51 protein-coding genes and 2 tRNA genes (1 of these 53 running past the window's edge) are annotated in these 57671 nt (G+C 68.9%); 27 read left to right on the forward strand and 26 right to left on the reverse strand.

What is annotated here, in order from left to right; all coding sequences use genetic code 11:
• The first annotated feature begins 98 nt into the window (after positions 1-98).
• Positions 99-1211, forward strand: coding sequence for a hypothetical protein (locus tag ACYQ1K_RS19995; protein WP_459985017.1), 1113 nt, complete (start codon positions 99-101; stop codon positions 1209-1211).
• A gap of 164 nt (positions 1212-1375) precedes the next feature.
• On the opposite strand, the gene ACYQ1K_RS20000 is transcribed toward ACYQ1K_RS19995, so the two are convergent.
• Positions 1376-2314, reverse strand: coding sequence for a toll/interleukin-1 receptor domain-containing protein (locus tag ACYQ1K_RS20000; RefSeq protein ID WP_459985018.1), 939 nt, complete (start codon positions 2312-2314; stop codon positions 1376-1378).
• A 722-nt stretch (positions 2315-3036) separates the two neighbouring features.
• Between ACYQ1K_RS20000 and ACYQ1K_RS20005 the strand changes: the two genes are divergently transcribed.
• The 8 genes from ACYQ1K_RS20005 to ACYQ1K_RS20040 are packed head-to-tail and all read left to right on the forward strand — an operon-like array spanning position 3037 to position 8599.
• Positions 3037-3306 carry a hypothetical protein gene (locus ACYQ1K_RS20005; RefSeq protein ID WP_459985019.1) on the forward strand — a complete coding sequence of 90 codons (270 nt, stop codon included), beginning with the start codon at positions 3037-3039 and terminating at the stop codon, positions 3304-3306.
• Positions 3303-4148 (forward strand): hypothetical protein, encoded by an 846-nt coding sequence (locus ACYQ1K_RS20010; RefSeq protein WP_459985020.1) that lies wholly within the window; start codon positions 3303-3305, stop codon positions 4146-4148. The genes ACYQ1K_RS20005 and ACYQ1K_RS20010 overlap by 4 nt, the downstream gene beginning before the upstream one ends.
• 2 nt (positions 4149-4150) lie before the next feature.
• Positions 4151-4546, forward strand: a complete 396-nt coding sequence (locus tag ACYQ1K_RS20015; RefSeq protein WP_459985021.1) for a holo-ACP synthase — start codon at positions 4151-4153, stop codon at positions 4544-4546.
• A gap of 43 nt (positions 4547-4589) precedes the next feature.
• On the forward strand, positions 4590-4982 hold the full coding sequence (locus ACYQ1K_RS20020; protein ID WP_459985022.1) for a helix-turn-helix transcriptional regulator: 393 nt from the start codon (positions 4590-4592) through the stop codon (positions 4980-4982).
• Between the two features lie 2 nt (positions 4983-4984).
• On the forward strand, positions 4985-6352 hold the full coding sequence (locus ACYQ1K_RS20025; protein ID WP_459985023.1) for an ImmA/IrrE family metallo-endopeptidase: 1368 nt from the start codon (positions 4985-4987) through the stop codon (positions 6350-6352).
• Positions 6303-7064: a C1 family peptidase gene (locus ACYQ1K_RS20030; protein WP_459985024.1), complete on the forward strand. Its 762-nt coding sequence runs from the start codon at positions 6303-6305 to the stop codon at positions 7062-7064. The genes ACYQ1K_RS20025 and ACYQ1K_RS20030 overlap by 50 nt, the downstream gene beginning before the upstream one ends.
• Positions 7021-7962 carry a nucleoside triphosphate pyrophosphohydrolase family protein gene (locus ACYQ1K_RS20035; protein WP_459985025.1) on the forward strand — a complete coding sequence of 314 codons (942 nt, stop codon included), beginning with the start codon at positions 7021-7023 and terminating at the stop codon, positions 7960-7962. Before ACYQ1K_RS20030 ends, ACYQ1K_RS20035 begins: the two co-directional genes overlap by 44 nt.
• Before the next feature lie 19 nt (positions 7963-7981).
• Positions 7982-8599: a dTMP kinase gene (locus ACYQ1K_RS20040; protein WP_459985026.1), complete on the forward strand. Its 618-nt coding sequence runs from the start codon at positions 7982-7984 to the stop codon at positions 8597-8599.
• On the opposite strand, the gene ACYQ1K_RS20045 is transcribed toward ACYQ1K_RS20040, so the two are convergent.
• Complete coding sequence (locus ACYQ1K_RS20045; RefSeq protein WP_459985027.1) at positions 8596-9600, reverse strand: nucleotide kinase domain-containing protein; 1005 nt, start codon at positions 9598-9600, stop codon at positions 8596-8598. The two genes, ACYQ1K_RS20040 and ACYQ1K_RS20045, sit on opposite strands and share 4 nt — an antisense overlap.
• Positions 9601-9931: 331 nt before the next feature.
• Here ACYQ1K_RS20045 and ACYQ1K_RS20050 point away from each other — a divergent pair, with 331 nt between their 5' ends.
• The 3 genes from ACYQ1K_RS20050 to ACYQ1K_RS20060 all read left to right on the forward strand — a co-directional run bounded on the left by ACYQ1K_RS20050 (position 9932) and on the right by ACYQ1K_RS20060 (position 14550).
• Positions 9932-13021: a DEAD/DEAH box helicase gene (locus ACYQ1K_RS20050; protein WP_459985028.1), complete on the forward strand. Its 3090-nt coding sequence runs from the start codon at positions 9932-9934 to the stop codon at positions 13019-13021.
• Positions 13022-13247: 226 nt separating this feature from the next.
• Positions 13248-13631: a hypothetical protein gene (locus ACYQ1K_RS20055; protein ID WP_459985029.1), complete on the forward strand. Its 384-nt coding sequence runs from the start codon at positions 13248-13250 to the stop codon at positions 13629-13631.
• A gap of 232 nt (positions 13632-13863) precedes the next feature.
• Positions 13864-14550, forward strand: coding sequence for a matrixin family metalloprotease (locus ACYQ1K_RS20060; protein WP_459985030.1), 687 nt, complete (start codon positions 13864-13866; stop codon positions 14548-14550).
• A gap of 305 nt (positions 14551-14855) precedes the next feature.
• On the opposite strand, the gene ACYQ1K_RS20065 is transcribed toward ACYQ1K_RS20060, so the two are convergent.
• The 12 genes from ACYQ1K_RS20065 to dnaA form a co-directional block, all read right to left on the reverse strand.
• Positions 14856-14928 (reverse strand) — tRNA-Ala (locus ACYQ1K_RS20065).
• 18 nt (positions 14929-14946) lie between these two features.
• Entirely contained in the window at positions 14947-15081 is a 135-nt protein-coding gene (locus tag ACYQ1K_RS20070; protein WP_459985031.1) for a DLW-39 family protein, read from the reverse strand.
• A gap of 53 nt (positions 15082-15134) precedes the next feature.
• Positions 15135-15208 (reverse strand) — tRNA-Ile (locus ACYQ1K_RS20075).
• 82 nt (positions 15209-15290) lie between these two features.
• The gene (locus ACYQ1K_RS20080) at positions 15291-15860 is read right to left on the reverse strand and encodes a DUF3566 domain-containing protein (RefSeq protein WP_459985032.1); all 570 of its coding nucleotides are present in this window, start codon (positions 15858-15860) and stop codon (positions 15291-15293) included.
• Positions 15861-15862: 2 nt separating this feature from the next.
• Positions 15863-18454: a DNA gyrase subunit A gene (gene gyrA, locus ACYQ1K_RS20085; protein WP_459985091.1), complete on the reverse strand. Its 2592-nt coding sequence runs from the start codon at positions 18452-18454 to the stop codon at positions 15863-15865.
• A gap of 173 nt (positions 18455-18627) precedes the next feature.
• Complete coding sequence (gene gyrB / locus ACYQ1K_RS20090) at positions 18628-20664, reverse strand: DNA topoisomerase (ATP-hydrolyzing) subunit B (protein ID WP_459985092.1); 2037 nt, start codon at positions 20662-20664, stop codon at positions 18628-18630.
• Between the two features lie 304 nt (positions 20665-20968).
• Positions 20969-21529, reverse strand: coding sequence for a DciA family protein (locus tag ACYQ1K_RS20095; protein ID WP_459985033.1), 561 nt, complete (start codon positions 21527-21529; stop codon positions 20969-20971).
• Positions 21519-22688, reverse strand: a complete 1170-nt coding sequence (gene recF / locus ACYQ1K_RS20100) for a DNA replication/repair protein RecF (RefSeq protein ID WP_459985034.1) — start codon at positions 22686-22688, stop codon at positions 21519-21521. Before recF ends, ACYQ1K_RS20095 begins: the two co-directional genes overlap by 11 nt.
• A gap of 34 nt (positions 22689-22722) precedes the next feature.
• Positions 22723-23373 (reverse strand): HAD family hydrolase, encoded by a 651-nt coding sequence (locus ACYQ1K_RS20105; RefSeq protein WP_459985093.1) that lies wholly within the window; start codon positions 23371-23373, stop codon positions 22723-22725.
• Entirely contained in the window at positions 23370-24272 is a 903-nt protein-coding gene (gene gnd, locus ACYQ1K_RS20110) for a phosphogluconate dehydrogenase (NAD(+)-dependent, decarboxylating) (RefSeq protein ID WP_459985035.1), read from the reverse strand. The genes ACYQ1K_RS20105 and gnd overlap by 4 nt, the downstream gene beginning before the upstream one ends.
• A 98-nt stretch (positions 24273-24370) precedes the next feature.
• On the reverse strand, positions 24371-25504 hold the full coding sequence (gene dnaN / locus ACYQ1K_RS20115; protein WP_459985036.1) for a DNA polymerase III subunit beta: 1134 nt from the start codon (positions 25502-25504) through the stop codon (positions 24371-24373).
• Between the two features lie 719 nt (positions 25505-26223).
• Entirely contained in the window at positions 26224-27741 is a 1518-nt protein-coding gene (gene dnaA / locus ACYQ1K_RS20120; protein WP_459985037.1) for a chromosomal replication initiator protein DnaA, read from the reverse strand.
• Between the two features lie 613 nt (positions 27742-28354).
• On the opposite strand from dnaA, the gene rpmH reads away from it, so the two are divergent.
• From rpmH to ACYQ1K_RS20160, 8 genes are all read left to right on the forward strand, one after another.
• Positions 28355-28492 carry a 50S ribosomal protein L34 gene (gene rpmH / locus ACYQ1K_RS20125; protein WP_192679977.1) on the forward strand — a complete coding sequence of 46 codons (138 nt, stop codon included), beginning with the start codon at positions 28355-28357 and terminating at the stop codon, positions 28490-28492.
• A 40-nt stretch (positions 28493-28532) separates the two neighbouring features.
• Positions 28533-28880, forward strand: coding sequence for a ribonuclease P protein component (gene rnpA / locus ACYQ1K_RS20130; RefSeq protein ID WP_459985038.1), 348 nt, complete (start codon positions 28533-28535; stop codon positions 28878-28880).
• Positions 28877-29134, forward strand: coding sequence for a membrane protein insertion efficiency factor YidD (gene yidD / locus ACYQ1K_RS20135; RefSeq protein ID WP_459985039.1), 258 nt, complete (start codon positions 28877-28879; stop codon positions 29132-29134). The genes rnpA and yidD overlap by 4 nt, the downstream gene beginning before the upstream one ends.
• Before the next feature lie 21 nt (positions 29135-29155).
• Positions 29156-30124 (forward strand): membrane protein insertase YidC, encoded by a 969-nt coding sequence (yidC, locus tag ACYQ1K_RS20140; RefSeq protein WP_459985040.1) that lies wholly within the window; start codon positions 29156-29158, stop codon positions 30122-30124.
• Positions 30121-30621 (forward strand): Jag family protein, encoded by a 501-nt coding sequence (locus ACYQ1K_RS20145; RefSeq protein WP_459985041.1) that lies wholly within the window; start codon positions 30121-30123, stop codon positions 30619-30621. The genes yidC and ACYQ1K_RS20145 overlap by 4 nt, the downstream gene beginning before the upstream one ends.
• Positions 30622-30776: 155 nt before the next feature.
• Complete coding sequence (gene rsmG / locus ACYQ1K_RS20150) at positions 30777-31460, forward strand: 16S rRNA (guanine(527)-N(7))-methyltransferase RsmG (protein WP_459985042.1); 684 nt, start codon at positions 30777-30779, stop codon at positions 31458-31460.
• Positions 31461-31573: 113 nt separating this feature from the next.
• Positions 31574-32557 (forward strand): ParA family protein, encoded by a 984-nt coding sequence (locus tag ACYQ1K_RS20155; RefSeq protein ID WP_459985043.1) that lies wholly within the window; start codon positions 31574-31576, stop codon positions 32555-32557.
• Complete coding sequence (locus ACYQ1K_RS20160; protein WP_459985044.1) at positions 32554-33561, forward strand: ParB/RepB/Spo0J family partition protein; 1008 nt, start codon at positions 32554-32556, stop codon at positions 33559-33561. The genes ACYQ1K_RS20155 and ACYQ1K_RS20160 overlap by 4 nt, the downstream gene beginning before the upstream one ends.
• 920 nt (positions 33562-34481) lie before the next feature.
• Here the strand turns inward: ACYQ1K_RS20160 and ACYQ1K_RS20165 are convergent.
• Positions 34482-35804, reverse strand: coding sequence for an aminotransferase-like domain-containing protein (locus ACYQ1K_RS20165; RefSeq protein WP_459985045.1), 1323 nt, complete (start codon positions 35802-35804; stop codon positions 34482-34484).
• 89 nt (positions 35805-35893) lie between these two features.
• Here ACYQ1K_RS20165 and ACYQ1K_RS20170 point away from each other — a divergent pair, with 89 nt between their 5' ends.
• The gene (locus ACYQ1K_RS20170; RefSeq protein ID WP_459985046.1) at positions 35894-36571 is read left to right on the forward strand and encodes a GNAT family N-acetyltransferase; all 678 of its coding nucleotides are present in this window, start codon (positions 35894-35896) and stop codon (positions 36569-36571) included.
• Between the two features lie 139 nt (positions 36572-36710).
• Here ACYQ1K_RS20170 and trxA read toward each other — a convergent pair whose 3' ends face one another.
• From trxA to ACYQ1K_RS20205, 7 genes are all read right to left on the reverse strand, one after another.
• Complete coding sequence (trxA, locus tag ACYQ1K_RS20175; RefSeq protein ID WP_459985047.1) at positions 36711-37043, reverse strand: thioredoxin; 333 nt, start codon at positions 37041-37043, stop codon at positions 36711-36713.
• 92 nt (positions 37044-37135) lie between these two features.
• On the reverse strand, positions 37136-38140 hold the full coding sequence (gene trxB / locus ACYQ1K_RS20180; protein WP_459985048.1) for a thioredoxin-disulfide reductase: 1005 nt from the start codon (positions 38138-38140) through the stop codon (positions 37136-37138).
• A 122-nt stretch (positions 38141-38262) separates the two neighbouring features.
• Positions 38263-39018: a hypothetical protein gene (locus ACYQ1K_RS20185; protein WP_459985049.1), complete on the reverse strand. Its 756-nt coding sequence runs from the start codon at positions 39016-39018 to the stop codon at positions 38263-38265.
• Between the two features lie 93 nt (positions 39019-39111).
• Entirely contained in the window at positions 39112-39768 is a 657-nt protein-coding gene (gene sigM / locus ACYQ1K_RS20190; protein WP_459985050.1) for an RNA polymerase sigma factor SigM, read from the reverse strand.
• Positions 39765-41765 (reverse strand): protein kinase family protein, encoded by a 2001-nt coding sequence (locus ACYQ1K_RS20195; protein ID WP_459985051.1) that lies wholly within the window; start codon positions 41763-41765, stop codon positions 39765-39767. Before ACYQ1K_RS20195 ends, sigM begins: the two co-directional genes overlap by 4 nt.
• A 66-nt stretch (positions 41766-41831) precedes the next feature.
• Positions 41832-43490: a murein biosynthesis integral membrane protein MurJ gene (murJ, locus tag ACYQ1K_RS20200; protein ID WP_459985052.1), complete on the reverse strand. Its 1659-nt coding sequence runs from the start codon at positions 43488-43490 to the stop codon at positions 41832-41834.
• Positions 43487-45637, reverse strand: coding sequence for a DUF6049 family protein (locus ACYQ1K_RS20205; RefSeq protein WP_459985053.1), 2151 nt, complete (start codon positions 45635-45637; stop codon positions 43487-43489). The genes murJ and ACYQ1K_RS20205 overlap by 4 nt, the downstream gene beginning before the upstream one ends.
• Positions 45638-45722: 85 nt before the next feature.
• Here ACYQ1K_RS20205 and ACYQ1K_RS20210 point away from each other — a divergent pair, with 85 nt between their 5' ends.
• The gene (locus ACYQ1K_RS20210) at positions 45723-47174 is read left to right on the forward strand and encodes a CCA tRNA nucleotidyltransferase (RefSeq protein WP_459985054.1); all 1452 of its coding nucleotides are present in this window, start codon (positions 45723-45725) and stop codon (positions 47172-47174) included.
• A 169-nt stretch (positions 47175-47343) separates the two neighbouring features.
• Here the strand turns inward: ACYQ1K_RS20210 and ACYQ1K_RS20215 are convergent, their stop codons facing one another.
• Both ACYQ1K_RS20215 and ACYQ1K_RS20220 read right to left on the reverse strand, forming a co-directional pair.
• Complete coding sequence (locus tag ACYQ1K_RS20215; RefSeq protein WP_459985055.1) at positions 47344-48426, reverse strand: inositol-3-phosphate synthase; 1083 nt, start codon at positions 48424-48426, stop codon at positions 47344-47346.
• A 13-nt stretch (positions 48427-48439) separates the two neighbouring features.
• Positions 48440-49051 carry a PadR family transcriptional regulator gene (locus ACYQ1K_RS20220; RefSeq protein WP_459985056.1) on the reverse strand — a complete coding sequence of 204 codons (612 nt, stop codon included), beginning with the start codon at positions 49049-49051 and terminating at the stop codon, positions 48440-48442.
• Between the two features lie 142 nt (positions 49052-49193).
• Here ACYQ1K_RS20220 and ACYQ1K_RS20225 point away from each other — a divergent pair, with 142 nt between their 5' ends.
• Both ACYQ1K_RS20225 and ACYQ1K_RS20230 read left to right on the forward strand, forming a co-directional pair.
• Entirely contained in the window at positions 49194-51557 is a 2364-nt protein-coding gene (locus tag ACYQ1K_RS20225) for a transglycosylase domain-containing protein (protein WP_459985057.1), read from the forward strand.
• A 10-nt stretch (positions 51558-51567) separates the two neighbouring features.
• Entirely contained in the window at positions 51568-53001 is a 1434-nt protein-coding gene (locus ACYQ1K_RS20230; protein ID WP_459985058.1) for a glycosyltransferase family 87 protein, read from the forward strand.
• On the opposite strand, the gene ACYQ1K_RS20235 is transcribed toward ACYQ1K_RS20230, so the two are convergent.
• Both ACYQ1K_RS20235 and ACYQ1K_RS20240 read right to left on the reverse strand, forming a co-directional pair.
• Positions 52962-53993 (reverse strand): alanine racemase, encoded by a 1032-nt coding sequence (locus tag ACYQ1K_RS20235; RefSeq protein ID WP_459985059.1) that lies wholly within the window; start codon positions 53991-53993, stop codon positions 52962-52964. The genes ACYQ1K_RS20230 and ACYQ1K_RS20235 overlap by 40 nt on opposite strands.
• Positions 53994-53997: 4 nt before the next feature.
• A complete protein-coding gene (locus tag ACYQ1K_RS20240; protein ID WP_459985060.1) occupies positions 53998-55158 on the reverse strand; it encodes a lipid II:glycine glycyltransferase FemX in 1161 nt (386 codons plus the stop codon).
• Between the two features lie 208 nt (positions 55159-55366).
• On the opposite strand from ACYQ1K_RS20240, the gene ACYQ1K_RS20245 reads away from it, so the two are divergent.
• The 3 genes in view from ACYQ1K_RS20245 to ACYQ1K_RS20255 are tightly spaced (at most 32 nt apart) and all read left to right on the forward strand, a layout consistent with a single transcriptional unit that may run on beyond the window.
• Positions 55367-55972, forward strand: a complete 606-nt coding sequence (locus ACYQ1K_RS20245; protein ID WP_459985061.1) for an RNA polymerase sigma factor — start codon at positions 55367-55369, stop codon at positions 55970-55972.
• A complete protein-coding gene (locus ACYQ1K_RS20250; protein ID WP_459985062.1) occupies positions 55972-56457 on the forward strand; it encodes a hypothetical protein in 486 nt (161 codons plus the stop codon). The genes ACYQ1K_RS20245 and ACYQ1K_RS20250 overlap by 1 nt, the downstream gene beginning before the upstream one ends.
• A gap of 32 nt (positions 56458-56489) precedes the next feature.
• Positions 56490-57671, forward strand: partial view of a S8 family peptidase gene (locus ACYQ1K_RS20255; RefSeq protein ID WP_459985063.1) — the 5' portion only. The gene runs 354 nt beyond the window's last position; 1182 of the gene's 1536 nt are visible here — the first part of the coding sequence; it begins with the start codon at positions 56490-56492; its stop codon lies off the right edge, out of view.

Genomic DNA, 57671 nt, shown 5'->3' on the forward strand with positions numbered 1-57671 from the left:
ATGTGACACACCCAGGCCTGGCCCGTGGCGGCGTCCGACGCAAGGCAAGGCCGCTTAAGTGCGGTCGGCCCGACGCTAGTGCGTGCGAGACTTCACGCGTGCTCCTCCTACCAGATCCGCTCTACCGGACTGACCAGCTCAGCGGGGCAGCCTTCCTGTGGTTCAGGGACGTCCAGGTCACAATCCCGCCCCCGGTCGTAACGCCCGAAGCGGCGGATGTCTTTTCCCGCATCACCCCGACCACGCCATGGCGCAGTCAGTTCGAGGTCATGTTCGGCGGGTGGAACGTCCTGCGGCAAGGACACCGCAAGACCATGGACGACCTCGTCGACCTTCGCGACCGCATGCAAGTTGTCTGGCTTAGCTACAGCGCCGACATGACCGCGATTGCTCGCGTCGCTGATCTCATCGGGCTGGCAGGTCTCCAGCACGAGGATCTCCTTGACGTGATCGATGTTCCTGCCGCGTGCGGCGAACTCGCGCGCCATCTCCTCCTAGAGCGATGGCTCGAGGTCGACAAAGATCTCGACGCCCTCTGGACCATTTGCGATCAGACCTTTCAGCCGCACATGTTCAGGCAGCGGCTTGTCGAGTGTTACCTGTTGCGACTAGCCGCCCTGGGGACAGTGACAGGCTTCGCGCTCACCAACCCGCGACTCCTCGACTTCGTATGGCGATGCTGGACGGTGGCTGGCGGTCCGGCCGCATCGACCGAGGACCGCACCTTGGACGCCGACGCTGTGGGCTACGAAATCTTCCGCCGACTACTCTCGAAGTATCTGGACCCACTTGAGGGCGAGAACGCTACGCGCGCGGCCGTCCTGCTCGCCACCAAGGCCGACGAAATCGAAGCTATGCGCCGCCAATGCCTTCGTCTGGCAGAGAAGTTGCCCGGCGTTCCGCTGAACCGCCTTCAGGCCGAGGTCGCAGCGTACGTCGAACTTCACGTTGCCGATGAGCTGGCCGCCGTCCTAGAGATGACCGAACGCGGGGCTCAGGACTACCTCGCCAGCGTCCTCTCTGACCGCGTCGTCTGGACGTCCATGCTGGCGGCGATCGCTGGGGCCGCAGACGGTAACTCCGGGTTCACTGTCGCTGGCGGAATCGGCGTGGCGGCGACATTGATCGCGAAGGGCATCGGCGCGAAGCACAAAGCGAATACCAACATGCGCGACAGTCCTTACCGGATTATCCGAACTCTGACGAAGTAGACCCGGGTTCGCTGACGCCGCGGAGGCGGTGTCCAGCGCTTGTGTGTGCTCCATACCGAAACACCTGAAGGATGGGCCAAGATCTCGATGCTTGACGCGGCGGGATGATGCGAACGAGTCAGTGAGGGTCCTGGCGCCCTCCTGAGATTGCTGAGCGGTCTCGATCACCCGTGCAAGTCAACGACTGGCGGTTCTGAGTTACGAATGCCCTCGGCGAGTGCACTATGCGCACGCCTCAGTACATCCTTCGCTTGTCCGTCATTCATCTGCTCGCTGAGATCGGCCATGACCAGCAGACCCGAGCGCTTGAAGAAGTTCTTCGTCTGCTCTAAACCAATCCGATCGCGTATACCGAGGCTTTCCGACAGTTGGTCGTTCGCTGGCCGTTCTGTCACGAGCAGTCCGCAGGTCTCGTTCAGGTCCTCAAGCACACGGCTGCTCCAGTCGTTCCAGTCGCGGGGAGTCAGCTGGCCTTCCGAGAATCCATACGCCGAGACGAAGTTCACCGGCACGTCTTGGCCAGAAATGGACATACCTTCGAAGTCGATGGATCGGGTGGCCGACACGTCCATCGAAGCGGAAAACCAACCGCCGTCTGCCAGCTCACCGAGAAAGTCCCGATAGGCCTGGTGTCGGACCCACGACTGCTCGGAGTCCATCCGGGTGGGACTCGAGGGTATCGGGTACTTCGCTGCTTCGGACGTCAACGTCCGGATGACACTGTTGAAGCCACCACGGCGTCCTGGGCGCATGTCCGCATACAAACGCCCCTCCAGCTCGGTCGGGACATCGACTTGGTCAATAAGGACGGGCATGACCCGGCAGTCACCGGCAATCATTCTCTGAGTCGCGATGTCGAGCTCGTATCTGAGCCATCTTGACGATAACGAGGCCTCCGACACGACCACTATGACAATCTTTGCGTCCCGGACGCCCGCTGAAATCCTGGCCGCGAGCGCGTCTCCGACATCGATCTCCCGCTCATCTAGCCAAGTGTCGTAACCCTCGCTCCGCAGTCGCCGATCGAACCGCCGAACCCACGCCTTGTTCACGGATGAGTGCGATATGAAGATCTTCCCGAGCGCTGCCTTGCCGTGCGCCATGTTGCCCTTCCGATCGCGAGCAGATTGCGGCCCGACAGGATTGCGGCCGCTGACCGGGTTAGACTAATGCCGCGGCGGAGGGTTGCTCGGGTTCAGTTCGTCGTCGACGGCGATGGCGATGGCGACATCGTGGGGCCGCTGGGCATCCCCCAGGTCGACCGGCCCTGGTTGACCAAACTCGGCATCGGGGTTGCGGAGTCTGCGCAGGCTCGGGTAGCGCCCTTCCGGGTGCTCGCCCGCTCGACGTTAGCGGTCGGAGTCGTGGCACGGTGGTCGCGCCCACGAAAGGCGGATCCGACGGGCTGAGCAAGAGATGGGGCTGTCTGCACCGTGCTCGAAGGCGGAATCGCCGGCAGCGGCGAACCTGCGGCGCGCGTCAGGCGTTCACATCACGGCCCGGCGGGCTGCCGCAATCCGCTGCGTGCTGACAGCGTGCCAGTCGCGGTCGCGCTGCGCCGCACGATGCGCTGGCCGAGACGGATCGCGGAGTGCCTCTTGCGCAAGATGTCGGAAAATGCGACATTGAAGTCATGACATCGGACGTGGGGGCGGGCGGGAAGCCGAGCGGGGGGAGTCTGTTCCCCGCTTCGGTGGCGGTCATCCCAACGGTCCCAGCGCCTCCAGCGCCCAAGGAGGCGCAGTCGGCCCCGTCCTTAGCGCAGCGCGTCGAGGCGGTCCCCGGCTTGAGTCGGGCAGAGCTTCGGGCAGCTGACGCGGCTGCCTTGTCGGCGACCCTGTTGAACCTGTGGGCCGCGATGAAAAGCCAGCGAGCCGAGGAACTCGCGGCCGGCGAATTGCATCCTGACGGGAGTGTCCGGGTCAGCAGTCAGGTCGCGGTTTGGCTGATCGGCCGGATCTCTGAGGCGTACGGGCCTCGCAAACTCGTGAACTTGGCCCGCGTGAAGGACATCGAGTCGCTTCGAAGTCTCGGCGGGCTCACCCGACTCTTGGGGGCTGTGATCAAAGCAGACATGAAAGGCACCTTGGTATGAGCACTTACATCGAGCCCTCGTCGAATCTCAGCGAGGCATGGCTGCGCACGTTGGAACACGTCGCCGATGCAGGTGGACACGAGGTCAACGTACTCACCACCATCACGGACCCCTTGGCGGCCGAGAACGAGGGAATCCGCTCTGTGCTGGATGAGCTCCTCACCGCTCCGCGGGGAAAGCTCCGAGTGCAGTCGGTCGAGACAGTGGCCGGCACGATCTTCCCGCGTGACATCTACGCCGACACCGGCCTTACCTTCGTTCCCGGCATGGATGAGGGCTCCCTTGCCAAATTGGATGCAAGTGCCACGGACCTCTACGCGTGTTACATGGAGATGCTCCCGATCCTGACCACTGACACCGGAAACCGAAACGGGACCTACTTCGGGCGGATGGTGTGTTGGCCCGGCAGGACCGGGGGCGGGCGAAACCAACTCGCCGATCGGATCACACACTTCCGTCGAGCTAGAACCCGCAACATCAACCAGAGAAACCTCGAGGACATCGCCGTGGGTGGCGAGGCCGAGCTGTTGGACCTGCAAGGGTTTCAGATCTACGCCGCGAGCGACCTGCGCGAATACGGATTCCCGTGCCTCGTCCATGTCGACCTCACGCTCTACCAGGGTCGCATCAGCATGGCCGCCACCTACCGCCATCAATTTCTTATCACCAAGGCCTACGGGAACCTTCTTGGGCTTGCCCGTCTGCTCGGCTTCCTTGCCCAGCAGACCGGCTACGGCGTGGGCGAACTGATGGTCAACGCCACCTTCGCCGATGCTCAGCGCGCCGACTACACGAAGGCCGGCGTAGCTGAACTGATCACCGCTGCGCGGGCAGCGAGCTAGCAATGTGCGACAGCGATGCTGGCGTCGACGCAGTGAGCGTCAGCCAAACCGCCGCCATGCTCGAGGCCTCGGGCCAGCTCTACCGCGACATGTGCTGGAGCGCCGCAGAGCAGAAATACTGCGGTGAATCAGCGTCCCGCTATGCCGCGCGCTGGGCCGCCAAGGAGGCGGTCATGAAAGCGCTCGGTCACGGCATCGGCGAAGTCGACCCGCTGGACATCGAGGTGCTCTCCGTCGAAGGACAACGGCCGACGCTTCGGCTCTCGGGGACCGCAAGCGCGTTCGCCCACGAGGCGGGCGTCTCGTTAGCACTGTCGATGAGCCACGAGGGCGACATCGCCACTGCTTTGGTTGTGGCGACACGCTGCTGTACCAATCACGTTTCTGCTCACCCATGAGCACTCGTATCAGGCTCAACGGCACAACGGGAAGGAGATGAACATGGACGTGAGCGAACAGCAGGCAGTAGGACAGCGCCTGCGCAGTGCACGCGAGACCCTGGGCTTGACCCAAGAAGACGTTGCAGGCGCGCTGAGCATCCAGCGCACCAGCGTCATCGCAATGGAGGCTGGGAAGCGCAACGTCAGCGCGCTCGAACTTCGCCGACTGGCACGTCTATACCGGCGGAGCGTGGCCTGGATTCTTGGTGAAGAGCCGGCTGCCGAACTGATCGGCGACGACGGTGCCCTCTACCGAGCCACCGCCGAGCTTTCCGCCGAAGACAGGGAGCAAGTGCTCCGGTTCGCCGAGTTCCTTGCAGCGGCGAAGAATCGAAGCACCACGAAGTCCCGCACCCGCGCGGCCGGAACACGACCTGGACCCGAGGGCAATTGACCATGGTTTCGATGCAGGCGCGTCGCCACGCGCTCCAAGAAGCAGATGCGCTCCTGCGCGAACTCGCTGTCGCGCAAGATTTACCCATCGATGTCTTCGCCCTCATCGGCCAGCTCGACCTCGTACTCGTTTTCAATGACCTCAAAACGATCCTCGGAGCGCTCGTTCCGCACGGCGATGGCGGCATAATGCTGAGTACGCAACGTGGAGCCTCAGTCCAGCGATACACCGCGGCACACGAACTCGGGCACTGGATCCTCGATCACGAATCGGCCTTCGACACCGAGGCCGATCTCTACTACCCGACCCAGGACCGCGAGCAGTTGGCGCAGATCTTTGCCAGTCAGTTGTTGATGCCGCCGCCGCTGGTCTACGCGGTCGCGTCGCGCTACGGCGTCACAAACTCCGCCAGTGCCACGGCGCCGCAGGTCTACATGATGGCTCGTGACATGGGTGCCAGCTACGAGGCGGTCGTGCGCCAACTGGACAACCTCGAAGTGATCAGTCGGCACAAGCGTGATGAACTCCTCGCGATACAACCCGCGACCATCAAGACACAGCTCGCCTTGGGCCGCCGTCCGGTCGGGAACGTCGACGTCTGGGCCGTAGACGCGCGCTATTCCGGCCGTTCGATCACACTCACCCAGGGCGACGAGCTGATTATCGCGCTCCCAGAGAACCGCACCACCGGTTACCAGTGGCTCACCAGCGAGGAACTGCAAGAGCGGAGCGCACGCCGCATCCAGCCGCCACCGCCGATCGACCCCGAGGCGCAGATCCACCAAGCCGACGCTGACTGGGCGCCGACGAGGGCGATCGCGACCGACCGCTCGCGCAAGGACATCGACCGCGCGCTGGTCTCACTCCCGGGAAACACAGGCGCCGTCCGCATCCTGCCTAGAGAAGGCGGGGTCGCGTCGCTCAGTACTGCCCTGCACGAGGAGGCGCTCATCGCAGCTCCGAGCCTGCGAGTCGTCGAGGACTCATACCGTCCGTCCTGGACAGCCGCGCGTGCATCAGAACTGCGGTCCCTACGGCGGTCCATTGCTCACCGTGAGCAACTGGGTGGTGCGATTGACGCCGGGCCACGGAGCCCCGACGGAGAGACCTCTGCGGGAGCCCCAACTCCCGCCGATCTGCGTGCCGGCGGAACGGGGACTCGCGTGATCGCGCTGCGCTCCGCGGGTGAGGGTCGTGACAGCTACAGCCTCGTGTACAGCTCCGCCTATGACCCGACCGCGTCCGTGGCTGAGACGTACGAGATCGACGTAACCATCGCGCCGTCCCCGGCCGCCGCCCAGCGCAAGCATTATCTTCGAGTTGCCGAAGAAGCTGGCATCGATGACGCCGGCGGGGCCGGCGATGAGTGATCCAGCCGTGTCGACGGCGCCGGCGGGCGCCTCGCGCCTTGACGTCGATCTCCGCGCGCAGATCTCCAGCCCGCTGATGAACCAGGGTCCGCGCCCTCTGTGCGTGCCGTTCGCGCTCAGCTTGGCTCACGATGCGCTCGAGTGCTCGAGCTTTACAGTGGACACCGCCATGGCGCCGGAGGCGATCTGGTGGCACTGTGCACAACGCGGCAAGACCTACCCCGACGGCATGGCGCTCGATGACGCTGCCGAGGCGGTGGCGCACTCGGGGCAACCGCCGCTGAGCCAGTGGCCGTGGAACCCGAGTTTGGGATACGGCACGGAGGACCCGCCCGCGTCGGTGGGTGCTCCTCCATGGCAGCAGGCCGCGACGTATGTCTTCGAGCCCGCACACGACGGGGTTGAAGATCAGATCGAGGATGCCCTCGCCGCGGGACACCCTGTTCTCCTGGTCGTCGAGGTGACCCATGAATTCCAGAATCCAGCCCCGGACGGCTCAATTCAGGTTCCCGATATCCGAAGCCCTGCCGGTGACTACCACGCTGTTCTGGTCGTCGGCGCTGTTACCGACCCCATTGAGCGCAGGCGTTTTCTGATTCGCAACAGCTGGTCCGAGGCGTGGGGCGCATCGGGGTACGGCTGGCTCCCATTGGAGTACCTGGTTGCCAATGCAGTCCAAGCCGCGGTTGTCATCGCGTACTCAGCGAAGTAGAGGGGAAGTCATGGATATCGCGGAGTACCAGCGTCGGTCGGGCGCCAGCGACGTGCTGCCCGAGGACGACCTCACTCTTGCGCTGCTCGGGCTCGCCGGAGAGGTCGGCAATTTGGCGGCCGAGTACAAGAAGCGCCAGCGTGACACGGTTGGCTACCGCGCCTTTCGCGACGAAGTCCGCGAGGAGCTCGGCGACCTGTTCTGGTACGCCGCGGCGTTGGCACGGCGTTGCGATCTCGATCTCGGTCAGGTTCTCTCGGAGAATCTCCACAAGATCGAACAGCGATTCAAGCGTCCAGCTGACCCGCCTGCGCATCGTCTTTTCGACGATGACCGACCGGCCAGCGAACAGTTTCCGCGGCAACTCGACATCACCTTCACCGAAACCGTCGAGCCCGACCGTGGGAGGAACCCCGTCCCGGTCGTACGCATCTACCGGGGCACCGACACAGTCGGCGATCCCCTCGATGACAACCGAGACGAAAGCGACGACTACCGCTACCACGACGCCTTGCATCTGGGGCACATGGCGGTTCTCGGTTGGTCCCCGACGCTTCGGCGGCTTCTTGGCGTGAAGCGCAGGGGCGACCGAGACATCGACCGCATCCAGGACGGGGGCCGCTCGGCTGCCCTCGAGGAGGGCCTCACCGCCTACATCTTCTCGGTCGCCACTGAGCACAGCCTCTTCGCTAGCAGCGATCGCATCCCCGCAGACCTCATCAAGGCATGCCAACGGATGACCAGCCATCTAGAAGTGGCGCAGCGATCGTCCTCAGACTGGGAGTACGCGATCCTCGCCGGATACCGAGCCTTCCGCGAACTGCGCGCTCACCGCGGAGGCCACCTCCACGCTGATCTAGAAGCCAGGACCCTTACTTTCACGCCTCCGAGCAGCTGAACCCAAGGATGGATCTGTCATGTCGTCGTACCTGTCATCGCGCCAGCTGGCGCTGGCTCCAGGCAGCGTGGTCGTGTTCGAGGGCCTGGACAAGGCCGGAAAGTCCACCCAACTGGACCGGATGAAGCAGGTGATCGACCCAGCCCACACCACGTTCGCACACATGCCGTCCGGCTTCACCGAGTTTACAGCCGCGATCTACGCGGTGCTTGAGGACGGCAGCACAACACCGACTGATCCTCTCGCACGGCAGCTGACCCACCTCGCCTGCCACCGCGAGTCGATGCACACACTCGTAGAGAAGAGCCGAAGCGAGGCTCTGGTTCTCGATCGCTGGTGGTGGTCGACGCTGGCCTACGGCTGGTACGGACGCGGCGATCGTGATCTCGGGATCGACGAGCACACGTTTCGAGACCTCATCGAAGCGATCTGGGCACCTATCCAAGCCGACGCCGTGTTCCTCTTCCTGCACACCTACGAAGCCGACAGCAACAACGTCGACGGCGTCGCGCTGGGATACCAGACCATCGCGGATCAGAGCCCGTCGAACATCGTCCGGGTCCCCGCGTTGACGGAGCATGAGACCCATCACTTCGTGATCGCTGAGCTAACCCGACTCGGCCTGGTCGAGAACTAACCTGCTCGCACCGGCTTCTCTCTGTTCGCAGGCGCGCCTGGGGTGAGACCCCATTTCGGCGGAAAGAACGGAGACGCTAGAGGGCCGCGCGGAGCGAACTGCTGCTTGATCCGAGTGCGATTCCCGGTCCCGCGACGGTCTGGATGCACGACTCGGGCGTACTTGTCGGTCTCGCAGAACAGGTTCTGACAGTCGATGAGCTTCAATGGCCGGCCGAACAGGTCCTTGAAGTCGATTCCATAGAAGTCGAGTTGCTCGTCTTGCGTCTCAACCATCATGCGGATCAGGTCAGCCGGATCGATCTGGCGGGCGGCGCCGGGGAAGCATTTCGCGAGACCGCTGAGCGCGCCCGGTCCAGCCACGACGAAGTCGTTCTCGTCGAAGTCAATCAACGTCGAATAGTTGAGATCGATCGTCAACTGGAAGGCAAGAAAAGGGCCGAGTGAGGGATATGAGATCAGGTGGGAGAATACCGTCTCGAGGGATGATGCGCTCGCGAGATCACGCTCCAGACTGCTGCCCATCATGTGTTCGATTAGCCGGAGGTGGTTGCGGTGTTTGCGTCGTTCGCCGAACGGAGGCGGAGGAACGATGTAGGCAGCCGAGTACACCCGCTCTCCACGTTCGAGACGGTCATCAAGAACGCGCGCATACGCCTCGACATCGAAATCCGCTAGGTGAAGGCCCCCACGGTTCTCCTCCAACGCAGCCCAGGTTTCGGGCTTGTTGAAGAAGCGGAACAGCAAGATCCGGAAGAGAATGTCTTGCGGATCTTGCGAGCCCGAATAGGCCACGCGTATCAGGTCCTGCGAGACCCGATCAGCAGCACGGTAGGCGTTCGTGAATCGATACTGAGCGACGACGCGATCCTCGGTCCAAGGTCCAGGCTGGCCCTGCAAGCGAGCGTGATAAACACGCTGACGCTCGGCTGCCAGCGTCCAATAGCTCCGCAGGACCTCACTACCGACGACCTGCTGCCCACCGAGCTTTCCAGTCCACACGGGGACCATCCTCTCCTCTCGCAGTCCTGCTTGCTCACTCGACGTGCCGTCCTTGCCCATCGAGTCCGTGACCGCGAGCAAGTCTCGTCGCACATCGACCGCCGGCCGCGTCACTCTGGGCGGTGTGGGGCAGCATCTGGGCGTTGCGCCGCCGGGTTCCCCAGGAGGCAGTCCCCCACCGCGCGAGTCGCGGTTTCGATGTCCGAACGAGCCATAGCGAGCCGGCCCGCGCCCACAGGTCTCGCCTCCTGAGCCCGGTCGTCAAGCTTCCTCGCCATGGGATCCGCAGACATGTCCCGCGACTCCGCTTCTTTACGCCAAGCTGTCCTCCGTGACCCATGAGCCGCTCGCCGCTGGACTGTACGAGTCGCTCGTGACGTCCGAGCTCCGCGCTGCACTCACCAACGCCGAGCACGTCGAACTGGGTGAGGTCGACTCTGCCGACGCTCCGCACGTGCTCGCTCGACATGTGTACGAGATCGCTCAGCGTCGCCTTCGCGACGTGCGAGATCACGACAAGCGGCTTGCCCTGGTCAACCGCCTGCTGGTCGAGCTCGGGGAGCCGACGGAAGCACTCGAGTCGCCCGCCAGCCAGTTGCTGCGCATCGCGCCGCCGGTCGGCCCGGGTGCTCCGAGCTACGGAGACACTCGTCCGAGCACGCCGCTGGCTGATGCTGCATTACTGACCAACGCCCACGGTGAGCCCAACCTCGGCGGGGAGCTTCGCGCCGAGATGGACACCGCCGACGAGGTCGACCTGCTGTGCGCCTTCGTGAAGTGGCACGGCCTGCGTCTGCTCGAACCCGAGCTTCGCCGCCTCAGAACCCGCCGAGCGCCGTTGCGCGTCATCACCACGACGTATGTGGGCGCCACCGAGCGTCGAGCCCTCGACCGCCTCGTCCGGGAGTTCGGGGCCGAAGTCAAGGTTCAATACGACGCCCAGCGCACCCGACTGCACGCCAAGGCGTGGATGTTCGGTCGGGCCAGCGGGTTCGACACGGCGTACGTCGGCTCCTCGAATCTGTCGAAGGCGGCGCTGCTCGATGGAGTCGAGTGGAACGTCAGGCTGTCCCGAGTGGGCACGCCGTCGCTGTTAGCGAAGTTCGCCGCCACGTTCGACACGTACTGGAACGACAGCAGTTACGAGCTCTACGACCCGGACCGTGACGGCGACCGGCTCGATGACGCCCTCGCTGAGGCCAGCGGGCGGCTGTCCGTCGACCGCGTGACGGTCTCTTTGTCGGGGCTCGAGGTCCGGCCCTACCCCTATCAGCAGGAGATGCTGGACGCCCTCGACGCCGAGCGGGTCGTCCACGGTCGACGCCGCAACCTGGTGGTGGCTGCCACCGGCACCGGGAAGACGGTCGTCGCCGCTCTCGACTACCGCCGGCTCTGCGACGAAGCGACCGGAGCGCGGCCGCGGCTGCTCTTCGTCGCCCATCGCCAGGAGATCCTGCGGCAGTCGTTGCGCACCTACCGCGAAGTGCTGAACGACGCTTCGTTCGGCGAGCTGTACGTCGACGGCACCCGGCCGGAACGCTGGGAACACGTCTTCGCGAGCGTCCAGTCCTTGTCGTCTTATGGTGTTGACGAGATCCCGCCCGACGCCTTCGACGTGGTCGTGATCGACGAGTTCCATCACGCGGCGGCCAGCAGCTATCGCCGACTCCTTGATCACCTCCAGCCACGTGAACTGCTGGGGCTGACCGCCACCCCAGAGCGTGCGGACGGGGTCAATGTGCGCGATGCCTTCTTCGACGGCCGGATCGCGACCGAACTGCGGCTGTGGGACGCACTGGGTGCAGACCTGCTCTGCCCCTTTCACTACTTCGCGGTCGGCGACAACACCGATCTGAGCCGCCTGAGCTGGACCTCCGGACGCTACGACGGCGCCGAGCTCTCGAATCTCTACACGGCTGACGACGCCCGCGCCCGGATCATCCTGCGCGAACTGGCCGACAAGGTGCTCGACCCCGGTGCCATGCGGGCGCTGGGGTTCTGCGTCGACGTAGCCCACGCCGATTACATGACGCGCATCTTCAACGACGCCGGCCTTCGTGCTCGCACTGTGACCGGTCAGACCCCATCCGCGGAACGCGCCCAGATCATCGCCGACCTTCGAGAGCGACGGGTCAACATCGTCTTCACCGTCGACGTGTTCAACGAGGGCCTCGACGTTCCGTCGGTCGACACGGTGCTCTTCCTGCGCCCGACGGAAAGCGCGACGATCTTCCTGCAACAGCTCGGGCGCGGGCTTCGTCGCACCCACGACAAGGCAGTGCTGACGGTTCTGGACTTCGTCGGGCTCCAGCACAAGAAGTTCCGCTGGGACCTCAAGCTGCGTGCACTGACGGGACTCACCCGGGCCGGCGTGGAGCGGGAGATCAAGCGCGGTTTCCCGTTCCTACCCTCTGGCAGCCAGATCGTGATGGACGAGCATGCGCAGGCCGTCGTCCTCGACAACATCCGCTCCCAGGTCGCGTCGCGCTGGTCGCAGATCGTCGCCGAGCTTCGCGCATACGGCGACATGGAGCTGCCTACCTTCCTACGTGAGGCTGCGCTCGAACTCTCGGATGTCGTGCGAGGTGATCGCTCCTGGACCCGTCTGCGCCGCGATGCAGGGCTCCCCACGCGCACCGGCTCCGCCCGAGAGAGCCAACTGCTCAAGCGGAACCGCGCGGTCGCTCACGTCGACGACGAGCGACGCGCCGCCGCCTACATATCGATGCTCTCCGGGGACCGGTCCTACGACGACTTGTCGCCGGTGGAGCAGCGGCTGACCCAGATGCTGTTCTTCTCTCTGTGGCCTGACGGCGGCGGCCACGACTCGTATGACGCCGGATGGTCCGCGTTGCGCGCCGAGCACGCCGCTCGCGCCGAGCTCAGCGGCATCGTGGACTTCTCGTTCGATGCCGCCCGACAGCGATCGATCGCGCTTGGAGGCTCGCTTGCGTCGGTGCCCTTGCGCGTCCACGCCCGCTATCAGCGCGAGGAGATCCTCGCGGCGATCGGCTACGCCTCGCTGGAGCGGAGGCCGACGAGCATGATGCAGGGCGTCGCCTACGCGCCGGACACCAACATCGACGCCTTCTTCATCACGATCAAGAAGTCCGAAGCGGCCTTCTCGCCGACCACCATGTACCGCGACTACCCGATCAGCCCCACGCTGTTCCACTGGGAATCGCAGTCGACGACAACGACCGCCTCCCCGACCGGTCAGCGGTACATCAACGGCACCAGCACCGTGATGCTCTTCGTGCGCGAGCAAGAGAAGGACGACCTGGGCACCGCGCCCTATTTGTTCCTCGGGCCGGCTCAGCATCAATCTCATGCCGGCGAGCGCCCCATCGCGATCACGTGGCGGCTCGAACATGCCATGCCGATGGAGTTCGTCCAGGCTGCGAGTCTCGCGGCGGGGTGAGTCACTGTGCCCGGAAGCCGATGGCCCCCCAGCGTGAGCGACCCGCGAGCGCTTTTCGCTGGCCGTGACGTCCTCGGAGCGCGTGCACGTTGCAGGCATCAGCCCCCGGACTCTGGCGTCGGACGTCGTCAGGTGAGCGGGGTCGGCCCCGGCTTGACGAATCGCCTGCGCTCGCCCCTCCTAGGTCTTTAACCTTCCGTCGACGGCTCGGAGGAAGGTGTCTTGAATGCAGAGTCTCGTGTGTCCGCTGTGCCGGGGTGAGGTCGCGGCGAACTCGTCGGGCTGCCTGGCCTGTCACCTTTCGATGAACGATGTGGCACGACACCAGCGGAGCTCGTCGCGGGGCCGGGCATTCGCCCGCGCGATCTGGATCCGCGTAACCGGACTTGTGCTCTACGGAGCAGCCGTCGTCTGGTGCGTCTATGCGCTGCAGGAGTCGCTGCCGTTCGTCGTGCCGGGCGCTGTTCTTGGTGGAGGCGTTCTGCATGCCTGGAAGGGACGCCCCTGGCTAGGTCTCATGGTCTTCGTGATCATCGTGGTGATCGTGCCTTTCCTGCTGCTGCCGGCGCTCGGCATCGGCACGTACGCGGACCTGAGCAACAAGCTGTGAGTAACCCGCAGCGGGCGGGCCTTCCAGGGAGGCCACGATGACGTTGACACGAGGTTGGCACCCCGACCCCCGCGGCGATGGCGAGAGGTTCCATGACGGAGCGCGTTGGACGGGTGTCACGCGCGGCGGAGCTGGGGCCCGACCGTCTACCGCGCGGTATCCGGGGGTGGGGACCCGGCGGCATCGGCGACTGCCGGGGATCGCGGCGGTCATCACGGTGCTTGTGATACTCGTGCTCGTTGCCGCGGCGGCTCGCCTCGGCAAGGGGCCGCTGGTGCCACTTACCCAGAGCCTCGGGATCGGCGGCCCCGGCCGGCTTCGTCCGGTCGTCGTTCCCCAACAGACGTCGCGCGCCTACAAGATCCTCGAGACCGACGTCGCAGGTGACCCTGTGACTTACGACCCGTGCAAGCCGATCCACTACGTCATCAACCCGGCAGGCGCTCCGCCGGACTCCCTGGCCTTCATCATGCCGGCGATCAACGCCGCCCAGGAGGCGTCCGGGCTGAGGTTCGACTATGACGGCATTAGTGAGGACAGCTGGGAGAGCCGACAGCGAGGCACCAAGGCGGGGCCGGTCCTCATCGCCTTCCTTCAACAGTTCAACAGCGAGAAGGCAACCAGCGACGCCGTCGGGCTAGGCGGCAGCACGACGCTGAAGATCAACGGCATGATGATGCCGCACTACGCCACCGGTGCGATTGCGTTGAAGCAAGACTGGTTCGCGCGGCAAAGCGCCGAGCACAACACGGCCGCCGAACAGGCCGTCGTCATGCACGAGCTTGGACATGTGCTCGGCCTTGGGCATGTCGAGGACCCGGCTCAGTTGATGTATTCCTCCAACCACGGCCAACTGACTTATGGTGCTGGTGACCTCAACGGCCTTGCCAAGCTGGGTTCGGGAAGCTGCGGTTCCTGAATCTGCCCCCACGCCATCTCGTCCAATACGAGGCCGGAGACCTATCGGTCGCCGAGGTGAAAGGCGTGACGCTGGGCCGCTGACGAGCCTGCCTACGACGCCAGGCCTCGCGCAACATCGACGCCAAGGGGCCGGGCCATTCACTGCGCCGAAATCGCCCGACACGCCGAGCAGGACGGGCGAGTCGCGCCGCGGAGACGCAGGGAATGGCCAGCGGCGATCCGGGCAGCGGACCGTCCCGAGTCAAGCATGGGAGCGACCCCAGAAAACACAGAAACCGCAGGTCACCCTGCGGTTCCAGTCGGTGGAGCGTAGGGGACTCGAACCCCTAACCCCCTGCTTGCAAAGCAGGTGCGCTACCAATTGCGCCAACGCCCCGGAGGGTCTGACCAGCGGTCAGGCCTTGTGGGTCGGAGTGACGGTGTCGGTCGCCTGTGCCCACTGCGCACGCTCGGCGTTGCTCTTGTCGAGCTGCTTCTTGGCGAGCACGGCTGCGCCGGCCGCGAGTGCGATGAGGATCAGCTTCTTCACTGTCGGTCTCCTTGTGAAAAGCCCCGGTCCGCTGTCGCGTCCGGGGCTGTCCGTGGGCCTAGGAGGACTTGAACCTCCGACCCCCACATTATCAGTGTGGTGCTCTAACCGTCTGAGCTATAGGCCCGGGTGGCTGCCGGGTGGAAGCCCCGACGGCCGAGGGCAGACATTACCCGAGTCGCCGATCCGCCGCCAAAATGACGCCGGGGTCAGCGGTCCTCGGTCAGCGTGACGTCGATGCCGCCCAGCAGCGCTGCCGCCATGTTGTAGAGGAACGCACCGAGCGTGCCCACGGCCGTCATGAGGATCACGTCGATGACCGAGACGATCATCGTGAAGCCCATCACCCGTGACATGCCGATGTAGTTCGTGATGTCGAACGTCGAGGTGTCACCCACGATGTCCTGGACGGTCTTGTTGATCGAGTCCCACACGCCAGCGGCGCCGAGCACCGACCAGACGATGAAGACCGACACGATGGTCACGACGCCCAATGCGATGGACAGCAGGAAGGCCGTCTTCATCACCGACCACGGGTCGATGCGGGTGAGCCGCAGGCGGGCCCGCCGGGGGGTGCGGGCGGCACCCTGACGCTGCTTCTGCTGCTGCATCGGGCTTTGCCCCCCGTTCTGCTGGGCGCGGAACTCGTCCGCCGCTGCGCTCAGCCGCTCCTTGAGCTGCTGAGCGAAGCCGGGACGCGCGGCTGTGTCGTCGTTGCGCTGCGGCGCGGGATGACCGCCCACCCGAGTGGCGGTGCGCTCGCCGGGACGCTCAGACATCCTTACTCCTCCGTGTCGTCGGCTATCTCAGCCGCACCAGCGGCGTCGGCCGCTTCGATTGTTGCATCTGCGTCCACATTCGCCTCAGGCGCGGAGCCCGGCTCGAGCGGACCGTCGGCCGCTGCGGCGGCCAGCTCCTCCTCGAGCTCGTCCTCACGAGCCTCGACCGAGCGGGCCACCACTGCGACCGAGTCACCGTTCTTTGGCGAGACGAACTTCACGCCCATGGTCGAACGCCCCTTGGCCGGGAAGTCCTCGTCGATGGGTGAGCGGACGACCTGACCGTTCGTGGTGATCGACAGGATCTCGTCGCCGTCCTTGACGATGAACGCGCCCACAAGGTTGCCACGCTTCTCGTCCGTCAGCTGCATCGCGCGCACCCCGAGCCCACCACGGTTGGTGATCCGATACTCCGAGATCCTCGACCGCTTGGCGAACCCGCCGTCGGTGATGGTGAAGACGTACTGCACGTCCTCGTCGGACTCCTCGTGCGCCACATCGGCCGCCCGGATGATCGACATCGAGAGCACCGAGTCGCCCTCGCGGAACTTCATGCCGGTGACGCCCGAGGTCGCCCGGCCCATCGGCCGAAGCTGGTCGTCATCCGCCACGAACCGGACAGCCTGGCCCTTGCGGGAGACCAGCAGGATGTGGTCGTCGGGGTTGACCAGCTCGGCGCCGACGAGCTCGTCGTCGTCCTCCCGGAAGTTGATCGCAATGACGCCGGCCTGACGCGGCGAGTTGTAATCGGCGAGCCGCGTCTTCTTCACCAGGCCGGCCCTGGTGGCCAGGACGAGGTACGGCGCCTGCTCGTAGTCGCGGATCGCCAGCACCTGGGCGATCGACTCGTCGGGCTGGAACGAGAGCAGCCCCGCGACGTGACCGCCCTTGGCGTCACGTGCGGCCTCGGGGAGGTTGTAGGCCTTCGTGCGGTAGACCCGGCCGGCCGTCGTGAAGAACAGCAGCCAGTGGTGGTTGGTCGTCGCGATGAAGTGCTCCACCACGTCGTCACCGCGCAGCGTCGCGCCACGCACGCCCTTGCCGCCGCGCTTCTGCGAGCGGTATTGATCCGCGCGGGTCCGCTTGGCGTAGCCACCCCGCGTGATCGAGACGACCAGCTCCTCGTCGGGGATGAGGTCTTCCATGGAGAGGTCCCCGTCGGCGGCGATGAACTGGCTGCGCCGGTCGTCGCCGAACCGCTCCACGATGTCGTCGAGCTCCTCGGCGATGATCGAGCGCTGGCGCCCGACGTTGGCGAGGATGTCCTTGAGGTCGGCGATCTCGATCTCGATCTCGGCCAGCTGGTCGATGATGCGCTGGCGCTCGAGGGCGGCCAGGCGGCGCAGCTGCATGTCGAGGATCGCGTTGGCCTGCAGCTCGTCGATGTCGAGGAGCTCGATGAGGCCGCGCCGGGCGTCGTCGACCTCCGGCGAACGCCGGATGAGCGCGATGACCTCGTCGAGCATGTCGAGGGCCTTGACGAGACCGCGCAGGATGTGGGCGCGCTCCTCGGCCTTGCGCAGGCGGAACTCGGTCCGGCGCCGGATGACGTCGAGCTGGTGGGCCACCCAGTTGGAGATGAACTGGTCGATCGACAGGGTCCGCGGCACCCCGTCGACCAGCGCCAGCATGTTGGCGCTGAAGTTGGTCTGCAGCTCGGTGTGCTTCAGCAGGTTGTTGAGCACGACCCGGGCGACCGCGTCGCGCTTGAGCACGACGACCAGGCGCTGACCGGTGCGCGACGAGGTGTCGTCGCGCACGTCGGCGATGCCCTGGACCCGGCCGGAGTCGGCCAGCTCGGCGATCTTCAGCGCCAGGTTGTCCGGGTTGACCATGTAGGGCAGCTCGGTGACGACCAGGCACGTGCGGCCCCGGTTGTCCTCGTCCACCTCGATGACCGCGCGCTGGGTGATCGAGCCCCGGCCGGTCCGGTAGGCCTGCTCGATGCCACTGCGGCCCACGATCAGCGCGCCGTTGGGGAAGTCGGGACCCTTGATCCGCTCGATGAGCGCGTCCTGCAGCTCCTCGCGGGTGGCGTCGGGGTGCTCGAGCGCCCACTTGGCGCCCTCGGCGACCTCACGCAGGTTGTGCGGCGGGATGTTGGTCGCCATGCCGACCGCGATGCCGGCCGAGCCGTTGACCAGCAGGTTCGGGAACCGCGCCGGCAGGATCGTCGGCTCCTGCGAGCGGCCGTCGTAGTTGGGCTGGAAGTCGACGGTGTCCTCGTCGATGTCGCGCACCATCTCCATGGCGAGCGGCGCCATCCGGCACTCGGTGTATCGCATGGCCGCGGCGGGGTCGTTGCCCGGCGAGCCGAAGTTGCCCTGCCCGTTGATGAGCGGGTTGCGCATCACCCATGGCTGGGCGAGGCGCACGAGGGTGTCGTAGATCGCCGAGTCGCCGTGCGGGTGGTACTGACCCATGACGTCGCCGACCACGCGCGAGCACTTCGAGAAGCCGCGGTCGGGGCGGTAGCCCCCGTCGTACATCGCGTAGAGCACGCGGCGGTGCACCGGCTTGAGCCCGTCACGGACGTCGGGCAGCGCACGGCCGACGATGACCGCCATCGCGTAGTCGATGTAGGAGCGCTGCATCGAGGTCTGCAGCTCGATGGGCTCGACGCGGCCGCCGGGGCCGCCCTCGGTGGGAGTCTCAGTCATACGCTTCTACTCGCTCGCTGTGGTCATGCGGTCGTCAGCTGATCTCTGGGTGGTGAGCCGACGCAAGCGGGTCCTCGCTGCGGTCCGTTTGCGTGCTCACCCGCGGGCTAGATGTCCAAGAAGCGGACATCCTTCGCGTTGCGCTGGATGAAGGAGCGGCGCTGGTCGACGTCCTCACCCATGAGGATCGAGAAGATCTCGTCGGCGTGCGCCGCGTCGTCGAGCGTGACCTGGAGCATCAGGCGCTGCGACGGGTCCATCGTGGTCTCCCACAGCTCGTCGGCGTTCATCTCGCCCAGACCCTTGTAGCGCTGGACCGGATTCTCCTTCGGCAGCTTCTTGCCCTGCTCGATGCCGTCGCGCATGAGCGCGTCGCGCTCCGCGTCGGAGTAGACGAACTCGTGCTCGTGGGGCTTGTTCCACCGCAGCCGGTAGAGCGGCGGCTGCGCCATGTAGACGTAGCCCTCCTTGATCAGCTGCGGCATGAAGCGGAACAGCAGCGTCAGCAGGAGCGTGTTGATGTGGTGGCCGTCGACGTCGGCGTCGGCCATCAGCACGATCTTGTGGTAGCGCAGCTTGGCGATGTCGAACTCGTCGTGCACGCCGGTGCCCAGCGCCGAGATGATCGACTGGACCTCCTGGTTGGCGAGCACCTTGTCGAGGCGCGCCTTCTCGACGTTGAGGATCTTGCCGCGGATCGGGAGGATCGCCTGGATGCGCGGGTCCCGGCCCGACTTGGCTGAGCCGCCCGCCGAGTCGCCCTCGACGATGAAGATCTCGCACTCGTCGGGGTTGTTGGACTGGCAGTCGGCCAGCTTGCCGGGGAGGGCGCCGTTGCCGAGCAGGCCCTTGCGGTTGCGGGCGAGGTCGCGCGCCTTGCGGGCGGCGATGCGGGCGGTCGCCGCGGCCTGGGCCTTGCGGATGACCTCCTTGCCCTCGCCCGGGTTCTGCTCCAGCCAGGCGCCGAGCTGGTCGTTGACGACCGACTGGGTGAAGCCCTTCGCCTCGGTGTTGCCGAGCTTGGCCTTCGTCTGGCCCTCGAACTGCGGCTCGCCGATCTTGAGGCTGATGATCGCGGTGAGGCCCTCGCGGATGTCGTCGCCCGTGAGGCGGTCCTCCTTCTTCTTGATCAGGCCCCACTCCTCGCCCCAGCGGTTCATCAGGCTGGTGAGCGCGGCGCGGAAGCCCTCCTCGTGCGTGCCGCCCTCGGGGGTGTTGATCGTGTTCGCGAAGGTGTGGACCGCCTCGTTGTACGACGACGCCTGCCACTGCATCGCCAGCTCGAGGCTCATCGGGTTGGGCGCCTTGCCGTCCGTCTCCGCCTCGAAGTGGATCACCGGGGAGACCGGCGTCTTGCGCTTGTTCAGGTATTCGACGTAGTCGGCCAGCCCGTTGTCGTACTTGAAGATCTGCTCGAGGATCTTGTGGCCGTCGGCGTCGGTGGCGTGCACCTCCGAGGCGACCTCGCTCTCGACCGACGTCTCGTCGGCGACGGCCTCGGCGATCTCCTCGGTCTCGGGCCGCTCGTCGCGCAGGACGATCTTGAGGCCCTTGTTGAGGAACGCCATCTCGCGGAAGCGGGTCGAGATCGTCTCGAGGTTGTACTCAGTCGTCTCGAAGATGTCGTCCGACGCCCACCAGGTCACCTTCGTGCCGGTGCGCTCGCCCTCCTCGAGGGGGCGGACCTGGCGCAGCGGGTAGTCGGGGACGCCGCTCGAGAAGTCCTGCTCCCAGAGGAAGCCGCGGTTCTTGACCTCGAGCCGCAGATGCGTGGAGAGCGCGTTCACCACCGACGAGCCGACGCCGTGCAGGCCGCCGGAGACCTTGTAGCCGCCCCCGCCGAACTTGCCGCCCGCGTGCAGGACCGTCAGCGCGAGGGTCGCCGCCGGCAGCTCCTGCCCCGGCGCTGTGTCGGTCGGGATGCCGCGGCCGTTGTCCTCGACGCTGACCGAGCCGTCGGGGTTCAGCGTGACCAGGATGGTGTCGCAGTAGCCGGCCAGCGCCTCGTCCACGGCGTTGTCGACGATCTCCCAGATGAGGTGGTGGAGACCGCGGACGCCGGTGGAGCCGATGTACATACCCGGGCGCTTGCGGACGGCCTCGAGGCCCTCGAGGACCTGGATCGACGATGCGTCGTACTCCATCCCCACGGGGGTGGAGGAGGTGGGCTGCTCGGGAGTTGCCTCCTGTGTCGGCTGGGACTGCGTGTCGGCGGTCTCGTCGGCTTCGCTCACACGCCGATATTACCGTCTGGAGGCCCCGAACCCACGCTCCCGTCCCCCAGGAGGCAGGCGTCTGTGGATGAAATGTGCCCCGTGACGTGCCAGAACCGGCGTTGCGCGGCCCGATCAGGGGGCCGGATGGGTCCCTGTACGGTCGCGCGGCCCGCAGATCGCCAGATTCGGCCCGCGGATCCGCGTCGGCGGGACGACGCGGCGGGACTCGGTCTCACCCGTAGGTGTCGCGCGGCCCGCGCCCGTCCCGAGAGGACAGTCGACCCTTCCGCCACGACGGCCCGTGCGGGCCGAGCACCTCGATCGCGGTGACCGTGCCGTGGCCGAGCTCCTCGTTGAGACGGCGTACGACGGTCGGTGCCAGCAGGCGCAGCTGGGTCGCCCAGGCGGTGGAGTCGGTCCGCACGACCAGGCGGCCGTCGGCGAACGACTCCGGTGTCGCGTGGTCGGCGATCTCGGCGCCGACCAGCTCGCCCCAGCGGCCGAAGACGCCGTGGACGCGCAGGTCGAGCTCCCAGCCGTGGTCGGCGACCAATCGGCCGAGGGTCGCATCGAGGAGCTGGGGGTCGCGGTCGTCGGGGTGGCTGCCGCTGACGCGGCCCCGTGTGGCCCCGTCGGACAGGCGCTGGTCGGGGCGGCGGCGCCGCACCTTCCGCGTCGAGGCGCCGGCCGTGGCCTTCATCAGCGCTCGCGCCAGCTCCAGGCCATCGGCGGGCGGAGCGTCGTCGGGCGCCTGACCCTCCGCCTCACGCGGCGCGTCGTCCTCACTCCTCACGGGTCACCTCCCCGCCCGCAACGCGGTAGCGCACGCCGCGCAGCACCTCGGGGACGTCGGCTCCGACCGCGGCGGTGACGAGCACCTGCTCGGCGTCGGCGACGAGGGTGGCCAGCTGGTCGCGGCGCTCGCTGTCGAGCTCGGCGAAGACGTCGTCGAGGATGAGGATGGGGTCGTCGCCGTCGGCGCGGAGCAGGTCGTACGACGCCAGCCGCAGCGCCAGCGCGAAGGACCAAGACTCACCGTGCGACGCATACCCCTTCACCGGGAGGTGGCTCCTGCGCTCCGGGTCCTCGGGCGCAGGCGCGCCGGCGCCGATGGTGAGCAGCAGGTCGTCGCGGTGCGGACCGACCAGCGAGACCGCCCGGTCCAGCTCGTCGCGCTGCCGACGGGCGAGCTCGGCGTGGATCGCCTTCTCGAGCTCGGCCTGCGTGGTCGCGCCCTCGAGGTCGAACGACGGCCGGTAGGCGATCTCCGCGTCGTCGCGAGACGCGCCGCGGGCCACCGTCTCGTAGGCCTTGCCGATGTAGGGCCGCAGCGCCTCGGTGAGCGCCAGCCGCTCGGCGAGGATCTCCGCGCCGGTCCGCGCGAGCTGGTCGTCCCACACCGCCAATGTCGAGAGCAGCGATTCCTGTCCCCCGCGGCCGGCGGCGCGACCGGACTTCAGCAGCGAGTTGCGCTGCTTGAGCACCCGCTCGTAGTCGGCTCGCGCACCGGCGAGGCGCGGCGTACGCAGGACCATGAGGTCGTCGAGGAAGCGCCGCCGCTCGCTCGGGTCCCCCTTGACCAGGGCGAGGTCCTCCGGCGAGAAGACGACGGTGCGGACGAGGCCGACCAGCTCGCGGGTGCGTGGGAGCGGGGAGCGGTTGATGCGGGCACGGTTGGCGCGGCCGGGGTTGATCTCGACCTCGAGGACGGCGGTGCGGCCGTCCTTCACGACCGCCGCGCGCACGACCGCCTGGTCGGCGCCCGCGCGCACGAGGGGCGCGTCGGAGGCGACGCGGTGAGACTGCAGCCGGGAGAGGTAGTCGATCGCCTCCACCAGGTTGGTCTTGCCCTGGCCGTTGAGGCCGACGAACGCCGTCGCGCCCGGCTCGAGGGCCACCTCGGCGCTGTCGTAGGACCGGAAGTCGTGGAGGGTGAGGTGCGAGACGTGCACGACCCCTCCTCTCCGAACGTCCTGTGAGAGAACTCTAGGCGGAGGTGGGGACGACTCCGTGGTCGGCCAACATCTTCTCGAGCAGGTCGTGGCCGTCGGCCAGATGCCAGTGAATTCCGGCCATGCCGGCCTCGCGCGCACCGTCGACGTTGGGCTCGACGTCGTCGACGAACACGACCGTGCTCGGGTCCGTGCCGATCAGCTGCGCCGCCGTGCGGAAGTACGCCGGATCGGGCTTGGCCAGCCGCAGCTCGGCCGAGTAGCAGGAGACGTCGAAGAGGTTGTCGTACCCGAGCTCGGTGCGCATGTATGCCGCCCGCCGCAGGCTCTGGTTCGTGCCGAGATGGACGCCGTAGCCGGCCGCGCGGAGCCGTCGCACGAGGTCGAGGCTGCGTGGCACCGGCTCGATGTGGTGCCACACCGACTCGAAGACCTCCTCGGCCGGGGCGTCGACGCCGTAGCTGTCGAGGAACTCCGCGAGGATGTCGACCGGGTCGCGCTCGCCGCGGATGGCCGGCTTCTCCGCCTCGAACATCTCGGCGAGGAAGTCGCTGGCGCGGACGCCGAGCCACTGCTCGAACGCGGTCTCCCACCCACCCGGCCGGTGCTGGAGGACGCCGTCGGCGTCGAACAGGACGTGGCGGATGCTGCCGTGCTGGTTTCTCCCGCGCAGCAGGGCGCTCAGGCCTCCGACTCCGAGATGACGGCGTGGCCGCCGAACCCGTTGCGCATCGCGGCGATGGCCTTCATCGCGACGTCGTCCTCCTGGCGGGAGACGAAGCGGGCGAACAGCGACGCCGAGATCGCCGGCATCGGCACGGCGTTGTCGATCGCCGCCTGGACGGTCCAGCGTCCCTCGCCGGAGTCGTCGGCGTACCCCCGGATCTTGTCCAGGTGCTCGTCGGCCCGGAGCTGGTCGACCAGCAGGTCGAGCAGCCAGGAGCGGACCACGGTGCCGGTGCGCCAGGAGGCGAAGATCTCGGGCACGTTCTGGACGATGTCGACCTTGTCGAGCAGCTCCCAACCCTCGGCGTAGGCCTGCATCATCGCGTACTCGATGCCGTTGTGGACCATCTTCGCGAAGTGCCCGGCGCCGGGCGTCTCGCCGCAGTGGACCAGGCCGTCCTCGGTGTGGTCGGGCTTGAGCGTCTTGAGCGCGGGCATGACCTTCTCGGCGTCGGTCGTCTTGCCGCCGTACATCAGCGCGTAGCCGTTCTGCAGGCCCCACACGCCGCCGGAGACGCCGCAGTCGACGAAGCCGATGCCCTTCTCCGCCAGCGACGCGGCGTTGATCGCGTCGTCGGTGTACTTGCTGTTGCCGCCGTCGACCACCAGGTCGCCCTCGGTGAGCAGGTCCTTGAGCTCGGTGATCGTCGAGTGGGTCGGGTCGCCGGCGGGCACCATGACCCACACCACGGTGGGTCCGTCGCCCTGCTTGCGGAGCTGGTCGACCATGTCGGCCAGGCTGGTCGAGTCGGAGAGATCCTGGTTGCGGTCGTAGCCGATGACGGTGTGGCCGTCGTTGCGCAGACGAGCGCGCATGTTGCCGCCCATCTTGCCGAGGCCGACGAGTCCGATGTGCATGGCGCTCCTCTCGCGGGTGGTCCCGCTCCAGACTAGACGCTGGACAGGCCGCGACGGCCTGCCCGCTCAACCGCTCCTGTGCCCACTCGGGGCGTGGTTCAGGACAGGAGCCGGCGCGGCATCAGCAGGTAGCGGAACCCCGGGTCGGCGTCGGGCGCCGAGCCGCTGATCACGACCGGCTTCGAGGCCTGGGTGAACGCCAGCTCGACCGTGCCCTGGTCGATCGCGGTGAGGCCGTCGAGGAGGAACTGCGGGTTGAAGCCCGTGGTGAGGTCCTCGCCCTGGATGTCGGCCTCGATCGACTCCGACGCCTGAGCCTCGTCGCCTGAGCCGGCGTCGAGGGTCAGCACGCCGTCGGAGAACTTCAGCTGGACGGCGGTGTTGCGCTCGGCGACGAGCGAGACGCGCTTGACCGACTCGACCAGGGCGGCCTTGTCGACGAGCGCCTTGGTGAGGTGCTCGTTGGGGAAGAGGCTGCGGACCTTGGGGAACTCGCCGTCGAGGAGACGGGTCGTCGTGCGCCGTACGCCGCCCGCGGCCGCGCCCTCGAAGCCGATGATGCCCTCGCCCGCGCCGCCGGCCGACAGCGCGATGGTGACCTCGCTGCCGCTGGTCAGCGACTTGGCGGTGTCCGCGAGCACCTTCGCCGGCACCAGGGCCGCGAGCGTCTCGTCGGGCGTGGTGGGCGACCACTCGAGCTCACGGATGGAGAGCCGGAAGCGGTCGGTGGCCAGGAGCGAGATGGCGGAGCCGTCGATCTCGAGCCGTACGCCGGTCAGCACCGGCAGCATGTCGTCGCGGCCGGCTGCGGTGACGGCCTGAGCGACCGCGTGAGCGAAGACGTCGCTCTTCACGGTGCCCGCGGCGGTCGGCATGTCCGGCAGCGTCGGGTAGTCCTCGACCGGCATCGTCTGCAGGCTGAAGCGCGCGGACCCGCAGGTGAGGCTGGCGCGGGCACCGTCGAGGGTCAGCTCGACCGGCTTGGCCGGGAGGCTGCGGACGATGTCGGCGAGGAGCCGCCCGCTCACGAGCGCCTTGCCCTCGTCGGAGACCTCGGCCGAGAGCGTGGCGCGTGCCGACGTCTCGTAGTCGAAGGTCGACAGCACCAGACCCTCGTCGCTCGCCTCGATCAGGAGCCCGGACAGGACAGGCGTGCTCGGCCGGACGGGAAGGCTGCGGGCAGCCCAGGCGACGGCATCCGCGAACACGTCGCGGTCGACGCGGAACTTCACGATGGGTGGTCCTTCTTGCTCGGGCGGGGGCGGGCTGAGACGTAGGGACCTGAATCCTGCCATGTCCGGCGCGTGGTCGGCACGCGCGGGTGAGGTCGAACGACAGGCTCGTCGGCGTCGCCGAGCTCGCTTGTCGGGTGGTTGTCCCCAGGAAAGGGGCGTCGTGGGTTTTCACGAGCAATCGAGCCGGATGTAGTTCCGAGGGAGTCATAGGGTCGGTGGAAACTGTGGAGAACTCGCGTCCTGGCTGGTCGTGTGGAGGGATCGTCGCTCACAGCGCCTGTGGAGGCTGCCGTGGAGACGCGAGGGTCCGTGTGGGCGGCGGCCGACGCCGTTGATGAACGACACCGCTCGTCCTCAGATCCTCCCCGTGTAATTCGGGGCGTTCGGGGGTGGAATTACACAGGGCTGGCGTCCGCGCCTGGGTTTCGTCGGTCGAGGCTGGGGTGGGTGGGTCTCGATACGCTCGCTGGCGCTCGCTACTCGACCGACGGTTTCGGTTCGCTGGTCGATGAGCCCGAGCCCCTGGGCGAGGGCGTGTGTGTTCGCTGGTCGAGTAGCCCGAGCCCCTGGGCGAGGGCGTGTGTGTTCGCTGGTCGAGTAGCCCGAGCCCCTGGGCGAGGGCGTATCGAGACCCTCAGGACGCCCCTCGGACGCCACGAGGCCCCACGAGCAGCGCTCGTGGGGCCTCAGCAGGTCGGTGAAGGCGACGGAACGCCTCAGGTCTGCCGGGCCTGCAGCTTGACGCGGTTGGTGAGCTCGCTGACCTGGTTGAAGACGGCGCGGCGCTCGGCGAGGAGCTGGTTGATCTTCCGCTCGGCGTACATCACCGTCGTGTGGTCCCGGTTGCCGAATTGTGCGCCGATCTTGGGCAGGGAGAGGTCGGTGAGCTCGCGGCACAGATACATGGCGATCTGACGGGCCATGACGAGGTGGCGGCCGCGGGAGGGTCCGGTGAGCTCGTCGATGGAGAGCCCGAAGTACGCCGCCGTCTGGGCGATGATGAGGCCGGCGGTGATCTCCGGCTCGCCGCCTTCGGGGATGAGGTCCTTCAGGACGATCTCGGCCAGGGTCATGTCGACCTCTTGGCGGTTGAGGTTCGCAAAGGCGGTCACACGGATGAGCGCGCCTTCCAGCTCGCGGATGTTGGTCTGGATCTTGGTCGCGATGAACTCGAGCACGTCCGGCGGCGCGGTCAGGCGGTCCATCGCGGCCTTCTTGCGCAGGATCGCGATGCGCGTCTCGACGTCGGGCGGCTGGACGTCGGTGATGAGGCCCCACTCGAACCGGTTGCGCAGCCGGTCCTCGAGGGCCTCGAGCCGCTTCGGCGCGCGGTCGGACGTCAGCACGATCTGCTTGTTCGCGTTGTGAAGGGTGTTGAAGGTGTGGAAGAACTCCTCCTGGGTCTGGGTCTTGCCCTCCAAGAACTGGATGTCGTCGATGAGGAGCACGTCGACGTCGCGGTAGCGCCGCTTGAAGCGGTCCTGCCGGTCGTCGCGGATCGCGTTGATGAACTCGTTGGTGAACTCCTCCGAGCTCACGTAGCGCACCTTCGCCCCGTTGTAGAGGCTGCGGACGTAGTGGCCGATCGCGTGGAGCAGGTGGGTCTTGCCGAGGCCGGACTCGCCGTAGACGAGAAGCGGGTTGTAGGCCTTGCCCGGCGCCTCGCTCACGGCGACGGCCGCGGCGTGCGGGAAGCGGTTGGACGACCCGATGACGAAGGTCTCGAAGGTGTACTTCGGGTTGAGGCGCGTCTCGAGCGCACTGGGACGTGGGTCGGCTCCGTTCGAGCGCAGGTCCGGGGCCATTGTCGACATATCGACTTGGTGACTTGACGGCAAAGCGACAACGTCGGCGGACGGCGTCGGTGGCGTCATCGGCGTCACGGTGGCCAGCGGGCTCATCGGCATGGACGGCGGCGCTGCGTCGACCTCGAGCTCGGGATTCACGGTGACGGCGATGCGGACCTCGCGCGCGAGCTGTCCGCTCAGGGCGTCCTCGAGGTCCTTGCGCAGTGCTCCCTCGAGGCGGTTGCGCGTGAAGTCGTTGGGGACGGCGATGATCGCGGTGTCTCCGTGGATCGCGACCGGGTGGCTCGTGCGCACCCAGGCCTGCTGGCTCGGCTGGAGACCGAGCACGACGGCCGTCCAGGCCGCCTCCAGAGCCGTCGCACCGGGGTCCTCCGCGCCTCGGTAGGCCCCTGTCACTGCGGGCTCCGGCGCTGACGAGTCGTCCACGTGGATCAGCCTTCCCTGTGAGGTGTCTCGGACGCCCGTTCGACGGCCGCGGTCAGTCGTGCCTGTGCTGGTCTCCACAAGTTTGTCCACAGGCTGTGAACCCGGCTCGCGAGGTGTGGACCGAGCCGGACCGAGACACGGCGCCGATGCTGATCCCCGAGCGTCTCCGCAGGTCAGAGACGCATCCGAGTACTCTTGCGACTGCTCCCCCCGCGGAAGCGCCCGAGGGTCCACGGCGACGGCAGGGAACCTCGGTACCAGAGGAACGTAACCCCCGCCGCGTGGTCGGAGCAACATGTTGTCCACAGGCCGTGACGATCGTCCCGAGGGTCCCGTCCAAGGGGGCTATGGGGACACTCTGCGGGAGTTTGACCCTGTCACTTCGCACCGCGTACCGTTGGCCGGTCGCCGGTAGCAGAAAATGTGCGTCGACCGACGCCGCATGTCCACGGAATCCGGAGCTCTCGGGCTCGACCGCGGGCGGGCGGTGCCAGCCGACCGGGTCGATCCTCGGTGCCTCTCCCTCGCTTGTCGAGGCGGGGCACAGTGGATCACGGTGCTGCCGACTGTTGCCGGGCGACACGCCAAGAGCCGATCCACCGAAGGAAATCTCGTGAGCAAGCGTACGTACCAGCCGAACAACCGTCGTCGCGCGAAGACGCACGGCTTCCGCCTGCGCATGCGCACCCGCGCCGGACGGGCGATCCTCGCGGCGCGCCGCCGCAAGGGCCGCAAGGACCTGGCCGTCTGAGTCCGTCCCGGCCTCTGCTGACCGCGGCGTCGGCCCGGCTGTGCTGGATCGTGCCCATCGGCTCACCGACGCCACGGGCTTCGCGTCGGCGGTGCGCCGTGGGCGCCGCTCCGGAAGCCGGACCCTGGTCGTCCACCTCGAGACACCGTCAGGTGACGAAGGTGTGCGCATCGGGTTCGTGGTCAGCAAGGCGGTCGGGCCGGCGGTGACCCGCAACCGTGTGAAGCGGCGACTTCGACACCTGGCCCGGGAGCAGCTCTCCAGCTCGGAGACGCGGCTCCCGGGCTCTGCTGTGCTCGTCGTACGCGCGCTTCCCGCCTCCGCGGACGCCAGCTATGCGGAACTCGCCACGGACCTGGCTCGTTGCCTCGAGCGGGTGACCTCGTGATCGATCCACTGAAGCTCGTGCTCATCGGCCTCATCCGGGCGTATCGGCTGTTGATCAGTCCGCTCTACGGTCAGGTGTGCCGGTATCACCCGAGCTGCTCGGCGTACGCGTTGGAGGCGGTGCAGGTGCATGGCAGTCTTCGGGGCACCTGGTTGGCGGTGCGCCGCGTCGGGCGTTGTCATCCCTGGGCCGCCGGCGGCTACGACCCGGTCCCCCCTCGATCCTCTCGCGTGCGCACGCGCACGACCCACTGACCCCGTTAGGAGCCCGACCCCGTGGGCAATCTGCTGACCACCATCGGCACCCCGCTCTACTACGCCATCTCGGCGATCTGGCTGGCCTGGCACCGCCTCTTCGACCTCGTCCCGGGTATCTCCTCGGGCTGGTCGTGGACGCTCGCCATCATCGGCCTGACGGTCACGATCCGAGCGATGCTGATCCCGCTGTTCGTCAAGCAGATCAAGTCCAGCCGCAACATGCAGCTCATCCAGCCGAAGGTCAAGGAGCTGCAGAAGAAGTACGGCCACGACCGGGAGCGTCTCGCGCAGGAGACGATGAAGCTCTACAAGGAGACGGGGACCAACCCGTTCGCCTCGTGCCTGCCGCTGATTCTGCAGATGCCGATCTTCCTGGCGCTGTTCCACCTGCTCAACAACGCGGCGAAGGGGAACCCCAAGGGCTTCCTCACGCAGGCCGACGTGGACGAGATCAAGCACGCCGAGATCTTCGGTGCGAACATCTCCGAGTCGCTGACGCACCACACGACCACGAACGTCGTGGTGCTCGCGATCATCCTGGTGGTGGCCATGACGGCGACGACCTTCACCACGCAGCGTCAGCTGATGAGCAAGAACATGCCGGTCGACGCGATGAGCGGGCCGTACGCCCAGCAGCAGAAGATGCTGCTCTACGTTCTCCCCGTCGTCTTCGCCGTCGGCGGCATCGCGTTCCCGATCGGCCTGATGATCTACTGGACGACGTCGAACATCTGGACCATGGCGCAGCAGTTCTACGTCATCCGCAACAACCCGGCGCCCGGCACGCCCGCGGCGAAGGCCAAGGAGGAGCGCGACCGCGCCAAGGCCGCGCGCCATGGCGGGGCCGTCGCGCTCGAGGCTCCGGCGGCGACCGAGACCGTCGAGGAGACGCGGCCCTCCCAGCGCCAGCAGCCCAAGCGGCAGTCGCGCGAGCAGCGCAAGCAGTCTTCCCGCCCCACCCAGCAGAAGAAGGACGACAACGCATGACCGAGGAGACCAACGCGGCCGGCGCCCACGACGAGGATCGCGTGAAGCAGCTGGAGCAGGAGGGCGACATCGCGGCGGACTACCTCGAGGAGCTCCTCGACATCGCGGACCTCGACGGCGATCTCGACATGGACGTGGAGGGCGACCGCGCCGCCGTGTCGATCGTCGGCGCCGACCTCTCCCAGCTGGTGGGCCGCGACGGCGAGGTGCTCGACGCACTGCAGGAGCTCACGCGCCTTGCTGTCTACCGCGAGACCGGTGAGCGCTCCCGTCTGATGCTGGACATCTCCGGCTTCCGCGCCGACAAGCGGGCCGCACTCGAGAAGGTGGCATCGGAGACCGTCGCGAAGGTCAAGGAGTCGGGTGCTCCGGTGGCGTTGGACCCGATGTCGCCGTTCGAGCGCAAGGTGGTCCACGACGTCGTCTCAGCCGCCGGGCTGACCTCTTCCTCCGAGGGCGTGGAGCCCCGCCGCTACGTGGTCGTTCAGCCCGCCTAGCGGGCTCGTGGAGTGCAGATGTCCGTGCTTGCCGTCTCTCTCGACGGGCGCTGCCTGCGGCGCTTGTTTCACGTGAAACTCCGGGCACGATGACTGAGAGCCGCGAAGGGCTGTCACCCTCCCCTCCGCCGGATGCCCCGGCGGCTGCGGGGAGGGTGTTTACCGTTGAGAGAGTCGTGCTCGCCGAGCGGTACGCCTCGTGGCTCGCTGACGCGGGCGTCGTCCGCGGTCTCATCGGGCCGCGTGAGGTCCCCCGTCTCTGGGATCGACACATCCTCAACTGCGCGGTGCTGGCAGAGGCGATACCTGACGGGGCGTCGGTGGCCGACATCGGCTCGGGTGCCGGCCTGCCCGGGGTCGTGCTGGCGATCGCTCGCGCCGACCTGACGGTGACGCTGGTGGAGCCGCTCCTGAGGCGTACGACGTTCCTGGAGGAGGTCGTCGCCGACCTGGAGCTCGACAACGTAGAGGTCGTCCGGGGTCGCGCCGACGACCTTCATGGCCGCCGGGTGTTCGATGTGGTGACCTCGCGGGCGGTGGCGCCGTTGGAGCGCCTGTTGACGTGGTCGATGCCGCTCGTCGCGCCTGGCGGTGCGCTGGTGGCGATGAAGGGGTCGTCTGTGGTCGCGGAGGTCAAGGAGGCGGCGCCCGTGCTGGCTCGCCTCGGCTGTGCCGAGCCGGTCGTCACCGAGTTGGGCGTCGGGTTGGTGGACACCACGACTGTCTGTCTGCGAGTGGCTTGGGCCGATCCGTCGCAGGTATCTTTGCCGTCTGCTCGGCGGCCGGCGGCGTCGACGAAGAAGAAGCGGCGACAACCGGATCGTAGGGGGAACGCGTGACACAGGGCGAGCAGCGCGTGCAGGTGGCTGATGGGTTTTCCACCGCTGGAGACCGTGCCTCTGAGCGTGATTCTCCACAGGATCTCGATGGTTCTCCACAGGAAGGCTCCGAGATGAGTGGCGATGTTTCACGTGAAACGGGCCGTGCGGCGTACCAGGTGAAGACGGCCGCTGAGCTCGCGGAGCAGGCCACGGCGTTGGCTGACCACGAGACTCCCCTCGCGCGCGCCGCCGAGAACAGCGTGTTGGCGCGCCTCAGCTCCCAGAGTCGGCCCGCAGTCCCCCGGCCCGCCTCCACGCGCATCTTCGTGGTCGCGAACCAGAAGGGCGGCGTCGGCAAGACGACGTCCACGGTCAACATCGCCGCGGCTCTCGCACAGCTGGGCCAGCGCGTGCTCGTCATCGATCTGGACCCGCAGGGCAACGCCTCCACCGCGCTGAGCGTCGACCACTTCCAGGGGACGCCGGGCACCTACGAGCTGCTCGTCGACGGCACTCCCCTGCAGGACGTGGTGGTGCCCTCCCCTGAGCTGCCTGGGCTCGACGTCGTGCCGGCCACGATCGACCTCGCCGGTGCGGAGATCGAGCTGGTGAGCATCGTGGCTCGTGAGAGCCGGCTCGAGCGCGCGCTGCGGGCGCACCCCCGGGTGGGTGGCGAGAGTACCGCGGGCGAGGACCGCTGGGACTACGTGCTCATCGACTGTCCCCCGTCGCTCGGCCTCCTGACCATCAACGCGCTGGTCGCCGGCGCAGAGCTGCTGATCCCGATCCAGGCGGAGTACTACGCGCTCGAAGGGCTCGGCCAGCTCCTCAAGACCGTGGACATGGTCCGCGCGCACCTCAACCCCGATCTCGCGGTGTCGACCATCCTCATCACCATGTTCGACGCGCGCACGCGGCTGGCCGCCGGTGTCGCCGAAGAGGTCAAGTCGCACTTCGGCGACCAGGTGCTGCGCACCTACATCCCGCGCTCCGTGCGGGTGTCGGAGGCGCCGTCGTACGGGCAGACCGTGATGACCTACGACCCGGGCTCGCCAGGCGCTCTGAGCTACCTCGAAGCGGCGCGTGAGATCGCCTCGAAGGGGCTCGCCTCATGAACAAGCCCATCGCGAAGCGGGGGCTCGGACGAGGCCTCGGATCGCTCATACCGACGGCCCCTCCTGTCAACCATGACGTCCGTCATCCGGACTTTGCCCCAGAATCGACGAACAGCGAGGGGGTGGACCTGAGGTCCACCGAACCCGCGAACGGCTCTCAGATCGAAGATTCGCCTCTGAAGGCCGTCAATGGGGCCTATTTCGCTGAGATTCCCGTCTCGAGCATCACACCCAACGCCGTCAACCCGCGGCAGGTGTTCGACGAGGATGCGATGGCCGAACTGGTCGACTCCATCACTCAGGTGGGCCTCCTCCAGCCCGTCGTCGTGCGCAAGCGGGCTGATGATGACTATGAGCTCGTCATGGGCGAGCGTCGTTGGCGCGCGACGCAGCAGGCAGGGCTCGAGACGATCCCCGCGATCGTCCGCGAGACCGACGACACAGCGATGCTGCGTGATGCGCTGCTCGAGAACCTCCACCGCGCACAGCTCAACCCGCTCGAGGAGGCCTCGGCCTACCAGCAGCTGCTGGAGGACTTCGAGTGCACGCATGAGGAGCTGGCCACCAGGATCGGTCGCTCGCGTCCGCAGATCAGCAACACGATCCGCCTGCTGCGCCTCTCCCCCGCTGTCCAGCGACGGGTGGCTGCCGGTGTGCTCTCCGCCGGTCACGCACGGTCCCTGCTGGCGGTCGACGACGCCGAGGTGCAGGACCGGCTCGCGCAGCGGGTCGTCGCCGAGGGGATCAGCGTCCGGGCACTCGAGGAGATCGTCGCGATCGGCGAGACGGGCGAGAAGCGAGCTCCACGTGCAACGCGCGCGAAGCCGGTCGCTCCTGGGCTGGAGGAGATCTCCGACCGACTCGGTGACCGTCTCGAGACGCGCGTCAAGGTGGACCTGGGCCGCAGCAAGGGCAAGGTCACCATCGAGTTCGCGACGCTGGAGGATCTGCGCAGGATCGTCGACGTGATTGATCCCCGGAACCGGAGCGACAGGCCGATCTAGCGGATCGCGGGTCGCGTCGGTCGGCGTCCGGCGGTTTTGGTCGTCGTGGGTCGCGGCCCAGGGTCGGCCCCGGGGTCCGCGTGGGGTCGGCGTGGGGTCGGCGTAGGGTCGGCTTGGGCCCGGTGTGGGTGGGCGTGCATCGCCGTCGATCGCCGTAGGTCTGTGTCGGTCTGTGTCGGTCGGCATGGGTCGTCGACGACTGTTCGTGACACCGTCCGACTGAGACGTGGGGCCAAGCCGGCCCGCGGTGGCTCGGGAGCGGTTGAGGGAAGTGGCTGTCGCTTCGTTTCTTTGTCGATAAAGCCATACATCGCTCTTGGCGGACGGGTGCTGTCGAGTCCTACGGCGCGGCCCGGCGGCGGTAGGCGGCTGCTTGCGCGTGTGTCGCGACCAGCCGTATGTCGCCTGAACTGACTTATCTCTCAATCGGTTTGTCGACAAACCGACTCAGCGGCGGAGAGTCGGCGGCAAGGCCGGTGGGGCCAGCCATCTGCGCCTGCTCGGCAGCACACCCTCATCGGACCGCGTGGACCCGGGGTTGGGCACAAGGGCGTTAGGTGTTTTGGACTGTCAGGTCACAGTCAACTGACTGTGACCTGGAAGTGGTCCAGTTCATTGGTGACGCCGCCGCGCCGGCCGGGACCCGAGCATCTGCGTCCGGTCAGGGGTGGGTGGGTGAGGTGTGGGCCAGGTCGGCGGGGGGTTCGTGAACCTGTGCGCCCGGGTCGGCACGCAGGGCGCGAACAGCTGAGCCGTGTCGGCGCAGGCTGCGAACAGTGGCCCGGGCCAGCGCCCGTCGCGACCATCTGCGCCCGGTCGACGCGCACGGCGCGGGCAGTTGCGCCCGGTCGGCGTGCACGGTGCGACCATCTGCGTCCGGTCGGCGTGCAGGGGGCGGGCATTTGCGTCTGGTCGGCGGCTCAGCGCACGTCGGTGCCGGGGTTGTCCAGACCGGCCCCGAGCCGGAGCTCGCGGGCGTCACCGAACGTGTCGAGGAGCTCCAGCTCGGCTTCGACGACGCCGGCGAGGCGGCGTACGCCCTCCCGGATCCGCTCGGGCGTCGGATAGCAGTAGGACAGCCGCATCGCCGCCGACCCGAAGCCGTCGGCGAAGAAGGCGGTCCCGGGCACGTAGGCCACGCGCGCCGTGACGGCTCGGGGCAGCATCGCCTTGGCGTTGACGCCCGGAGGGAGGGTGAGCCAGACGTAGAAGCCACCGTCCGGCACGTTCCACCGCACGGAGGCGGGCATGAGGTCCGTCAGGGCGGCGATCATGGCATCGCGACGCTCGCGGTACATCTCGCGGAACTGCTTGATCTGGCCCTGCCAGTCGTGCGCGGCGAGATACGCCGAGATCGCCATCTGGCTGAACTGAGGCGGACACAGCGTCGCGCTCTCCTGCGCGAGCACGAGCTTCTCGCGGACCGTGTGAGGCGCGAGCGCCCAGCCCACGCGGAAGCCGGGCGCGAAGGTCTTCGAGAACGAGCCGAGGTAGATGATGTTGTCGCTCTGCAGCGACCGCATCGCCGGCAGAGGGTCGTGGTCGAAGCCGAGCAGCCCGTACGGGTTGTCCTCCAGGATGAGGATGCCCTCGGCCGCGCAGATCTCGACGATCTCGTGGCGTCGCTCGAGCGAGAGCGTCACGCCGGCGGGATTGTGGAAGTTCGGGATCGTGTAGAGGAACTTGATCGTCTTGCCGGCGGCCCTCGTGGCGCGGATGGCGTCGCGCAGCGCCTGCGGCACCAGCCCGTCGGAGTCCATCTCCGCGTGCACGACCTCGCACTCATAGCTCTTGAAGACGCCGAGAGCACCGACGTAGGACGGCGCCTCGCAGATGACGACGTCACCCGGATCGCAGAACACGCGGGTGACCAGGTCCACGGCCTGCTGCGAACCCACCGTGACGACCAGGTCGTCGGCGTCCGCACGGATGCCCTCCAACCGCATCACCGCGCAGATCTGCTCGCGCAGCTCCGGGAACCCTTGGCCCGAGCCGTACTGCATCGCCACCGGCCCCTGCGCGGCCACCAGCTCGGCGATCGCGCCGCCGACCACGTCGAGGGGCAGCCCCGAGATGTTCGGCATCCCGCCGGCGAGCGAGACCACCTCGGGGCGCGACGCCACAGCGAAGAGTGCTCGGATCTCGGAGGCGGTCATTCCTGCCGTGCGGGCTGCGTACCGGTCGACGTAAGGGTCGAGGACTGACGGATGACGCGAGGGCCCGGACGATGGCAGGGTTTCCATGATCCTCCTAGCATGGATGATGAGCCCAGGGCGCGTACACCGGTCTTGACCGATGGTCGCGTCACACCCGTGCGAGGTCAGGAGGCGTCGTGTCGCGCAGGGTCGCCCCGCTGACGCTGGACAGCTTCGAAGAGGTGCGGGCGCCGTGCCGCACGTGCCTGTTCTGGGAGCTCGACCCGGTACGCCGCATGCAGGTGTGCGACGGCGAGGAGGCCGACGAGAAGGACGCGTGGCTGTCGGGCGTGCTCCGTGACTGGGGCTCGTGCGGACGTGTGGTGCTCGTGGACGACGAACCCGTCGGCTACGTCATCTACGCGCCGGAGGCGTTCGTCCCCGGCGCTGCCAGCTTCCCCACGGCGCCGGTCTCCTCCGACGCCGTGCTGCTGACGACCGCCTGGATCCACCCCGACCACCGTGGCGGCGGGCTGGGCCGCATCCTCATCCAGGGGATGGCGCGCGACCTCATCCAGCGAGGTGGCATCCGTGCGGTCGAGGCCTTCGGGGACCGAGGACCGATGAGCGGCGTCCACGGGAGCCGGTGCGCCGCGCCGGAGCAGTTCCTGGCACGCGTCGGCTTCAAGACCTACCGCGCACACCCGACCGCGCCGCGCCTGCGGATGGACCTCAAGAGCGCACTGCGGTGGCGGGAGGAGGTCGAGGGGGCGCTGGAGCGGCTCATCGGCGTCGTACGACCCAAGCACCCCGCGCCCAAGGCGACCCGTGCGGGTCTGCGCTCGCTGCGCTCCCGCACTCCAGGGAGCTCATGACGACGCACCGGCCCGGCCCTGGGACGTCATGCGGACGGAGCAACCGCTTCCACCGTCCGCATGACGCTACGCGGAGCAGATCCTCAGAGACACCACTGCCCCAGCACCATGAGGTGCTGGGGCAGTCGACGGAGTCTCGTCAGGCGTTGATGAACTCGGAGAGCTCGTTGAGGATCGCGGCCTTCGGGCGGGCGCCGACGATCGACTTCACGACCTCGCCGCCCTTGTACACGTTGATGGTCGGGATGCCGGTGACGCGGTAGTTCGACGGGGTGACGGGGTTCTCGTCGACGTTCATCTTCACGAACGTCACCTTGTCGCCGTGCTCGCCGGCGATCTCGTCGAGGATCGGGGCGACCTGCTTGCACGGCCCGCACCACTCCGCCCAGAAGTCCACGAGGACGGGCTTGTCGGACTTGAGGACCGTGCTGTCGAACTCGGCGTCGGTCACGGCGGTGATGTTGTCAGCCACAGGGGCCACCCTTCGGTATGAAAGTGAACGAAACGTCTGATGGAGGAACCTACGGGGCGCCTCGGACATTCCCGAGGCGCCTCGCGGCCGGGTCAGGCCTGAGCGAAGGCCGCGTCGACCTCGGCGGCCTCAGCGGCCCGGTGAGTCGCGCCCTGCTCGTGCTCGAGGAGGGCGAGGAAGCGCTCGGCGTCCAGCGCGGCCGCACACCCGGAGCCGGCGGCCGTGACGGCCTGGCGGTAGGTGTGGTCGACCAGGTCGCCGGCGGCGAAGACGCCGCGGAGGTTGGTCGCGGTCGAGTCGGTGTGGGTGAGCACGTAGCCCTCCGCGTCGAGGTCGACCTGGCCGGCGACGAGCTCGGAGCGCGGCTCGTGCCCGATCGCGATGAACAGGCCGGTCGCGGGCAGGTCGCGGGTCTCCCCGGTCACGGTGTCCTTCAGCGTGACCGACTCGAGCCGGTCGGCGCCGTTGATGGACTCCACGACGCTGTTCCACTCGATCTCGAGCTTGGGGTCGGCGAAGGCACGCTCCTGCATGATCTTGGAGGCGCGCAGCTCGCCGCGACGCACGATGAGGGAGACCTTCGAGCCGAAGCGGGTGAGGAAGGTGGCCTCCTCCACGGCCGAGTCTCCGCCGCCCACGACGGCGATGTGCTGCTCGCGGAAGAAGAACCCGTCGCAGGTGGCACACCAGGAGACGCCCTTGCCCGAGAGGGTGTCCTCGTGGGGCAGACCGAGCTTCTTGTAGCCGGAGCCCATCGCGAGGATGACGGCCTTCGCGTAGAACGTGCCCCCGTAGGTGACGACCCTCTTGATCTCACCGGTCAGGTCGACCTCGATGACGTCGTCCGCGACCAGCTCGGCGCCGAACCGCTCGGCCTGCGCACGCATGTTCTCCATGAGCTCGGGGCCCATGATGCCGTCGCGGAAGCCGGGGAAGTTCTCCACCTCGGTCGTGTTCATCAGCGCGCCGCCGGCCGTCACGGAGCCCTCGAACACGAGGGGCGCGAGGGACGCGCGGGCGGCATACACCGCCGCCGTGTAGCCGGCGGGTCCGGACCCGATGATGATGACGTTGCGGGGCTCGGTCTGGTCGGTCATTGCTCTCCTCGGTTGGCTCCCCGCCGCCCGAGACGCCTCGTGACGGCGTCCGCTGCGGGGCAGTTCCTGTAACCGATCCTAGGTGAGGTTTGTTCCGTCTCCGGAGTCGGCGAGCCGTGCGGTCAGCCTGCCGGAACAGTGACCGACGCGAGCACCTCGGCGGACCCGCACGCGAGCACGTCGGCGACCTGCTTCCCGTGCGACGGGGGACGGAGCACGAGCATGACGTCGACCCCATCGAGGCGGGCCGGGACGGCCTCGCCGGGGCCCCAGTCGGCGGGCGCGCAGCCGGCGTCGCCGGCCACTGCCGGCGGTGCGCTCGACATGAGGCCGGACCGGAGGGCGGTCGTCGCGCGGCGTACGTCGGCCTCGAGTGTGGCCCGATGCAGCTCCGCGACGCCCGCAGCGGCGCTGGGTCCGGCGACCTGCCCGCCGGACTCCTTCATCGCCGAGGAGTCAGACGCCGCGCTGCCTGAGCTCGAGCCGCCGGAGTGGTCCGGCCCCAGCGTGCGCACGACGGCCCCGCCGACCACGACGGCCGCCGCCGCGACGAGCGCCACCGCCCAGCGCCGGCTTCGAGCAGATCGACGGGCGGCAGATCGATGCCCGGCAGGCCGGGCCGAGCCGGGGAGAGCCGAGTCAGCCGCCGACGAGAGGGGCCCGGGCGAGGAGAGGGCGCCAGGGGAGTTGGGCTCAGGGGAGTCGGGGTCAGGGTCAGATGTACGCCGGCCCGCGAGCGGCGTGACCTCCCGGCGCTCGGCCGTGAGGTCGTCGAGCACTCCTTCGAGACGCGCGACGACGTCGGCCGGCATCGGCTCGTCGTGGCGTGCGTCGGCGAGCAGGCGGCGGACCTGCTCGTCGTCGGGAGTGTCGGGCATCGGTTCCTCGAGAGAGTGCGAAGGGGCGGTGCGTGGTCACCCGTCGGGCGCGTGCATTCGGTTGCTGACTCACCGCTCGGGCAGTCGGGGGGGTCACCCAGGAGGTGCCCGGGCGGGTGGCTCCGTCGATGGGACGGATGGCGGCGGCTCGCGGTTCCCCTCGACGGCCGACGTGTCGTTCGACGAGATCACGCCGGCGGCCCGCAGCAGCACTGCCAGACGCGCCCGCCCCCGGGAGGCGCGGGACTTCACGGTGCCGACCGGCACGTCGAGCACCGCGGCGGCCTCAGCGACGGGCATCGCCTCCATGTCGATGAGGACGAGAGCGGCGCGCTGGTCGGCGGGGAGCTGCGCGAGAGCGGCGAGCACGAGCCGCCGTTGCTCGGAGCGCTCGGCGGCGGCGGCCGGGTCGACGGCATCGGCCGCGGGCGGCGGCAGCGCCGCGTCATGGTTTTCGGGCAGCGGGGAGGTGCGGCGTACGGAGGCCGCCCGGACCCGGTCCAGGCAGGCGTTGACGACGACCCGGTGCAGCCAGGTGGTGACGGCGGAGTCGCCGCGGAAGGTGTGGGCACGGCGGTACGCCGCGACGAGGCCGTCCTGGAGCCCGTCGGCGGCGTCGTCGGCGTTGCCCATGGTCCGCAGGGCGACCGCCCAGAGCCGGTCGCGATGGCGGGCGAAGAGCTCGGCGAAGGCGTCGGCGTCGCCTGCGACGTGCGCGGCGATCAGATCCGCGTCGGAGCGCTCGCTCACGCCTGGGTCCCGGCGACCGAGACCTCGGCCACCTCGGTCCGGAACCCGCCCGTGACCTGGGGAAGCGAGGTGAACCAGAGGGTGACGTACCGGCCCCGCGCCGCCGGGGTGATCGGCACCACCGCCGTCTGCGCTGCGGTCGCGGTCACCGCCGGCTTCCCGAGGGCGCTGCCAGAGGTGGGCGCCGTCGCCCCGACGTAGATCGACACATGTGTCCCGGGCTGGATGAAGGTGATCCGCACGCGGCTCACGTCGAAGGTGGCGTGGAGGTCGACGATCAGGCCGACGCCGCTCTTGATGCCGCCCGGGCCGAGGTTCTGCAGGTAGGTCGACGTCCGCCATGTCGTGGCCGGGTCGCCGTCAACGGCGCGCGGAGCGAGGTCGCTGTTCTCCGCGGGCGGGTTGCCGAAGGGGTCGAAGTCCTTCACCGTCAGCGCGCTGATCGGATGCGCCGCCGGCGTCGCCGAGCCGCTGGCGCTCGGAGAGCCCGACGACCCGGCGGACGGCGTCGTGTCGTGGTCGCCCTGCAGCTGGGCGACCACGATGCCGCCCAGGACGAGCAGCACGAGGAGCACGAGCCCCAGGCCCAGCCGCAGCCAACGGCGGCCTGGCACGGGCGGCTCCTCCGGAGTCGCGTCGAACGGCCAGAACGACGCGGAGTCGTTCAGCGGCTCCGGAGGCGGCGGTGGCGTCGCGGACGGCCGGGCCCGACGGACAGGGCTTCCGTCACCAGGATCGGGAGCGAAGAGCGGGCGCTCCGGCGGCGGCTCGAGCGGCGGCGGTGGCGCCGGGATGTCCTCTCGCGGCGTGAGCCACTCGGTGCCCGCAGCCCCCTCCGCCGGGTCGGCGGCCCCCTCGGCGCGATCTGTCCCGGTGGAGCTCTCGGTGTCGTCGAAGACCGGCAGCCCGGCCACGGTCGCCTCCGGCTCCGGGTCCGGCGCGCGCTCCGCGGTCGGCGTGGGCTCGGTTGGGGGCTCACCACCGCGCCCCGCAGCGGTCCCGGTGGCGTTCGCGGCTGCGGCCCCGGCCGCCGATCCGGCCGCCAATCCCGCCGCCAACGTCGAGTCGGGTGTCGAGTCGGCTGCGGCCCCCGCCGCGGACCCAGCTGCCGGCGCCGACCCAGCCGCGGACCCGGCTGCGGACCCGCCCGCCAGCCCAGCGGCGGCAGGTGGCCGCTGGGCGACGACGGCCGTCTGGGACGTGTCGGCGAGCTCGTCGGAGAGGCCGTTGCGGTCGCCGACGTACGCCGACAGGATCTCGTGGAGCTCGCGAGCGGTGTTGGGGCCGGCGTGGCGGCCGTGCGGGCGGTTGAGCACCTCGTCGGCCAGGTCGTCGAGCACGCGGGGGACGCCGGCCCGGATCTGCCGTGGCCTCAGCACGCGATACTCGGCGCCGTGCTGCTCGCGGGGCGCACGCGGCATCGCGGACTCCGAGGCGCCGGCCCACTTCCCGGTGAGTGCGAACTGCAGGAGCCCGGCCAGGTCGACGACGTCGGTGCCGATCCGGTCGGGTGCGAGCCCGAACAGGGCCGCCTCGACGGCGAACCCGATGATGCGGACGGCGCCGGTCGTGTCGATGAGGACGTTCTCGGGGTTGAGCCGGCCGTGCGCGATGCCCCTCTCGTGCGCGGTCTCCAGCGCGGCGGCCACCTCGGCGACGATCCAGGCGGCTCGTCGCGGCAGCAGCGGGCCCTCACGTGCGACGAGGTGGTCGAGGGAGACGCCCTGACCCCACTCGTTGACGACGTAGCAGATCCGCCCGTCGTTCTCGATGTCGAGCACGCGCAGCAGGCGTGGCTCAGCGACCTGGGCGGACGCGCGAGCCGCCTCCATCAGCCGGGCCGCCCGCTCGTCGTCGGCGTCGATGACGTGGATCGCCACCGCGCGCGACAGCACCTGGTCGTAGCCGCGCCAGAAGCGACCGCGGCCCGTCTCGCTGAGCAGGTCGTCGAGGCGATAGCGACCCGCCAGCACGTCACCGGGACGCTTCCTCGTCATGGCACCTCCCCCCGGTGACGACATCAGACCTGGCCGCGTCGCCATCGTAGGACGTCCGGCAGGCGGCTACCGCCGCAACCGCCTGGTCACCGTGTCGATGACGTCGGTCAGCTCGGTGATCCGCATGGCTCGGGCGAGCAGCAGCAGCACGGTCACGTCGAGCACGCCGATGACGAGGCACTGCGCGGCGGAGCCGAGGACGCCGTACGACGTCGACAGCGGCGGGACCAACCGGACGACGACCCAGGTCAGCCCGGTCGAGACGCCGACGGCCACCGCGAGCCGGATGAGGAAGCGCAGCAACGTCCGCGTCTTCAGGCCACCGACCCGGTGCGACAGGGTCAGGTAGGAGACGGCGGAGCCGACGACGTACGAGAGCCCGTAGGCGACCGCGAGCGCCGGCGCCGTCTGGCGGGCCGACGTCAGCGAGACGAGGACGAGCGCGGCGACGACGTTGGTCGACGCGACGGCGCACTGGATGTAGAAGACGACGCGGTTCTCCTCGCGGGCGTAGAAGCCGCGCAGGAGGAGGTAGTGGACGGTGAAGAAGACGAGGCCGGGCCCGAACAGGACCAGCGTCGGCACGTAGTTGTCGACCTCGGGCTTCGCCGCGCCGTATCCCCAGAGCACCTCCGCCGCGGGGCCGGCGAGCAAGGGGAGGGCGGCCGCGAACGGGATCATCACGGCCAGGGCCGTCCGCAGCGTCGGGGCGAGCGTGCGGGCGAGGGCGCGCTGGTCGCGGGCCTCGGCGAACGAGGACATCCGGGGCAGGATCGCCGTCGCCAGCGAGACGGTGATGATGGCGTGCGGCACCATGATGATGAGGAAGGTCTGGGAGTAGATCGAGTAGCCGGTGCCCTCCGAGCCGCCCCCGGCCGTGCCGGTCGAGGCCAGGTGCACTACGACGGCGTACGCGATCTGGTTGGCGATGACGAAGAACACCGTCCAGACCCCCAGCCGCAGCGTGTGACCGAGGCCGGAGTCGCGGAAGTCGAAGCGTGGCCGCAGCGAGACGCCGGCGAGCCGGAGGTAGGGCACCAGCACCACCAGCTGGGCGACGATGCCGAGGGTCGACCCGACGCCGATCAACAGCGCCCGGCCGCTGGTGAACGGGCCGAGGTGGGGGTCGTCGACGCCGAAGGTGGCCAGGTAGGCGACCAGGACGGCGATCGAGATGACGTTGTTGGCGATGGGCGCCCACATCATCGGGCCGAAGTAGCGCCGGGAGTTGAGCACCTGTCCGACGAGCACGAACATGCCGTAGAAGAAGACCTGGGGCAGGCAGTAGCGCGCGAGGGTGACCGCCGAGTCGTACGACGCTCTGCTCCACGAGTCGTCGACGAAGATCTGCAGCCACCACTGCGCGGTCAGCATCAGCACGACCGTCACGACCGCGAGGAACAGGCCGACGAGGGTGATGACGCGTCGGGTGTAGGCGTCGGCCCCGTCGGCGTCGTTCTTCAGCGACCTGACCAGCTGCGGCACCAGGACCGCGTTCACGACGCCGCCGGCCAGCAGGATGTAGAGCATGTTGGGGATCGTGTTCGCGATGTTGAACACGTCGGCGTGGATCAGGTTGCCGAGCGCCGCGGCCAGCAGGGCCGACCGGACGAACCCGGAGGCGCGGGAGACCAGCGTGCCGGTCGCCATGACCGCGCTGTTGCGCAGGACCGACTGCTGGTCGGCATCGCTCTGGGCGCCGCGGGGGCCTGCTCGATGGCTCACGCGCGTGCCGTCCTGACCCGGCGGACGAGCCGGACCGCGATGGCGCCGAAGAGGAGGGCGCCCCCGACGGCGAGGAAGAGCCAGATGATCTTGCTGACCTGAGCGGCGCGGATCGGGACGTACGCCGACCCGCCGGTGCGCTCACCCTGCGTGTCGACGATCTGGAGACTCACGTTGTGCACCCCTGCCTGTGCCTGGCTGGCGTCGAGAAGGACCGTGGCGCGGCCCGAGCCTGCCACCTGCACCGACTTCGGCGCTGAGATCGCGATGCCCGGGTCGGTCAGCGCGTGGATGGCCACGGTCACGGGCTCGTCGAGCCCGTTGACGACGGTCGCGGCGAACCGTCCCGACGACCCCGACAAGGTCACGGCCGAGGGCGCCTGCACCCTGATGCCGGCCAGCTGGGTCTCGATCCAGCCGCGTGAGGCCACCGCCTCGTCGTTGGTGCCGCCCACGCGCGCCGAGTGCCCGAGGGTGGTCAGCGCCTCGTCCACGACCTCGGAGGCGACGGTGTCGTTGCGGGTGAGCACCCGCTGCAGGCTCCGGCCCGTCCGGATGAGGGCCTCGGCGGCGAGGAAGGAGCGTCCCGTGAGCTCGTCGTGCACCGAGCTCGACGGATAGCGCAGCGCCTTCGGGTCGATCTGCGGCGCGACCTGGCCGGCGGTCGCGGCCGACAGCCCGGCGACCTGCAGCCACGGCTGGGAGAGGCCCTGGACGAACCCGGCCGGGTCGGCGGGACGCCACCGGTCGGGCAGGGTGACGATCAGGGGCGCCTGGGCGGGGTCGAGGGCACGCACCGCCGCCTCGGCGAGGACACGCTGGCGCAGCGGTACGTCGGCCAGCGGGTCGCCGGGGCCGGGGCCGCCACTGGCGGCCTCGGAGGAGGACACGGCGATCCGCCACGACCCGGCGCTCACGACAGGCGGCGCCGAGTCCTGGCCCCAGGCGAGCTCCTCGGGCAGGGCCGTGTCGGAGAGCACCGTCGGCGAGGCCGGGTCCGTCATCTGCAGGGCCGCGGCGCTGGTCACGCCTCGTGGCGGCGCGCTGACCTGGAGGGCGTTGATGCCGAGACCGTCGAAGAACGCGGCGCTACGGCTCCGCGCGGTCGCATACAGCTTCGGGTCATGGACCGCCGCGGCCGCCTCGTCCGTGTCGCCGTAGGGAAGCGCGAGCACCTCCGACTCCCTCAGCATCGGGAGCATGGCGTCCAGCCAGCCCGAGGCCACCGCGGCGGTGGCCGCCGCCTCGGGGCTCGGCTTCGGGTTGCCGTCCCCGTCGCTGTCGGCGTCGGCGGACGGTGTGGGCGTCGGCGTGGGGCTCGGCGAGTCGGAGGCGCCGGCCGGCGGCTTCGCCGTCGGGGCGAGGTTGCGCGCGGGGTTGCCGGCCGCCAGCTGCTGGAGCGCGTCCAGCACCGCCGGGTCCACCAGCCAGCTGAGCGACCGACCCCCGGGGGTCGAGGCCGCCTCGCGCAGCCGGCCCAGCCGGCCGGTGGCCGACAGCAGCCGCTGCCAGCTCCCGAGCGCCGCGACGGAGCCGTCCGGGTTGCGCGTCACGTGCGCGCGCACCGGCACGAGCACGGCCGCGCGGACCGGCGTCGTCCGCCCGGACACGACCGGAAGGAACGTGCGGGCACGTCCGTCGGCGACGCTGTCGTAGCCGTCCGGCCCGGACCCGAGCGCGTGCACGCCGAACCAGTAGACGCCCGGGTCGGTCGGCAGGTCCTGGCGCGGGACGAGCAGCGTGTAGCTGATCGTCTGACCCGGCTGCAGGTCGCCGATCGCGACGCGGTCCGTGACGATCCGCTCGCCCACCTCGGCCGTCTCGTCGGTCTCGGCCGCCTGGGCCAGCTCGGTCATCGTCGTCATCGGGGTGAGCGAGCGGAACGGATACAGGCTGACGTCGCGCCAGGTGGCGTCGTCGGCGTTGGTCACCGTTCCCGTCACCGTGACCACGCCGCTCCCGCGGGGTCTCAGCGCGGACGGCGTCAGGGTGTCGACCGTGACGGTGAGCGGGGCGACGTCGGAGTCGGTTCGCGCCGCGTGAGCGGGTGCGGGCGCGACGCCCAGCAGCACCATCGTGAGTCCCCCGAGCACCGCGGCGAGCACGGTGACGCGGGCGCGACGAAGCGCCGCTCGGGGTCGAGGCATGGAGGGGAGGATATCCGCCGGGACTGTGCAGGCCGCGTCGGCGCGATCGGGCAACTGCACGCGCGAGCACCTAAACTCACCCCCCGTGTCCGAGACCGAGCCCGCCGCCCTGACGATCGCCGACGTCCAGCGCTCAGTGGTCGCGGAGCTGGACCGCATCGGTCCGGTCATCGACGAGCTGGGCGAGCTGTTCGCCGCCGCCGGGCACGAGCTGGCGCTCGTCGGCGGACCGGTCCGCGACGCGATGCTCGGCCGTCAGCACAATGACCTCGACTTCACCACCTCGGCGCGACCCGGCGACACGGAGCGGATCCTCAAGCGCTGGGGCGACGCCACCTGGGACATCGGACGCGACTTCGGCACCATCGGCTGCCAGAAGGGCCCGTGGCAGGTCGAGGTGACGACGTACCGCTCCGAGAGCTATGACCCCACCTCCCGCAAGCCCGACGTGAGCTTCGGCGACTCCCTCGCCGGCGACCTGGTCCGCCGCGACTTCACGGTTAACGCGATGGCCGTGCGCCTCCCGGGGCGGGAGATCGTCGACCTGTACGGCGGCGTCGTCGACCTGGCCACCCGGATCCTCCGCACCCCCGGGACTCCCGAGGCGTCCTTCTCCGACGACCCGCTCCGCATGATGCGGGCCGCCCGGTTCGCCGCGCAGCTCGGCTTCGACGTCGCGCCCGAGGTGGTCACCGCGATGACGGACATGGCCGACCGGATCACGATCATCAGCGCCGAGCGCGTCCGTGACGAGCTGGTGAAGCTGGTCACGGCGCCGTACCCCCGTCGGGGCCTCCGGCTCCTCGTCGACACCGGCCTCGCCGACCGGGTGCTGCCCGAGCTGCCCGCCCTGCAGCTGGAGCGGGACGAGCACCACCGGCACAAGGACGTCTACGAGCACACGCTCACTGTGCTGGAGCAGACGATCGGCCTCGAGCCGCGACTCCCCGACGGCGGACCCGACTTCGTCGCCCGCTTCGCGGCTCTCATGCACGACGTCGGCAAGCCGAAGACGCGGCGCTTCGTCGACGACGGCACCGTGACGTTCCACCACCACGACGTCGTGGGCGCCAAGCTCACCCGCAAGCGGATGCAGGCCCTGAAGTTCTCCAACGCCGACATCGACGCGGTGAGCCACCTGGTGGAGCTGCACCTGCGCTTCCACGGCTACGGGTCCGGCGAGTGGACGGACTCGGCCGTCCGTCGCTATGTGCGCGATGCCGGTGACGAGCTCGACCGCCTGCACGTGCTCACGCGCGCGGACTGCACGACCCGCAACCGGCGCAAGGCGGAGCGGCTCTGGCGGACCTACGACGCGTTGGAGGAGCGGATCGGGCGGCTCGCCGCCGAGGAGGAGCTCGCCTCCCTGCGACCCGCGCTCGACGGCAACCAGATCATGGAGATCCTCGGGCTCGCACCCGGCCGCGAGGTCGGCGAGGCCTACCGCTTCCTCATGGACCTGCGCCTCGACGAGGGCCCGATGACGCCCGAGGACGCCGAGGCGCGCCTGCGGGAGTGGTGGGCGGCTCGCGGCTGACTCTCGTTGGTCGAGTAGCGAGCGTCGGACGGTCGCCGGTCGAGTAGCGAGCGCCAGCGAGCGCATCGAGACCCTCCCACCCTCGAGCGCGCGAAGGCCCCGCCTCCCTGGGGAGACGGGGCCTTCTGGGTCTCGATACGGCGCTGGCGCGCCTACTCGACCAGCGGGGTCACTCGCCGGCGATGAACTTCTCGAGCAGCGCGCGACCCTCGGTGTCCTCGATCTGGACCGGCGGGCTCTTCATGAGGTACGCCGACGCGGGGATGATCGGGCCGCCGATGCCGCGGTCCTTGGCGATCTTGGCCGCACGGACGGCGTCGATGATGATGCCGGCGCTGTTGGGCGAGTCCCAGACCTCGAGCTTGTACTCCAGGTTGAGGGGGACGTCACCGAAGGCGCGACCCTCGAGGCGAACGTAGGCCCATTTGCGGTCGTCGAGCCACGCGACGTAGTCGGACGGGCCGATGTGGACGTTCTTGTCGTCGATCTTGTCGGCCAGCTCGCCGGACAGGTTCGAGGTGACGGCCTGCGTCTTGGAGACCTTCTTGGACTCGAGGCGCTCGCGCTCGAGCATGTTTTTGAAGTCCATGTTGCCGCCGACGTTGAGCTGGTAGGTGCGGTCCAGCGCGACGCCGCGGTCCTCGAAGAGCTTCGCCATGACGCGGTGCGTGATGGTGGCACCGACCTGCGACTTGATGTCGTCACCGACGATCGGCACGCCGGCGGCCTCGAACTTCGCGGCCCACTCGGGGTCGGAGGCGATGAAGACCGGGAGGGCGTTGACGAAGGCGACCTTCGCGTCGATCGCGCACTGCGCGTAGAACTTGTCGGCCTCCTCCGAGCCCACCGGCAGGTAGGAGACGAGGACGTCGACCTCGGCGTCCCTGAGCACCTTCACGACGTCGACCGGCTCGGCCGCCGACTCCTCGATGGTCTGCTTGTAGTACTTGCCGAGGCCGTCGAGGGTCGGGCCGCGCTGGACCTCGACGCTCTTGAACGGAACGTCCGCGATCTTGATGGTGTTGTTCTCCGAGGCGTTGATGGCCTCGGACAGGTCCTTGCCGACCTTCTTGTCGTCCACGTCGAACGCGGCGACGAACTCCACGTCACCGACGTGGTAGTCGCCGAACGTGACGTGCATGAGCCCGGGGACCGTCGTGGACGCGTCGGCGTTCCGGTAGTACTCGACGCCTTGGACGAGGGAGCTGGCGCAGTTGCCGACACCCACGATTGCTACACGTACCGAACCCATCAGGGCTCCTTTCCTAGTGCGAAGATGCGTGCGGGTCGCTCTTGGTGGAGCTCCCGCGGCTGACGCCGCTTTCTGGGGTTGGGTTTGCAGGGTTCCTCTCGGCATTGATGAGGTCGGAGAGCCACCGCACCTCTCGCTCGACCTGCTCGACGCCGTGTCGCTGGAGCTCCCCGGCGTATCGGTCGACCTCCGCCTGGGTCATCGCCAGCTCGCGCTGGACGCGGTCCAACCGCTCCTGGAGCCGGGTGCGACGGCCTTCGAGGACGCGCAGCCGGATCTCCATGTCGGTGCGGCCGAAGAACGCGAACCTGATGTCGAAGTTGTCGTCCTCCCATGCGGTGGGACCCACCTCCGACATCAGGCGCTCGAACTCCCGATGCCCCGCCTCGGTGACCCTGTAGACGATCCGCGGACGGCGGGTCACCGGGGTGACCGATGCCGTCTCCTCCTCGATGAGGTGGGCCCGCAACATCTTCTTCAAGGTGGGGTAGAGCGAGCCGTAGGACAGCACCCGGCCCCAACCGAGCATGAGGTTGAGCCGCTTGCGCAGCTCATAGCCGTGCATCGGACCCTCGTGCAGCAGTCCGAGGACTGCCAGCTCGATGGTCTCTGCGCGACGTGCCATGCGATCTATCGTAGCGATATATCCGCGAATTGCGAACCCTCGGTACATCGGCGAGTCATGTCGGGTTCGCCGAAAGGTCGCGCCGCGGTGTGGTAGACGACGATCTGACCGCTTTGGGGTGGGGCCCGTACCCTGTTGCCCCGTGAGTTCTCCGACCCCCAGTGGCAAGCGACGACAGCCGCCGAAGAAGGCACCCGCCGGGGGGCGGGCCAGGACGACCGGCCGCAAGGGGAAGGCCGCGCCGGCGCCGCGCGGCGTCAAGGGCTGGCTGCTGTGGCTCCTCAAGTGGGGCCTCGTCGCCGCGCTCGGACTGGTCGTGCTGCTCGCCGTGGTCCTCTTCATCGCCTACCAGCGCACGTCGATCCCGAAGGCCAACGAGGCCTTCCAGACGCAGACGACGAACATCTACTACGCGGGCGGCAGGAGCAAGATCGGCCAGTTCGCGGTGCAGAACCGCGAGTCGATCCCGTTCGCCCGGATGCCCGACTGCATGAAGCAGGGCGTGGTCGACGCCGAGAACCGGTCGTTCTGGACCGACAAGGGCATCGACCCCAAGGGCATCATCCGGGCCGCGTTCAGCAATGCGAAGGCGGGCGGGACGACGCAGGGCGCCTCCACGATCACCCAGCAGTACGTGAAGATCCTCTACCTCAACCAGCAGAGGACCTACACGCGCAAGATCAAGGAGGCCTTCCTCTCCCTCAAGCTGCAGCGCACGATGAGCAAGCAGCAGATCCTCGAGGGCTACCTCAACACCATCTACTTCGGCCGCGGCGCCTACGGCATCCAGGCCGCCTCGCAGGCCTACTTCGACAAGCCCGCCGCCAAGCTGACGCTGCCCCAGTGCGCCGTGCTGAGCGCCGTGCTGAACAACCCCTACGGGCTCGACCCGGCCAACGGGAGCGCCGCCGAGTCCGCGCTGCTGGCCCGCTACCGCTACGTGCTCAACGCGATGGCCAACGCCGGCGACATCAACGACACCCAGGCCGCCAAGGCCGAGTCCGCGCTGCCGAAGTTCCCCAAGATCAAGGCGAGCTCCTCCCGTGGTGGCCAGAAGGGGCACATGCTGACCCTGGTCGACCACGAGCTGCACCAGCTGGGCTTCACCGACGAGGAGATCACCGGCGGCGGGCTCAAGGTCACGACGACCTTCGACAAGCAGGCCATGGCCAACGCGGAGGAGGCCGTCAAGGAGGTCGCGCCGACGCGGACCAAGGACGGCACCGGCAAGATCACCGACAAGACCCTCCACGTCGGCGTCGCCTCGGTGGTGCCCGGCACCGGGGCGCTCGTCGGCTTCTACGGCGGCCAGGACTTCCTCAAGTCCGAGATCAACTGGGCCTCGGCGGGCGGCATGGCCGGCTCGACGATGAAGCCGTTCACGCTGGCCACCGCTCTCAGCAACGGCTTCTCGCTGAAGGACACCTTCGACGGCAACTCGCCCTTCACCTACCCGGGGTCGACGCTCCAGATCCACAACGAGGGCGAGCAGGCCGGCGAGGCCAACGGCCACTCCTACGGCGCCCACATCAGCGCGATCACGGCGCTCGAGCAGTCGGTGAACACCGCCTTCGTCGACATGTCGAGCGCGATTCCGAACGGTCCGAAGAAGATCTACGCGACAGCGACGAAGATGGGTCTCGCGCCCGCCACGCCGCAGCAGGCCCTGCCCGGGATCCCGTCGAAGACGCCCGACCTGTCGCCGAAGGACGCGCTCATCACCCTCGGCAAGGCGCAGGTCAGCCCGATCAACATGGCCAACGCCTACGCGACGATCGCCAACGGCGGCGAGCGCGCCGACGTGCACGTCATCACCAAGGTCGTCGACCGCAACGGCACCGTCCGCTACCAGTACAAGAACCACACGACGCGGGCCATCTCGCAGGACGTGGCCGCCGACACGGCGTACGCCATGCAGCAGGTCGTCAAGGCCGGCACGGGTCGCTCGGCGCAGGCGATCGGGCGCCCGGCCGGCGGCAAGACCGGCACGGCGACCAACGACAAGGGCCAGGTCTCCTCGGCGTGGTTCGTCGGCATGACCCCGCAGCTCTCGACCGCGGTCATGTATGTCCGCGGGACCGGCCGCGAGCAGCTGGACGGCTGGATGCCGTCGTACTTCGGCGCCGACTACCCGACCGACACCTGGCTCGCGGTCATGAGGCGCGACCTCGAGGGCACCCCGATCGAGCAGTTCCCGCCGCCGGCCTACGTCGACGGCACGGCTCCGACCACGGGTCACGCGCCCATGCCGACGTACACGCCCCCGCCGCCCAAGCCCAAGCCGACGAAGAAGCCGAAGCCCACGAAGACGGCGGCGCCCCCGCCGCCGACGACGTCCGCGGCTCCGCAGACCCAGACGCCGAAGCCGAGCCAGACGCCGAACCCGACGCCGACCCAGCCCACCACGACGGTGACCCTCGGGCCCGGTGGCGGTGGTGGCGGTGGTGGCGGTGGCGGTGGCGGTACGCCGCGCTCCACGGCGCCGGCGGGCGGCAGCCCCCAGTAGCGTTCGGTCCGTGCCCGTCGTACACCCCACCGAGGACGACCCGGTCGCCCGCGCGCTGAGCGAGGGGATCGGAGGCCCACGGGGCACGCGTGCAGCCGGGCACCGCTGGTGGACCCCGCTGCGCCTGCTGCTCGCGCTGACCGCCCTGACGTTCGCGCTCGGCATGGTGCAGAAGTCGGGGTGCTTCGCCGACACCTGGGAGGACGGCACGGCGCGCTACACCCAGATGTGCTACTCCGACCTGCCCTACCTCTACACGGGCCGCGGGTTCGCCGAGCTCAACTGGCCCTACAGCTCCGACCCCCAGGTGCGCGCTCGCTACGAGGTGATGGAGTATCCCGTCGGGATCGCCTACTGGGCGTACGGCGCCGCCTGGGTCACCCACTGGCTCAACGGCTCTCCACCGCTCGACCAGCGCTACGTCTCGCCGGTCGACAGCCTCTGGGGGATGCCGAGCGTGCATCGTGAGATCCGGCTCTACGTCGTGGTCAACGCGGTCGGCTTCGCCGTGCTCGCGCTCATCACGACGTGGCTGCTCGCGGGCGTGCGCCGAGACCGTCCCTGGGACGCGGCCGGGTTCGCACTGGCACCGACGCTCCTGGCCGCCGGGCTGGTCAACTGGGACCTGGTCGCCGTGGTGTGCGTGGCGGGTGTCCTGTTCGCCTGGGCGCGAGGCCGGCCCGGCTGGACGGGCGTGATGATCGGGTTGGGCACGGCGGCCAAGCTCTACCCGCTGTTCCTGCTCGGGGGCGTCCTCGTCCTCGCCTGGCGCTCACGGCGCTGGGCCTCGTTCGGCTGGGCGGTGGCGGGGGCGGTCGGTGCGTGGGTGCTGGCCAACCTGCCGGCATTCCTGTCCGGGCCGGACCAGTGGAAGGTGTTCTGGTCGTTCAACTCCGGCCGGGGTGCCGACCTGGGGTCGCTGTGGCTCGCCGCCTCGGACACCTTCCACACGACCTTCGGGGTGTCCACGATCAACCACTGGTCCTGGCTGCTGTTCGGCGCCTGGTGCGCGGTGGTGCTCGCGGCGGGGCTCCTGGCCCGGCGTGCGCCGACCCTCGCCGAGCTCGGCCTCCTGATCGTGACCGGGTTCCTGCTGGTGAACAAGGTCTACTCGCCGCAGTACGTGCTGTGGCTCCTTCCGCTCGCCGTCATCGCCCGCCCGCGCTGGCGCGACCAGCTGATCTGGCAGGGCGCCGAGCTCGTCTACTTCGCGAGCGTGTGGTGGTATCTCGGGGCGTTCCTCACCTCCGGGCGCGGCGACACGCACCCGTTCTACACGTTCGCGGTCCTCGTCCGGGTGGCCGGGGAGCTGTTCCTCGTCGCGCTCGTGCTCCGGTCGTGGTTCGTGCGGCCTGTCCCGGGCGGCGCTCTGCCGCCGGGTCGCGACCCGTCAGCGACCGATGATCAGCTGACCGTGACCGAGTCGAACGCCGTGGCGGTGTAGCGGACGCGCACGTCGAGCGTCTCGCCGATGCCCGGCACCCGCGCCCCGCGGGGGAGCAGGAGCATCGAGGCCTGCATGTGCGGCGGCTCGGCGAACTGCAGGGCCTTGCCGTCGAGCACGTACGGCGACCTCAGGACCCCGAGCGACTCCAGGCCGCCCTTCGCCGCGACCGCGGCGCGCCGACGCAGGCTCGACTCGCCCGAAGGAGCCGCCAGGCCGATGCCGTGCGCGGTCCCGCCGGAGACGACCAGGAGATGCCCGGAGGCGCCGTGCCGCTGGCGGTAGCCGTAGGACTCACCGCGGGCGATCGGGTGCACGTCGAGCACCTTCGCGGTGACCGTGAGGGCGCCGCGGTCGCCCAGCCACAGGCCGGTGCCGACACGGGGGCGCAGGGTGATGTCGGGGTACGTCGCCCGCAGCCGCTCCAGCTCGGTGGGGGTGAGGTGGCTGATCCAGACGGTCGTGGCCTCCGCCCCGACGACGTCGTCCATCAGCTGGAGCGCCTCGGGGAGGTTCGCGCCCGTCATCGGCAGGTGGATCGTCACCCCCTCGACGCGGACCCGGCGCTGGGCGACGGGGGCGAGGTCCCAGAGGTCGGCGGCGCTCATGCCGTGGCGGCGCATCGACGTCATCCGCTCCAGCACCACCCGGGCACCGGGCTGCTGGGCGGCGAGGGCGCCCAGGTCCGCCTGCCGGGAGATCGTGTGGACGACCCGCCGCTGCAGGTCGGCAGGGAGCGCCCCGATCCACGGACGCCAGGGGGTGAGGACGACCAGCGACCCACCGAAGCGCTGCGCGACCTCGGGCAGCTCGTCGTACGTGCCGACGGCGAGGGTGTCGACACCGAGCCACTCCGCGCGGCGCGCCAGGCGCCCGAGGCCGAGGCCGTAGCCGTTGCCCTTGGCCACCGGGACGAGTCCCGGGGTCGCGGACGCGACGGACTGCAGGTGGGCCCGCCAGCGGGGGCCGTCGACGTGAAGATCGAGACTCATGACCTCACCGCCGGCTCATGTAGAAGGTGAACGCCTGGTAGATCCATGACCGCAGCGGGAGGTCCCACTCCCCGGCGTACTCGACGGCCTGGCCCCCGGTGCCCGCCTTGAACTGGATCAACCCGACGTGCGGGTCGTCGGCCGAGAGCGTCGGCGTGATGCCGCGCAGGTCGTAGACGTCGCACCCGGCCGCGAGCGCGTCCCGCATCATCGCCCACTGCAGCGCGTTGGAGCCGCGCACCTCGCGCTTGTGGCTGGAGGAGGCGCCGTAGGAGTACCACGCGTGCGCGCCGACGCGGACCATCGTGGTCGCGGCGACGAGGTCGCCCTCGTGCCGGGCGAGGTAGAGCCGGATGCGGTCGGGGTCCTCGGCCCGCATGGCGTCGACCATGGTGCGGAAGTAGGACAGCGGCCGTGGCGTGAAGTGGTCGCGGTCCGCGGTGTGGACGTAGAGGTCGTGGAACGCCTCGAGGTCGCCGGGCGCCCAGTCGGAGACGGTCACCTCGACGCCCTCCTTCTCGGCACGCTTGATGTTGCGGCGCCACAGCTGGTTCATGCCCCTGAGGAGGTCGGCCTCCGACTTCGCGACCGACGCCTCCGGATGGTCAGGGTCGGCATGGCGCAGGGGCACCTCGTAGGTGTACTGCGGCTGGCCGACCCCGAAGCCGTCCTCGGGGGACTGCGGGATCCAGCCCGCCGCGCGCAGCTGCGAGACCACCCTCGCGCCAGCGGGGTGACGATGCTCGGGGGGCAGGTCGACGAGGCGGCGTACGTCGTCCGAGGCGACGCCCTCCTTCACCTGCGCGGCGCTCCAGGTGGCTGTGCGCACCGGCGGCCCGAGCCGGACCGCGAACGCGCCGCCGGCCTTGAGGTGCGCGGCGAGCGGGTCGAGCCACTGCGCCAGCGAGCCTGCGTCACCTGACCAGTCGATCGCGGGGCCCTCCGGGAGGTAGGCCAGCGTGTAGCGCTTCAGCCGCGGCACGGGCCGGTGCAGCACCAGCCCGGCGCCGACCAGCTCGCCTCCGCGGAACCAGCCGAGAGACTCCGAGCGCCACTCCGTCTTCACGCGCGCCCAGGCGGGCGTCTGCAGGAAGCTCACCGAGCGCTGGCGCGCGACGAAGGCGAGATGCTCCTCGGCACTGATTCCTCGGACGGTGAGAGCCACACCGAGACCCTATGGGACGCCCCGTCGGCGTTGGGCGGGCGGGACGTCATGCGGAGCGTGGAAGTGGTTGCACCATCCGCATGACGTCCCGGGCGGATCGGTGCCAGGCTGGGTCCCGGCGGAAAAATGTTCTCGGGGCATGTATCAACGCCTCCTCCCGACCCTCCTAGGGGGCGTGACAGTGACGAGCACTCGGGGAGCAAGACCCATGAGCAGCAGCACGATCACCGAACGCGGTGATGCCGGGCAGGCGCCCGGCGGCGTGTGGGCGGAGTCCGCCGACGCCTTCGACCGGTGGATAGCGGGGGATCCATCGGCGTTGGACGACCTCGTGCGGGTGATGACGCCCGTGCTGTGGCACGTCGTGCGCGCCTACCGACTCGACGCCGAGACGGCGGAGGACGTCATCCAGAGCACCTGGCTGGCGTTCATCCGGCGCAGCTCGGCGATCCTCGACACCGCGGCCGTCGGAGGCTGGCTGACCATGACGGCGCGCCGTGAGGCCTGGCGCGTCGCCAAGGGGTCGGGTCGTGCCACGCCGACGGATGAGGAGGGGCTGGCGGCGCACCTGCCCCGGCAGCGGTCGGCCGAGACCGACGTGGTCGAGGCCGACCGTCGCGACCGTCTCTGGGGGGCGGTCGACGGACTGCCGGAGCGGTGCCGCCGGCTCCTCCGAGTCGTGGCGTTCGAGAACAGGCCGGACTACGCGAGCCTGGCCAGCGACCTCGGCATGCCGATCGGCAGCATCGGACCGACGCGCGGACGTTGCCTCGCGAAGCTGCGCGTCGCCCTGATCGAAGCAGGAGAGCTGTGATGACTGAGATGAGCCGCGACCAGCTGCTGGCGGTCGTCCGATCGGCGTACGAGGAGAACGACCCCGTCCCGCCCGGACTGGTGGACCGCATGCAGGCCGTCGCCCGCGGCGGCGCCGAGGACCTCGGGATCAGCCTCGAGCTCGAGCTGATGACCCTGCTCGAGCAGAGCTCCGAGCTGGCCGGCACGCGCAGCGCCGGCGATGCCACGACCCGATCGGTCTATACGCTCCGGTTCGTGCACGGTCAGCTCGACCTGTTGCTGCGGGTGGCTCCGGAGGGCGAGGCCTCCCGGATCGACGGCTGGGTGGTGCCCCCGGAGCCGATCACGGTCCGCGTCGTGCACGACGACGGAAGCACCTATGCCGCGGTCGTCAGCGAGACCGGCCGCTTCGACATCGCCGACGTGCCGCTCGGGCTGGTCCGGCTGCGGCTCGAGCCGCACGACGACCGCCCGCCGTTCGTGACCCCGAGCTTTGAGATCTGACCCAGTCCCACCTCCCCCAGGAGAACAGCCGCATGCGCCCGTCCGACGACCAGCCCCGCCCGAAGCCGCTCGACCGCGAGCCGGCGCTTCCGCGCAAGGAGACCATCGCGCAGGTGCAGGGCCGGGTGCTCGACCCGGCCACCGCGATCACGGTCAAGGGGGTGACGCCGCGGCCGACGGTGTACGTCGGTCCTCGCCTGCTGATCTCCAAGAGCGTCGACTTCGACGGGGCCGTCGAGGTCCTGCAGGCGGTCGCGAAGCCGCTCGGCTGGGTGATCGTCCCCGAGCCGGAGGACCCGCGCACCGTCGGGCTGCGGTTCGGCGTCCGCGCGGTCCGCATCGAGGTCGGGTCCGCGCAGGCGACGATCGCCCCCGACGGCTGGACCCTGCTGCAGCAGACCAGGGCGCAGTTCGGTGTCGAGAACGTCGTCGGCGTCGGCCTGGACCATGTCGTCTTCACCGACCCCTTCGGCGAAGGGCACCCGTTCGGGGAGGGGCACCCCTTCGGGGAGGGCCATCCGTTCGGCGAGGGACACCCCGCTGACACCTACGCCATCGCCGGCACGGGCGGGCGGCAGCCGATCGCGTACGCCGGCCCGGCGCCGACGCGGCCCCACGTGCCTGGTCGCCGGCCGGTGGTCGCCATCCTCGACACCGGCTGTGGCAAGCACCCGTGGCTCGACGGGGTCGTCCGCAAGGACGTCACCCTCGACGGCCACACCATCGGCTTCGACCACACCGTGCCGGACTCCGAGCTCACCGGGGACCTGGTCGGTCCGCTGGACGGCATGATCGACCCCCACGCCGGACACGGCACCTTCATCGCGGGTCTGGTGCGTCAGGCGTGTCCTGCCGCCGACATCGTCAGCTGGCGGATCATGCCGCCGGACGGCCCGATCCTCGAGACCGACTGGATCACCTCGCTCGCGCAGATCGCCGAGCTCGTGCGGCGCTTCCGTGCCGGTGAGGCCGGCGGGCAGGCCATCGACGTGCTGTCGATGTCGATCGGCTACTACCACGAGACGCCGGAGGACGCCCTCTTCGACCCGACGCTCTACTCGATCCTCGAGGATCTGTCCGCCAACGGCTGCCTGGTGGTCTGCTCGGCCGGGAACGACGGGACCAGCCGCCCCTCGTTCCCCGCGGCCTTCGCCCCGTGGAGCGACGGAGCGGGCCCCATCCCGTCCTCGCCGGACGTCCTGCCGGTCGTCTCG

The organism is Nocardioides sp. AN3 (genome assembly GCF_054653495.1).

Bases quoted from the DNA above. Each gene is read 5' to 3' on its own strand.
- gnd (WP_459985035.1), bottom strand. From the start codon at position 24,272: ATGCACATCGGACTCGTCGGCCTCGGCAAGATGGGCGGCAACATGCGC.
- ACYQ1K_RS20250 (WP_459985062.1), top strand. From the start codon at position 55,972: ATGACTGAGATGAGCCGCGACCAGCTGCTGGCGGTCGTCCGATCGGCG.
- ACYQ1K_RS20165 (WP_459985045.1), bottom strand. From the start codon at position 35,804: ATGGAAACCCTGCCATCGTCCGGGCCCTCGCGTCATCCGTCAGTCCTC.
- ACYQ1K_RS20215 (WP_459985055.1), bottom strand. From the start codon at position 48,426: ATGGGTTCGGTACGTGTAGCAATCGTGGGTGTCGGCAACTGCGCCAGC.
- ACYQ1K_RS20040 (WP_459985026.1), top strand. From the start codon at position 7,982: ATGTCGTCGTACCTGTCATCGCGCCAGCTGGCGCTGGCTCCAGGCAGC.
- ACYQ1K_RS20025 (WP_459985023.1), top strand. From the start codon at position 4,985: ATGGTTTCGATGCAGGCGCGTCGCCACGCGCTCCAAGAAGCAGATGCG.
- ACYQ1K_RS20185 (WP_459985049.1), bottom strand. From the start codon at position 39,018: ATGCCCGACACTCCCGACGACGAGCAGGTCCGCCGCCTGCTCGCCGAC.
- ACYQ1K_RS20055 (WP_459985029.1), top strand. From the start codon at position 13,248: ATGCAGAGTCTCGTGTGTCCGCTGTGCCGGGGTGAGGTCGCGGCGAAC.
- ACYQ1K_RS20195 (WP_459985051.1), bottom strand. From the start codon at position 41,765: ATGACGAGGAAGCGTCCCGGTGACGTGCTGGCGGGTCGCTATCGCCTC.
- trxB (WP_459985048.1), bottom strand. From the start codon at position 38,140: ATGACCGACCAGACCGAGCCCCGCAACGTCATCATCATCGGGTCCGGA.
- ACYQ1K_RS20035 (WP_459985025.1), top strand. From the start codon at position 7,021: ATGCAGTCCAAGCCGCGGTTGTCATCGCGTACTCAGCGAAGTAGAGGG.
- ACYQ1K_RS20205 (WP_459985053.1), bottom strand. From the start codon at position 45,637: ATGCCTCGACCCCGAGCGGCGCTTCGTCGCGCCCGCGTCACCGTGCTC.
- ACYQ1K_RS20000 (WP_459985018.1), bottom strand. From the start codon at position 2,314: ATGGCGCACGGCAAGGCAGCGCTCGGGAAGATCTTCATATCGCACTCA.
- ACYQ1K_RS20145 (WP_459985041.1), top strand. From the start codon at position 30,121: ATGACCGAGGAGACCAACGCGGCCGGCGCCCACGACGAGGATCGCGTG.
- ACYQ1K_RS20155 (WP_459985043.1), top strand. From the start codon at position 31,574: ATGAGTGGCGATGTTTCACGTGAAACGGGCCGTGCGGCGTACCAGGTG.
- gyrA (WP_459985091.1), bottom strand. From the start codon at position 18,454: ATGCAGCGCTCCTACATCGACTACGCGATGGCGGTCATCGTCGGCCGT.
- ACYQ1K_RS20020 (WP_459985022.1), top strand. From the start codon at position 4,590: ATGGACGTGAGCGAACAGCAGGCAGTAGGACAGCGCCTGCGCAGTGCA.
- gyrB (WP_459985092.1), bottom strand. From the start codon at position 20,664: ATGGAGTACGACGCATCGTCGATCCAGGTCCTCGAGGGCCTCGAGGCC.
- ACYQ1K_RS20245 (WP_459985061.1), top strand. From the start codon at position 55,367: ATGAGCAGCAGCACGATCACCGAACGCGGTGATGCCGGGCAGGCGCCC.
- ACYQ1K_RS20235 (WP_459985059.1), bottom strand. From the start codon at position 53,993: ATGAGTCTCGATCTTCACGTCGACGGCCCCCGCTGGCGGGCCCACCTG.
- ACYQ1K_RS20015 (WP_459985021.1), top strand. From the start codon at position 4,151: ATGTGCGACAGCGATGCTGGCGTCGACGCAGTGAGCGTCAGCCAAACC.
- ACYQ1K_RS20010 (WP_459985020.1), top strand. From the start codon at position 3,303: ATGAGCACTTACATCGAGCCCTCGTCGAATCTCAGCGAGGCATGGCTG.
- ACYQ1K_RS20080 (WP_459985032.1), bottom strand. From the start codon at position 15,860: ATGTCTGAGCGTCCCGGCGAGCGCACCGCCACTCGGGTGGGCGGTCAT.
- ACYQ1K_RS20220 (WP_459985056.1), bottom strand. From the start codon at position 49,051: ATGGCACGTCGCGCAGAGACCATCGAGCTGGCAGTCCTCGGACTGCTG.
- ACYQ1K_RS20160 (WP_459985044.1), top strand. From the start codon at position 32,554: ATGAACAAGCCCATCGCGAAGCGGGGGCTCGGACGAGGCCTCGGATCG.